The organism is Streptomyces sp. NPDC001532 (assembly GCF_040298625.1).
In the GTDB taxonomy this organism is placed as follows: Bacteria; Actinomycetota; Actinomycetes; order Streptomycetales; family Streptomycetaceae; genus Streptomyces.
The window spans coordinates 1-56151 of sequence record NZ_JBEPAL010000048.1 but is presented as its reverse complement, the minus strand read 5'-3'; the positions used below and the strand labels follow the sequence as shown (position 1 = coordinate 56151).

The 56151-nt window shown below is 72.2% G+C and carries 51 protein-coding genes (1 of these 51 only partly in view); 21 read left to right on the top strand and 30 right to left on the bottom strand.

Annotated features, from left to right (window positions below; all coding sequences use genetic code 11):
* The 3 genes in view from deoC to ABT232_RS32265 are tightly spaced (at most 5 nt apart) and all read left to right on the top strand, a layout consistent with a single transcriptional unit that may run on beyond the window.
* Positions 1–21, top strand: partial view of a deoxyribose-phosphate aldolase gene (gene deoC / locus ABT232_RS32275; RefSeq protein WP_351846639.1) — the final stretch only. It extends 978 nt beyond the left edge of the window; the window shows 21 of its 999 coding nt (coding positions 979–999); the start codon falls outside the window, past its left edge; its stop codon occupies positions 19–21.
* Between the two features lie 5 nt (positions 22–26).
* On the top strand, positions 27–1463 hold the full coding sequence (locus tag ABT232_RS32270) for an aldehyde dehydrogenase family protein (protein WP_351846609.1): 1437 nt from the start codon (positions 27–29) through the stop codon (positions 1461–1463).
* The gene (locus ABT232_RS32265) at positions 1456–2343 is read left to right on the top strand and encodes an aldehyde dehydrogenase family protein (RefSeq protein ID WP_351846607.1); all 888 of its coding nucleotides are present in this window, start codon (positions 1456–1458) and stop codon (positions 2341–2343) included. The genes ABT232_RS32270 and ABT232_RS32265 overlap by 8 nt, the downstream gene beginning before the upstream one ends.
* Positions 2344–2420: 77 nt before the next feature.
* Here the strand turns inward: ABT232_RS32265 and ABT232_RS32260 are convergent, their stop codons facing one another.
* A complete protein-coding gene (locus ABT232_RS32260; protein ID WP_351846605.1) occupies positions 2421–2828 on the bottom strand; it encodes a hypothetical protein in 408 nt (135 codons plus the stop codon).
* A 59-nt stretch (positions 2829–2887) separates the two neighbouring features.
* Between ABT232_RS32260 and ABT232_RS32255 the strand changes: the two genes are divergently transcribed.
* Positions 2888–3592, top strand: coding sequence for a uridine kinase family protein (locus ABT232_RS32255; RefSeq protein WP_351846603.1), 705 nt, complete (start codon positions 2888–2890; stop codon positions 3590–3592).
* Positions 3593–3774: 182 nt separating this feature from the next.
* On the opposite strand, the gene ABT232_RS32250 is transcribed toward ABT232_RS32255, so the two are convergent.
* Positions 3775–4515, bottom strand: a complete 741-nt coding sequence (locus ABT232_RS32250; protein ID WP_351846600.1) for a SigE family RNA polymerase sigma factor — start codon at positions 4513–4515, stop codon at positions 3775–3777.
* Between the two features lie 220 nt (positions 4516–4735).
* Here ABT232_RS32250 and afsQ1 point away from each other — a divergent pair, with 220 nt between their 5' ends.
* The 5 genes from afsQ1 (at position 4736) to ABT232_RS32225 (ending at position 8530) form a co-directional block, all read left to right on the top strand.
* Entirely contained in the window at positions 4736–5413 is a 678-nt protein-coding gene (gene afsQ1 / locus ABT232_RS32245; RefSeq protein ID WP_053760127.1) for a two-component system response regulator AfsQ1, read from the top strand.
* On the top strand, positions 5410–6987 hold the full coding sequence (locus ABT232_RS32240) for an ATP-binding protein (protein WP_351846597.1): 1578 nt from the start codon (positions 5410–5412) through the stop codon (positions 6985–6987). Before afsQ1 ends, ABT232_RS32240 begins: the two co-directional genes overlap by 4 nt.
* Positions 6987–7589, top strand: a complete 603-nt coding sequence (locus tag ABT232_RS32235; protein ID WP_351846594.1) for a hypothetical protein — start codon at positions 6987–6989, stop codon at positions 7587–7589. Before ABT232_RS32240 ends, ABT232_RS32235 begins: the two co-directional genes overlap by 1 nt.
* Positions 7590–7682: 93 nt before the next feature.
* A complete protein-coding gene (locus tag ABT232_RS32230) occupies positions 7683–8264 on the top strand; it encodes a VanZ family protein (protein WP_351846591.1) in 582 nt (193 codons plus the stop codon).
* Positions 8265–8326: 62 nt separating this feature from the next.
* The gene (locus ABT232_RS32225; protein WP_351846588.1) at positions 8327–8530 is read left to right on the top strand and encodes a PspC domain-containing protein; all 204 of its coding nucleotides are present in this window, start codon (positions 8327–8329) and stop codon (positions 8528–8530) included.
* A 75-nt stretch (positions 8531–8605) separates the two neighbouring features.
* Here ABT232_RS32225 and ABT232_RS32220 read toward each other — a convergent pair whose 3' ends face one another.
* The gene (locus ABT232_RS32220) at positions 8606–8950 is read right to left on the bottom strand and encodes an ATP-binding protein (protein ID WP_351846586.1); all 345 of its coding nucleotides are present in this window, start codon (positions 8948–8950) and stop codon (positions 8606–8608) included.
* 154 nt (positions 8951–9104) lie between these two features.
* Positions 9105–10268: an adenosine deaminase gene (locus ABT232_RS32215; RefSeq protein ID WP_351846584.1), complete on the bottom strand. Its 1164-nt coding sequence runs from the start codon at positions 10266–10268 to the stop codon at positions 9105–9107.
* Positions 10269–10382: 114 nt separating this feature from the next.
* On the opposite strand from ABT232_RS32215, the gene ABT232_RS32210 reads away from it, so the two are divergent.
* Positions 10383–11147, top strand: coding sequence for an alpha/beta hydrolase (locus ABT232_RS32210; protein ID WP_351846582.1), 765 nt, complete (start codon positions 10383–10385; stop codon positions 11145–11147).
* A gap of 18 nt (positions 11148–11165) precedes the next feature.
* On the opposite strand, the gene ABT232_RS32205 is transcribed toward ABT232_RS32210, so the two are convergent.
* Entirely contained in the window at positions 11166–12119 is a 954-nt protein-coding gene (locus ABT232_RS32205) for a LysR family transcriptional regulator (RefSeq protein WP_351846579.1), read from the bottom strand.
* A 63-nt stretch (positions 12120–12182) separates the two neighbouring features.
* Here ABT232_RS32205 and ABT232_RS32200 point away from each other — a divergent pair, with 63 nt between their 5' ends.
* Together ABT232_RS32200 and ABT232_RS32195 are read left to right on the top strand one after the other, a co-directional pair.
* Complete coding sequence (locus ABT232_RS32200; RefSeq protein ID WP_351846577.1) at positions 12183–13463, top strand: MFS transporter; 1281 nt, start codon at positions 12183–12185, stop codon at positions 13461–13463.
* A gap of 124 nt (positions 13464–13587) precedes the next feature.
* Positions 13588–14601: a sigma-70 family RNA polymerase sigma factor gene (locus ABT232_RS32195; RefSeq protein ID WP_351846574.1), complete on the top strand. Its 1014-nt coding sequence runs from the start codon at positions 13588–13590 to the stop codon at positions 14599–14601.
* On the opposite strand, the gene ABT232_RS32190 is transcribed toward ABT232_RS32195, so the two are convergent.
* On the bottom strand, positions 14485–14871 hold the full coding sequence (locus ABT232_RS32190) for an STAS domain-containing protein (RefSeq protein ID WP_351846572.1): 387 nt from the start codon (positions 14869–14871) through the stop codon (positions 14485–14487). The two genes, ABT232_RS32195 and ABT232_RS32190, sit on opposite strands and share 117 nt — an antisense overlap.
* A 131-nt stretch (positions 14872–15002) precedes the next feature.
* Here ABT232_RS32190 and ABT232_RS32185 point away from each other — a divergent pair, with 131 nt between their 5' ends.
* Positions 15003–15923: an AEC family transporter gene (locus ABT232_RS32185; RefSeq protein ID WP_351846570.1), complete on the top strand. Its 921-nt coding sequence runs from the start codon at positions 15003–15005 to the stop codon at positions 15921–15923.
* Positions 15924–15931: 8 nt separating this feature from the next.
* Here the strand turns inward: ABT232_RS32185 and ABT232_RS32180 are convergent, their stop codons facing one another.
* The 13 genes from ABT232_RS32180 to ABT232_RS32120 form a co-directional block, all read right to left on the bottom strand.
* Positions 15932–16519 carry a Uma2 family endonuclease gene (locus ABT232_RS32180; protein ID WP_351846568.1) on the bottom strand — a complete coding sequence of 196 codons (588 nt, stop codon included), beginning with the start codon at positions 16517–16519 and terminating at the stop codon, positions 15932–15934.
* 94 nt (positions 16520–16613) lie between these two features.
* Positions 16614–17891: a thymidine phosphorylase gene (locus ABT232_RS32175; RefSeq protein WP_351846566.1), complete on the bottom strand. Its 1278-nt coding sequence runs from the start codon at positions 17889–17891 to the stop codon at positions 16614–16616.
* Positions 17892–17982: 91 nt separating this feature from the next.
* Positions 17983–18372, bottom strand: coding sequence for a cytidine deaminase (locus ABT232_RS32170; protein ID WP_351846564.1), 390 nt, complete (start codon positions 18370–18372; stop codon positions 17983–17985).
* Positions 18369–19634, bottom strand: a complete 1266-nt coding sequence (locus ABT232_RS32165; protein ID WP_351846561.1) for an ABC transporter permease — start codon at positions 19632–19634, stop codon at positions 18369–18371. Before ABT232_RS32165 ends, ABT232_RS32170 begins: the two co-directional genes overlap by 4 nt.
* Entirely contained in the window at positions 19631–20749 is a 1119-nt protein-coding gene (locus tag ABT232_RS32160) for an ABC transporter permease (RefSeq protein WP_351846559.1), read from the bottom strand. Before ABT232_RS32160 ends, ABT232_RS32165 begins: the two co-directional genes overlap by 4 nt.
* A complete protein-coding gene (locus ABT232_RS32155; RefSeq protein ID WP_351846636.1) occupies positions 20749–22353 on the bottom strand; it encodes an ABC transporter ATP-binding protein in 1605 nt (534 codons plus the stop codon). The genes ABT232_RS32160 and ABT232_RS32155 overlap by 1 nt, the downstream gene beginning before the upstream one ends.
* Positions 22354–22513: 160 nt before the next feature.
* Positions 22514–23563 (bottom strand): BMP family lipoprotein, encoded by a 1050-nt coding sequence (locus ABT232_RS32150; RefSeq protein ID WP_351846557.1) that lies wholly within the window; start codon positions 23561–23563, stop codon positions 22514–22516.
* Positions 23564–23896: 333 nt separating this feature from the next.
* Positions 23897–24946, bottom strand: coding sequence for a BMP family lipoprotein (locus ABT232_RS32145; protein ID WP_351846554.1), 1050 nt, complete (start codon positions 24944–24946; stop codon positions 23897–23899).
* An 863-nt stretch (positions 24947–25809) separates the two neighbouring features.
* Positions 25810–27042 (bottom strand): M20 family metallopeptidase, encoded by a 1233-nt coding sequence (locus ABT232_RS32140; RefSeq protein WP_351846634.1) that lies wholly within the window; start codon positions 27040–27042, stop codon positions 25810–25812.
* A gap of 316 nt (positions 27043–27358) precedes the next feature.
* Positions 27359–28435, bottom strand: a complete 1077-nt coding sequence (locus tag ABT232_RS32135; RefSeq protein WP_351846551.1) for a hypothetical protein — start codon at positions 28433–28435, stop codon at positions 27359–27361.
* Positions 28436–28484: 49 nt separating this feature from the next.
* The gene (locus ABT232_RS32130) at positions 28485–29423 is read right to left on the bottom strand and encodes an N-acetylneuraminate synthase family protein (RefSeq protein WP_351846549.1); all 939 of its coding nucleotides are present in this window, start codon (positions 29421–29423) and stop codon (positions 28485–28487) included.
* 13 nt (positions 29424–29436) lie between these two features.
* A complete protein-coding gene (locus tag ABT232_RS32125; RefSeq protein ID WP_351846546.1) occupies positions 29437–30714 on the bottom strand; it encodes a cytidylyltransferase domain-containing protein in 1278 nt (425 codons plus the stop codon).
* A gap of 32 nt (positions 30715–30746) precedes the next feature.
* Positions 30747–32111, bottom strand: a complete 1365-nt coding sequence (locus ABT232_RS32120) for a DUF6716 putative glycosyltransferase (RefSeq protein WP_351846544.1) — start codon at positions 32109–32111, stop codon at positions 30747–30749.
* A 198-nt stretch (positions 32112–32309) separates the two neighbouring features.
* Here ABT232_RS32120 and ABT232_RS32115 point away from each other — a divergent pair, with 198 nt between their 5' ends.
* From ABT232_RS32115 to ABT232_RS32105, 3 genes are all read left to right on the top strand, one after another.
* Entirely contained in the window at positions 32310–33296 is a 987-nt protein-coding gene (locus ABT232_RS32115) for a glycosyltransferase family 2 protein (RefSeq protein WP_351846541.1), read from the top strand.
* On the top strand, positions 33296–34621 hold the full coding sequence (locus tag ABT232_RS32110) for a polysialyltransferase family glycosyltransferase (RefSeq protein ID WP_351846539.1): 1326 nt from the start codon (positions 33296–33298) through the stop codon (positions 34619–34621). The genes ABT232_RS32115 and ABT232_RS32110 overlap by 1 nt, the downstream gene beginning before the upstream one ends.
* A 154-nt stretch (positions 34622–34775) precedes the next feature.
* Positions 34776–35744: a class I SAM-dependent methyltransferase gene (locus tag ABT232_RS32105; protein WP_351846538.1), complete on the top strand. Its 969-nt coding sequence runs from the start codon at positions 34776–34778 to the stop codon at positions 35742–35744.
* Positions 35745–35779: 35 nt separating this feature from the next.
* Here ABT232_RS32105 and ABT232_RS32100 read toward each other — a convergent pair whose 3' ends face one another.
* Positions 35780–38125 carry a glycosyltransferase gene (locus ABT232_RS32100; protein WP_351846536.1) on the bottom strand — a complete coding sequence of 782 codons (2346 nt, stop codon included), beginning with the start codon at positions 38123–38125 and terminating at the stop codon, positions 35780–35782.
* A complete protein-coding gene (locus ABT232_RS32095) occupies positions 38122–39627 on the bottom strand; it encodes a hypothetical protein (RefSeq protein WP_351846533.1) in 1506 nt (501 codons plus the stop codon). The genes ABT232_RS32100 and ABT232_RS32095 overlap by 4 nt, the downstream gene beginning before the upstream one ends.
* A gap of 166 nt (positions 39628–39793) precedes the next feature.
* On the opposite strand from ABT232_RS32095, the gene ABT232_RS32090 reads away from it, so the two are divergent.
* A complete protein-coding gene (locus ABT232_RS32090; RefSeq protein WP_450872035.1) occupies positions 39794–40906 on the top strand; it encodes an acyltransferase family protein in 1113 nt (370 codons plus the stop codon).
* A gap of 103 nt (positions 40907–41009) precedes the next feature.
* Here the strand turns inward: ABT232_RS32090 and ABT232_RS32085 are convergent, their stop codons facing one another.
* Positions 41010–41663, bottom strand: coding sequence for a TetR/AcrR family transcriptional regulator C-terminal domain-containing protein (locus tag ABT232_RS32085; RefSeq protein ID WP_351846531.1), 654 nt, complete (start codon positions 41661–41663; stop codon positions 41010–41012).
* Positions 41664–41753: 90 nt separating this feature from the next.
* Between ABT232_RS32085 and ABT232_RS32080 the strand changes: the two genes are divergently transcribed.
* On the top strand, positions 41754–43199 hold the full coding sequence (locus ABT232_RS32080; RefSeq protein ID WP_351846529.1) for an FAD-dependent oxidoreductase: 1446 nt from the start codon (positions 41754–41756) through the stop codon (positions 43197–43199).
* Here ABT232_RS32080 and leuE read toward each other — a convergent pair.
* Positions 43196–43870 carry a leucine efflux protein LeuE gene (gene leuE, locus ABT232_RS32075; RefSeq protein ID WP_351846526.1) on the bottom strand — a complete coding sequence of 225 codons (675 nt, stop codon included), beginning with the start codon at positions 43868–43870 and terminating at the stop codon, positions 43196–43198. The two genes, ABT232_RS32080 and leuE, sit on opposite strands and share 4 nt — an antisense overlap.
* A 51-nt stretch (positions 43871–43921) precedes the next feature.
* A complete protein-coding gene (locus ABT232_RS32070) occupies positions 43922–45502 on the bottom strand; it encodes an acyl-CoA mutase large subunit family protein (RefSeq protein ID WP_351846524.1) in 1581 nt (526 codons plus the stop codon).
* Between the two features lie 230 nt (positions 45503–45732).
* On the opposite strand from ABT232_RS32070, the gene ABT232_RS32065 reads away from it, so the two are divergent.
* Positions 45733–46566, top strand: coding sequence for a L,D-transpeptidase family protein (locus ABT232_RS32065; RefSeq protein ID WP_351846521.1), 834 nt, complete (start codon positions 45733–45735; stop codon positions 46564–46566).
* A 207-nt stretch (positions 46567–46773) separates the two neighbouring features.
* Here ABT232_RS32065 and ABT232_RS32060 read toward each other — a convergent pair whose 3' ends face one another.
* The 5 genes from ABT232_RS32060 to ABT232_RS32035 form a co-directional block, all read right to left on the bottom strand.
* Positions 46774–47931 (bottom strand): hypothetical protein, encoded by a 1158-nt coding sequence (locus ABT232_RS32060; RefSeq protein ID WP_351846518.1) that lies wholly within the window; start codon positions 47929–47931, stop codon positions 46774–46776.
* The gene (locus ABT232_RS32055) at positions 47931–48602 is read right to left on the bottom strand and encodes an RNA polymerase sigma factor (RefSeq protein ID WP_351846516.1); all 672 of its coding nucleotides are present in this window, start codon (positions 48600–48602) and stop codon (positions 47931–47933) included. The genes ABT232_RS32060 and ABT232_RS32055 overlap by 1 nt, the downstream gene beginning before the upstream one ends.
* Positions 48603–49087: 485 nt before the next feature.
* Complete coding sequence (locus tag ABT232_RS32045) at positions 49088–49849, bottom strand: hypothetical protein (protein ID WP_351846514.1); 762 nt, start codon at positions 49847–49849, stop codon at positions 49088–49090.
* A 124-nt stretch (positions 49850–49973) separates the two neighbouring features.
* Positions 49974–50591: an RNA polymerase sigma factor gene (locus tag ABT232_RS32040; RefSeq protein WP_351846511.1), complete on the bottom strand. Its 618-nt coding sequence runs from the start codon at positions 50589–50591 to the stop codon at positions 49974–49976.
* A 141-nt stretch (positions 50592–50732) separates the two neighbouring features.
* A complete protein-coding gene (locus ABT232_RS32035; protein WP_351846509.1) occupies positions 50733–51164 on the bottom strand; it encodes a hypothetical protein in 432 nt (143 codons plus the stop codon).
* Between the two features lie 373 nt (positions 51165–51537).
* Here ABT232_RS32035 and ABT232_RS32030 point away from each other — a divergent pair, with 373 nt between their 5' ends.
* Together ABT232_RS32030 and ABT232_RS32025 are read left to right on the top strand one after the other, a co-directional pair.
* On the top strand, positions 51538–54093 hold the full coding sequence (locus ABT232_RS32030) for an FG-GAP-like repeat-containing protein (RefSeq protein ID WP_351846629.1): 2556 nt from the start codon (positions 51538–51540) through the stop codon (positions 54091–54093).
* Between the two features lie 186 nt (positions 54094–54279).
* The gene (locus ABT232_RS32025) at positions 54280–55467 is read left to right on the top strand and encodes a peptidoglycan recognition protein family protein (protein WP_351846627.1); all 1188 of its coding nucleotides are present in this window, start codon (positions 54280–54282) and stop codon (positions 55465–55467) included.
* 22 nt (positions 55468–55489) lie between these two features.
* On the opposite strand, the gene ABT232_RS32020 is transcribed toward ABT232_RS32025, so the two are convergent.
* Positions 55490–55888, bottom strand: coding sequence for a hypothetical protein (locus tag ABT232_RS32020; RefSeq protein WP_351846507.1), 399 nt, complete (start codon positions 55886–55888; stop codon positions 55490–55492).
* Between the last annotated feature and the right edge of the window lie 263 nt (positions 55889–56151).

Below are 56151 nucleotides of genomic sequence, written 5' to 3'. Positions count from 1 at the left end.
GACTACGTGACGGTGGACTGATCACCATGGCATCGGCATTCGCATACGCCCCCGCACCCGAGTCCCGCTCGGTCGTCGACATCGCGCCCTCGTACGGCCTGTTCATCGACGGCGAGTTCACCGAGGCGGCCGACGGCAAGGTCTTCAAGACGGTCAGCCCCTCGACCGAGGAGGTCCTCTCCGAGATCGCCCAGGCCGGCGAGGCGGACGTGGACCGCGCGGTGCAGGCCGCCCGCAAGGCGTTCGAGAAGTGGTCGGCGCTGCCCGGCTCGGAGCGCGCCAAGTACCTGTTCCGGATCGCCCGGATCATCCAGGAGCGCAGCCGTGAGCTGGCCGTCCTGGAGACCCTGGACAACGGCAAGCCCATCAGGGAGACCCGCGACGCCGACCTGCCCCTGGTCGCCGCGCACTTCTTCTACTACGCGGGCTGGGCCGACAAGCTGGACCACGCCGGCTTCGGCGCGAACCCGCGCCCGCTGGGCGTGGCCGGCCAGGTCATCCCCTGGAACTTCCCGCTGCTGATGCTGGCGTGGAAGATCGCCCCGGCGCTGGCGACCGGCAACACGGTCGTGCTGAAGCCCGCCGAGACGACCCCGCTCTCGGCCCTCTTCTTCGCGGACATCTGCCGCCAGGCGGGCCTGCCCAAGGGCGTCGTCAACATCCTCCCCGGCTACGGCGACACGGGCGCCGCGCTCGTCGCGCACCCGGGTGTGGACAAGGTCGCCTTCACCGGCTCCACCGCGGTCGGCAAGGAGATCGCCCGCACGGTCGCCGGCTCCCGCAAGAAGCTCACCCTGGAGCTGGGCGGCAAGGGCGCCAACATCGTCTTCGACGACGCCCCGATCGACCAGGCCGTCGAGGGCATCGTCAACGGCATCTTCTTCAACCAGGGCCAGGTCTGCTGCGCGGGCAGCCGTCTGCTGGTCCAGGAGTCGATCCAGGACGAGCTGCTGGACTCCCTCAAGCGCCGCCTGTCCACGCTCCGCCTGGGCGACCCGCTGGACAAGAACACCGACATCGGCGCGATCAACTCCGCCGAGCAGCTCTCCCGGATCACCTCGCTCGTCGAGCGGGGCGAGGCGGAGGGCGCCGAGCGCTGGTCGCCGGCGTGCGAGCTGCCGGAGAGCGGCTACTGGTTCGCCCCGACGCTGTTCACCGGCGTCACCCAGGCGCACACCGTCGCCCGCGACGAGATCTTCGGCCCGGTCCTGTCGGTGCTGACCTTCCGCACCCCGGACGAGGCCGTCGCCAAGGCCAACAACACCCCGTACGGCCTCTCGGCGGGCATCTGGACCGAGAAGGGCTCCCGCATCCTGGCGGTGGCGAACAAGCTTCGCGCGGGCGTCGTCTGGTCCAACACGTTCAACAAGTTCGACCCGACCTCGCCGTTCGGCGGTTACAAGGAGTCGGGCTTCGGCCGCGAGGGCGGCCGCCACGGCCTGGAGGCGTACCTCGATGTCTGATCGGCTTTCCGTACTGAAGACCTACAAGCTGTACGTCGGCGGGAAGTTCCCGCGTTCCGAGAGCGGCCGGGTGTACGAGGTGACGGACTCGAAGGGCAAGTGGCTGGCCAACGCGCCGCAGTCGTCCCGCAAGGACGCCCGTGACGCGGTCGTCGCCGCCCGCAAGGCGTTCGGCGGCTGGTCCGGCGCGACGGCGTACAACCGGGGCCAGGTCCTCTACCGCGTCGCGGAGATGCTGGAGGGCCGCAGGAGCCAGTTCGTCCACGAGGTCGCCGCCGCCGAGGGCCTGTCGAAGTCCCAGGCGGCCGAGCAGGTCGAGGCGGCCGTCGACCGCTGGGTCTGGTACGCGGGCTGGACCGACAAGATCGCCCAGGTGGTGGGCGGCGGCAATCCGGTCGCGGGCCCGTACTTCAACCTGTCCTCCCCCGAGCCCACCGGCGTGGTGGCGGTGCTGGCCCCGCAGGAGTCGTCGTTCCTCGGCCTGGTCTCGGTGATCGCCCCGGTGATCGCGACGGGCAACACGGCGGTCGTGATCGCCTCCGAGAGGTCCCCGCTGCCCGCGCTGTCCCTGGGCGAGGTGCTGGCCACCTCCGACGTCCCCGGCGGCGTGGTCAACGTCCTGTCGGGCCGTACGGCGGAGATCGCGGCGCCGCTCGCCGCGCACCAGGACGTCAACGCGATCGACCTGGCGGGCGCCGACGAGGCGCTGGCGAAGGAGCTGGAGATCGCGGCGGCCGACAACCTCAAGCGCGTGCTGCGTCCACAGCCTGTGGACGACTGGTCGGCGACTCCGGGCATCGACCGGATGACGGCGTTCCTGGAGACCAAGACGGTCTGGCACCCGACGGGTTCCCTCGGCGCCTCCGGCTCGTCCTACTGAGCCACCGGGCCCGCGCAGCCCTAAGGGCCGCGCCTCCCCTCCGTCCGGGGGAGCCGCGGCCCTCTGTTCGCGCGCGCTCAGCCCTGGGCGCCGCCCAGCAGCCCCGTCACCTGCCCCACCACCGGCATCCCGCCGACGGACTGCGCCTGCGCCACCGGCCCGGTGAGCGCCTGGGAGGTCAGCGGCTGGAAGTCGGCGAGCTGGGTGCCGACGCCGTTGTCGAGCGGGTCGACGCCGGTGCCCGCGAGCGGGTTGGGCTTGAGTCCGGCGACCGGCCCGGTGACGTACGGGAGCACGCCGCTCAGCGCCTGCACCCCGCCCTGCGGGTCGATCTTGCCCAGCGAGGTGGCGCGCCACGGCACCTCCACGGGCGCGTCGGCCGCAAAGGCCGTCCCCGCGCCCGCCCCCAGGGCGGCGCCCGCGGTCGCGAGGGCGACCAGGGCGCGGCGGCCGGTCGGGGTCTTGGGCAAGTCGTGTCGGGCCATCGCTGCTGCCACCTTCTGCTCCGTGCGGTAACCAGGTCGACACGAAGGGTAGTTGAGGTGTGACGCGCGCATCAAAGCCGACCCGCGGGGTCGTACGGGGGCGGCCCGATGCCTCACACTGGTGTCCCGTGAGTCCCCATCCACCCATACCCGCCCGGGTCGTGCTGCTCTGCGGCCCCTCCGGCTCCGGCAAGTCCCTCCTCGCGGCCCGCTCCGGCCTTCCGGTGCTGCGGCTCGACGACTTCTACAAGGAGGGCACCGATCCCACGCTGCCACGGGTGGCGGGAAGCTCCGACATCGACTGGGACCACCCCGACTCGTGGGACGCGGACACCGCGGTCGCCGCGATCGAGGAACTGTGCCGCACCGGCCGTACCGGCATACCGGTCTACGACATCTCGCTGAGCGCCCGCACCGGTGTGGACGCGATCGACATCGGCCGCACCCCGCTGTTCATCGCGGAGGGCATCTTCGCCGCCGAGATCGTCAGCCGCTGCCGGGAACTGGGCCTGCTGGCCGACGCGCTGTGCCTGAACCGGGGCGCGGTGACGACGTTCCGCCGGCGCTTCCTGCGGGACCTCAGGGAGGGCCGCAAATCGGTGCCGTTCCTGCTGCGCCGCGGCTGGCGGCTGATGCGCGACGAGCGGTCCATCGTGGCCCGCCAGACCGCGCTCGGCGCCCACGCCTGCGACCGGGACGAGGCGCTGGACCGCCTCGCGGCCGCGGCGGCCGAGGGCCGCGCCACGGCGGGTACGGCGGCGTAGCACCGCACCCGGCGGACACGCGGAGACGGACACAGCAGAACGGGACTGGACGGACCCCCCGGCCCTCCAGTCCCGCTCTCCTTGGTGCTCCCCCGTGAGGCGCTCCCCCGTGGGTCCCCCCAGGACCCCCGTAGCTCCTCGCGTTCCCCCGTGTCCCCCGTTGTTGCTTCCCCCCGTTACCTTCAGGCGACAAGCTCCCCGAAGGCGTTCTCCTCGTCACGGTCGAAGCTCAGGGCCTCGTCCTCGCGCAGCCGGCGCAGCGAGCGCCAGATGCTGGACTTCACCGTGCCGACACTGATATCGAGGATGTCCGCGATCTCCGGGTCCGTGCGGCCCTCGTAGTAGCGCAGGACCAGCATGGTGCGCTGGAGTTCGGGCAGCCGGGCCAGCGCCTGCCACAGGACCGCGCGCAGCTCGGTGCCGCGCATCGCGTCCGTGTCGCCGGGTGTCTCCGGCAGTTCCTCGGTCGGGTACTCGTTGAGCTTGCGGCGCCGCCAGGCGCTGATGTGCAGGTTGGTCATGGTGCGGCGCAGATAGCCGCCGACCGCCGCCTTGTCACTGATCCGGTCCCACGCCCGGTAGGTCGAGAACAGCGCGCTCTGGAGCAGGTCCTCGGCCTCGAAGCGGTCACCGGTGAGGTGGTAGGCGGTGGCGTACAGGGAGGCGCGGCGCTCCTGGACGTAGGCCGTGAACTCGGCCTCCGACAGCGAGCGGCGCTCCCCCGTGTCCTCCCTGTACGCGGATCCCCCGTGCGTTTCCCCCGTGAAACCGTCAACCACCGTCATGTAGGCGGTGTGCTGACGCCCGGTGCCGCGAGCGCACCCCCGCCCGCTCACGGCACCGGACTTCTCCGAACCCCGGGCGTGCACATCGTGCAGACGCGTGATCACTGCGCTGGTGCTGGTGCCGTGCAGCGTGTTCATCTCGCGCCCCCCGTCGTGGACTTCCCGGTGTTCTGTCTTGCTTCCGTGCTTGTGTCGAAAAGCTTGCCCGGGTGACTTCATCGCCGTGTCCGCCGACTGTCACAGACCTGTCACAGGGGTCGGCCGCAGGAAGAACCCAGCGCGGTCACAGGACGAGCGGTACGGCTACGCGGGCGCCCGAGTGTCGTATCCGGAACCGCCATGGGCCAGAATGAGGCGCGTGCCTTCCCTGTTGCTGATCGAGGACGACGACGCCATCCGTACGGCCCTGGAGCTCTCACTGACGCGCCAGGGACACCGCGTGGCGACCGCTGCCAGTGGTGAGGACGGTCTGAAGCTGCTGCGTGAGCAGCGCCCGGATCTGATCGTGCTGGATGTGATGCTGCCCGGCATCGACGGGTTCGAGGTGTGCCGGCGCATCCGGCGCACGGACCAGTTGCCGATCATTCTGCTGACCGCGCGCAGCGACGACATCGACGTGGTGGTCGGGCTGGAGTCCGGCGCCGACGACTATGTGGTCAAACCCGTGCAGGGGCGGGTGCTCGACGCCCGCATCCGGGCGGTGCTGCGGCGCGGAGAGCGTGAGTCGAACGACGCGGCCACCTTCGGCAGCCTCGTCATCGACCGCGCCGCGATGACGGTGACGAAGAACGGGGAGGATCTGCAGCTCACGCCGACCGAGCTGCGGCTGCTCCTGGAGCTGAGCCGGCGGCCCGGTCAGGCGCTGTCCCGGCAGCAGCTGCTGCGGCTGGTGTGGGAGCACGACTACCTCGGCGACTCGCGCCTGGTGGACGCCTGTGTCCAGCGGCTGCGCGCGAAGGTCGAGGACGTGCCGTCGTCGCCGACGCTGATCCGCACGGTCCGTGGTGTGGGCTACCGGCTGGATCCGCCTCAGTGACACGACGGCAAGGGGGGCTGCGCGGCTGGGCCGTGGCACGCAAGGGAGTTCTGGCCGGGTGGCGCTTCACCAGTCTGCGGTTGCGGCTGGTCGTGGTGTTCGGCCTGGTCGCGCTGACGGCCGCGGTGTCGGCGTCGGCGATCGCGTACTGGCTCAACCGCGAGGCGGTGCTCACCCGTACCCAGGACGCGGTGCTGCGGGACTTCGAGCAGGAGATGCAGAACCGGGCGGGCGCGCTGCCCGAGCGGCCGGGGCAGGACGAACTCCAGCATGCGGCGGGCCAGATGGCGGCCGGAGGCCAGCAGTTCAGCGTGCTGCTCGTCGCCGAGAACGGTGACGGCGCGACGGTGTACGGCAGTTCGGGCGGCCTGAACGGCTTCTCGATCGAGGACGTGCCGGCCTCGCTGCGCACGGCGGTGAACAAGAAGCAGCCGCTCACCTCGAACAACAAGTCGCCGTACCACCTGTACTGGCAGCGGACCGTCGACGACGGCACCCCGTACCTGGTGGCCGGCACCCGGGTGATCGGCGGCGGGCCGACCGGCTACATGCTCAAGTCGCTGGAGCCGGAGGCCAAGGATCTCAACTCGCTGGCCTGGTCGCTGGGGATCGCCACCGGGCTGGCGCTGATCGGCTCGGCGCTGCTCGCGCAGGCCGCCGCCACGACCGTGCTGAAGCCGGTGCACCGGCTCGGGGTCGCCGCCCGGCGGCTCGGCGAGGGCAAGCTGGACACCCGGCTCAGGGTGTCGGGCACCGACGAACTGGCCGATCTGTCACGGACGTTCAACAACGCGGCGGCGGCGCTGGAGAAGCGGGTCGCGGACATGGCCGCGCGGGACGACGCGTCCCGGCGGTTCGTCGCGGACATGAGCCATGAGCTGCGCACGCCGCTGACCGCGATCACGGCCGTGACGGAGGTGCTGGAGGAGGAGCTGGAGTTCGAGGGCGGCGGCATCGACCCGATGATCGAGCCCGCCGTGCGGCTGGTGGTGAGCGAGACGCGCCGGCTGAACGACCTGGTCGAGAACCTGATGGAGGTCACCCGCTTCGACGCGGGGACCGCCCGGCTGGTCCTGGACGACGTCGATCTCGCCGACCAGATCACCGCCTGCATCGACGCCCGCGCCTGGCTGGACGCGGTGGAGCTGGACGCCGAGCGCGGCATCCACGCCCGCCTGGACCCGCGCCGGCTCGACGTGATCCTCGCCAACCTCATCGGCAACGCGCTCAAGCACGGCGGGTCGCCGGTGCGGGTCTCGGTGCGCGCGGAGGACGACTCGGTGGTGATCGCGGTCCGCGACCACGGGCCGGGCATCCCGCAGGACGTGCTGCCGCACGTGTTCGACCGGTTCTACAAGGCCAGCGCCTCCCGGCCGCGCTCCGAGGGCAGCGGCCTGGGCCTGTCCATCGCACTGGAGAACGCGCACATCCACGGCGGCGAGATCACCGCCGCCAACTCCCCGGAGGGCGGCGCGGTGTTCACGCTGCGGCTGCCGCGGGACAGCTCCGAGGTGGCCCGGCAGGAGGCCGAGGAGCAGGCGGGCGGCAGCGCCGGAAAGGGACAGGACGTCTGATGAACGTACGCCGTCTGCCGGCGGTCGCGCTGCTCGGCGCGGTGCTCGCCGGCTGCGGGATCCGGGCCACCGAGGTCCCGACCGACTTCGGTGCCGCGCCCTCGCGCGCGCACTGCTCGCTGGCCGCCCCGGACGTGGCCACGCAGACCTCGCGCGGGATGCCGGTGCAGGTGTTCCTGCTGTGCGGCTCGTCGCTGGTGACGGTCGACCGGACGGTGCGGGTCGCCGAGGGCGCGACGGACGCCGAGCGGCGGATGCTGGTGGCGCAGGGACTGCTGGACGAGCTGGCGCGGACGCCGTCGCCGGCCGAGAAGGAGGCCGGGTACACCACGGACGTGCGCGGCGGCGTCGAGGTCGCCGGGCCGCGCGACGGGGACCCCGAGGACACCCTGCGGCTGACCACCCCGCCCTCCGGACTGGCCTCCTACGCCCTGGCCCAGATCGTCTGCACGTTCTCCGACTCGGCGGCGGCCGAGGGCGACGGGTCGGTGATCCTGGGCGGCCCCGGCGAGGAGGCGCCGCGCCGCTACGAGTGCACGGACGAGGTGCGCGCCCGGCCGGGCTCGGCGGAGCCGCCGTCCTCGCGGGTGTCGGGCGGCTGAGACGGGGCTGCCGGGCGGGTGTGGTGCACGCCTCACCCGTACGTGCGGCGGCAACCCGGAACCGATCCTGCCGGAGGCCGCGTCTAGGGGGGCGTGCAGCGTCAAGGCTCCAGGGGCGGCAGCGCCGCGATCCACATCCGGGTGACAGGAGGTGTCCTCCTCGTCGCGCACCTCGCGTGCGTCGCCTGGCTGACGCTGCGTCCGCTGGACGTTCCCTGGGTGATGCCCGCCAATCTGCGTCCGCTGGACGGCATCCGGGCCGATCTGGCGCTGGGCTGGCCGGAGGCGGCCCGGCGGATCGGCGAGGGCCTGGCGCTGCTCGCGCCGCTCGGGGTGCTGCTGCCGATGGCGGGCGGCCGGCTGACCGGTTCGCCGCTGGTCTCCCTGATGCGTACGGCGGCCGCCGGGGCGTTGATCTCGCTGGCCATCGAGCTGCTGCAGACCGGCGTGCCGGGGCAGGTCGTGGATGTCGACTCCCTGCTGCTGAACACGGCCGGGGTGGCGCTCGCGCATCTCGCGGTGGTCCCGGCCGGCCGGGCCCGGCTGCGCCGCAGGGTGGAGCACCGGTATCCGTCCGCGCTCCCCCGGGAGGAGTCGCCTCAGGGTCGGACCCCGACGATTCCCAGGGTCGGGATCGCCCCGTGGAGCGATGCTTTGCCCCCTTCGTCTCCGTAACGTGGAGGGCAGCTGAGGCAGCCGGCCGGGCCGCCTCACCCCGACGCTCACGAGGAGTCGCCATGTCCCGCCTTGCCCGCCCCACCAGCGGTCGGATGATCGGCGGAGTGTGCGCAGCGCTGGCTCGGCGCTTCGGCACCTCCGCGACGACGATGCGCGTGATCTTCCTGGTCTCCTGCCTCCTGCCCGGACCGCAGTTCCTGCTCTACCTGGCGCTGTGGCTGCTGCTGCCGTCCGAGGACAAGGCGGCGCGCACGGCCTGGTGATCCGGCCGGCGTACGAAAGCCGATGGGGCGCACCCCGGTCTCGGGGTGCGCCCCATCGGCGCGTGCGGGTGCCGGTCAGCCCAGCGGGACGCCGTTCACCGGAAGGCCGTGCGTGGGCAGGCCCTGCACCGGCAGTCCGCCGAGCAGGCCGGTCGGGCCCTCGGCGAGCACCTTCTCGGCGGCCGGCTGTGCGGCGGCCAGGCCCGACTCCAGCGCGGTCTGCCCCTGGGCCACCGCCTCGCCGGAGCCCGGCAGGGCCTGGGTGAGGTTCTCCGCCGGCAGGGTGCGGGTCACGGTGTCCAGGGCCTCACCGGCGGCGTTCGGCACGGCGGGGGCGGCGTTGGCGGCGCCCGCACCGACGGCGGCGAAGGCGGCACCGAGCGCGGCGACACCGAGGGTCTTGGCAGCAGACTGCTTCATGGTGAATTGCGTCCTTGAATGACTCGTCATGGGATGAAGGTGGGGCTGAGAGGCGTCCAAGAACGTAAACACGCCCGGCGGTCGGCCGCAAACATCGAAATGCGGACGGATGGTGAACACCCGTCCGCGGCCGGTATGAACCGAGGGTGCCGAATCAGTCCTTCGGGGTGGCAGAACCGCTGGTGGAGACGGTCTGCTGGAACAGCCATTCGGACTTCAGCTCGGCATATCCGGGCTTGATGACGTCATTGATCATGGCCAGTCGTTCATCGAAAGGAATGAACGCTGATTTCATCGCATTGACGGAGAACCACTGCATGTCGTCGAGCGTGTAACCGAATGCCTCGACCAGGCGCTCGAATTCCCGGCTCATGCTGGTGCCGGACATCAATCTGTTGTCCGTGTTGACCGTGGCCCGGAAATGCAGACGGCGCAGCAGACCGATGGGGTGCTCGGCGTAGGAGCGGGCGGCGCCGGTCTGGAGGTTGGAGCTGGGGCACAGCTCCAGCGGGATGCGCTTGTCCCGGACGTAGGAGGCGAGCCGGCCGAGCCGGACGGTGCCGTCCTCGGCGACCTCGATGTCGTCGACGATCCGCACGCCGTGGCCGAGCCGGTCGGCGCCGCACCACTGGAGGGCCTGCCAGATGGACGGCAGGCCGAAGGCCTCGCCGGCGTGGATGGTGAAGTGGTTGTTCTCCCGCTTCAGGTACTCGAAGGCGTCGAGGTGCCGGGTGGGCGGATGGCCCGCCTCGGCGCCCGCGATGTCGAAGCCGACGACGCCGCGGTCGCGGTGGCGGTTGGCGAGTTCGGCGATCTCCAGGGAGCGGGCGGCGTGCCGCATCGCGGTGAGCAGCGCGCCGACGCGGATGCGCCGGCCGGCCTCCCTGGCCCGCCGTTCGCCCTCCCGGAAGCCCTCGTTGACGGCCTCGACGACCTCTTCGAGGCCGAGCCCGCCGTCGAGGTGCTGTTCGGGGGCGTAGCGGACCTCGGCGTAGACCACTCCGTCCTCGGCCAGGTCCTCGGCGCACTCGGCGGCGACCCGGACCAGGGCCTCGCGGGTCTGGAGCACGCCGACGGTGTGGGAGAAGGTCTCCAGGTACCGCTCCAGCGAGCCGGAGTCGGCGGCCTCGCGGAACCAGAGGCCGAGCTTGTCGGGGTCGGTCTCGGGGAGGTGGGGGTAGCCGGCGGCGCGGGCGAGTTCGACGATCGTGCCGGGGCGCAGACCGCCGTCGAGGTGGTCGTGGAGCAGAACCTTGGGCGCCCGGCGGATCTGGTCCGGGCTCGGGGTCGTCCCCGTCCGTTCAGTCTGGCTCGTCATTTTCGCACTCTAACTTTGACGCGCGTAGATCGCCGGTCGTGCCTCGCGTGTCGATACGCAACGGTGACCGCACGGACGGATGGCGTACACCGGCTCTTCTGACACTGTTCTGTCATGGCACAGCAAGCGACGGCGGTTCGCAGGGCCCGGCTCGGGCGGGCGTTCGGTCCGGAGCCGACGGCGGTGAGCGGCGTGGTGCTGCTGCTCCCCGGCGGCACGGAGACCTCCGCCCGCAGGCCGTCCCCGCTCCTGGCGGCCGCGTCCGTAAGGGCGTTGGGACGACGGCTGACGCGGGCGGGCGGCGCGGACGGCCTCGCCGTCCACGTCGTGCACTACCGCTACCGCGGCTGGAACGGCAGTGAGGCACGGCTCGCGGGCGACGCGACCTGGGCGGCGGACGAGGTCGTCCGGCGGTACGGGGACGTGCCGGTGTGTCTCACCGGGTTCGACATGGGCGGGCGGGCGGCGCTGCACGCGGCCGGGCACGAGGCCGTCAACTCCGTGGTGGCGATCGCCCCCTGGCTGCCGGAGGACGATGTCGCGGCGCCACCCGAACCGGTGAAACAGCTGGCGGGACGGCGGGTGCTGATGGTGCACGGGACCAATGACGAGCGCACCGATCCCGAGCTGTCCTTCCGGCTGGCGGCGCGGGTGAAGAAGGTCAACCGGGAGGTGTGCCGGTTCGAAGTGCACTCCGACCGGCACCGGTTGCAGCAGCACCGGGACGAAGTGCGGGCGCTGGTGGAGGACTTCGTGATGGGGGCGATGTTCGGGCGGCCGTTGTCGCGGCCGGTCGAGGACGCGCTGGCGGCTCCGCCGCCGCTGGGGCTGCGGATGCCGCTCGCCTCCGGGTTCGGCAGCTCGCTGCGGCGGCGGTAGCGTCGGCGGGCCCGTGCCTCAGGCCGGCAGCAGGCTTCCCCGCTTCGAGAGCAGGAACTTCTTGAAGGCGGCCACCGGGGGTGTGTCCGGGTGGCCGTCCAGCCAGGCGACGCCGATCTCGCGGACCGCCCTCGGCGCGGTGACCGTCAGCTCCACCACTCCCGGGCGCGGCACCGCCGGCGGCGGCAGCAGGGCCACGCCCAGGCCGGCGGCGACCAGGCCCCGCAGGGTCTCCGCCTCCTCGCCCTCGAAGGCGACCCGCGGTTTGAAGCCGGCCTCCTGGCAGAGCGCGTCGGTGATGCGGCGCAGGCCGTAGCCGGGTTCCAGGGTCACGAAGGACTCGTCGGCGGCCTCGGCGAGGCGGACCCGGCGGCGGCCGGCCAGCCGGTGGTCGGCGGGCACGACCAGCCGGAGCTTCTGCTCGTCCAGGCGGCGGGCGACCAGGTCGGGCGCGTCGGGCACGGGGGAGGTCAGGCAGAGGTCGAGGTCGCCGGCGCGCAGCCGCTCGATCATGGCCTCGCCGTAGTTCTGGACCAGGCTGAAGCGCACCCGCGGATGGTCGGCGCGGAAGGCGCGGATGAGGCCGGGGACGGTCTCGGTGCCCAGGGTGTGCAGAAAGCCGAAGGCGACCTTGCCGGTGGCCGGGTCGGCGTCCGCGCGGACCTCCTCGGCGGCCCGCTCGATCTCCGCGAGGGCGCGTTCCACCGAGGTGAGGAAGGTGCGGCCGGCGGGGGTGAGGGCGACGGTGCGGCCGCGGCGGGCGAACAGGTCGACGCCGAGGTCCTGTTCCAGGCGGACCAGGGACCGCGAGAGCGTCGACTGGGGGACGTTCAGCTCCTGCGCGGCGCGGGTGACGTGCTCGGTGCGGGCCACGCCCGCGAAGTAGGCGAGCCGCGGGGCCAGCGTGATCGCCATGTCTTCTGTGTCACTGGACTGTGACAGGTGGGGCTGTGACCTCTGCTGATGCACCATGGGATCGATTATGGCAATTTCATGCATTGGACGGATGAGCGGCGGGGTCCGTAGCTTCGAAGCATGTCTCCCGCCAGTACCGGGGCGTCCACCACCGTGGGCGCCGTACCGACCGTCTCCGCCTCCGACGTCCCCGTCACCGACTCGCGCATGGCCCCGGGCGGGCCCGGCTACCGCCGTATGGCCTTCGCCCTCTTCCTCGCGGGTGTCGCGACCTTCGCGCTGCTCTACTCCACCCAGGCCCTGCTGCCGCTGATCTCCGGCGACTTCGGGGTGACGGCGAGCGAGGCGAGCTGGACGGTGGCCGCCTCGACCGGCGGGCTGGCGCTGTTCGTGATCCCGATGAGCGCGCTCTCCGAGCGGTTCGGACGGCGTACGGTCATGACCGCGTCCCTGGCGGTGGCGGTGACCGTCGCGCTCCTGGTGCCCTTCGCGCCGTCGCTGGCCGCGCTGGTCGTGCTGCGGGCGGTGCAGGGCGCGGCGCTGGCCGGGGTGCCGGCGTCGGCGACGGCGTATCTGGCGGAGGAGGTCCGGCCCAAGGCGCTGATCACCGCGATCGGCCTGTTCGTCGCGGGCAACAGCGTCGGCGGCATGAGCGGCCGGGTCATCACCGGCTGGGTCGCCCAGGAGTGGGGCTGGCGGGTCGCGCTCGGTGTGCTGGGCCTGGTCGCGGTGGGCTGCGCGGTCGCCTTCCGGCTGCTGCTGCCGGCGCCCCGGCACTTCGTGCCCGGGTCCTCGCGGCCGCGGGTGCTGGCCGCCACGGTCCGCGCCCACCTCGCCGACCCGCTGCTGCGCCGGCTGTACGCGATCGGCGCGCTGTTCATGACCGTCTTCGGCGGGGTGTACACGGTGATCGGCTACCGGCTGACGGACGCGCCGTTCTCCCTGCCGCAGGGCGTCGTCGGCTCGATCTTCCTGGTCTACCTGGTCGGTACGGTGTCGGCGTCCACGGCGGGGCGGCTGGTCGGCCGGCTGGGCCGCCGGGGCGCGCTGTACCTGGGCGGCGGCACCACCGCGGCGGGCCTGCTGCTGTCGCTGGCGGACTCGCTGCCGCTGGTGCTGCTGGGTCTGGTGCTGATCACGGCGGGCTTCTTCGCCGGGCACGCGGTGGCCTCCTCGGCGGTCAGCAAGACGGCGACGCACGGGCGGGCGCAGGCCTCGGCGCTGTACCAGTCGGCGTACTACATCGGCTCCAGCGCGGGCAGCACGGCCGGTGCCGTGGCCTTCCACGCGGGCGGCTGGGCCGGGACGGTCGGCGTCGGGCTGCTGGCGGTGGCCGGGGTCGTCGGGATCACCGTGCTCGGATCGCGTGCGGCGGCGCGCGCGGTGCCCCGGACCGCCTGACCGCTCCCCCTTCCCCACCTGCGGGTTCCGCCACTCCGGGGGCCGTTGTCAGTGGGCTGCGGTAGCTTCCGAAGTGATGGGGCGCACAGGCGCGGCACACAACGGCCACAGGGGTGGGTGGACGATGGGCGACGGCACGGCGACGACCGATCTGGACGTCGAACTGGAGAAGTACCGGGTCGAACTGACCGGCTACTGCTACCGCATGCTCGGCTCCTCCTTCGAGGCGGAGGACGCGGTGCAGGACACCATGGTCCGGGCCTGGCGCAATCACGAGAAGTTCGAGGGCCGCTCCAGCCTGCGCTCATGGCTCTACCGGATCGCGACCAACGTCTGCCTGGACATGCTGACGGCCGGCAACAAGCGCGCCCGGCCGATGGACCTGACCGAGGCGACCCCGCTCACCCGAGCCGCCCTCTCCCCCCGCCCGGACCACACCTGGCTGGAGCCCATGCCCGACGCCCGGGTGCTGCCCGCCACCGCCGACCCCGCGGAGGCCGCGGTCGCCAAGGAGTCGGTGCGGCTGGCGTTCATGGCGGCGCTCCAGCGGCTGCCGGCCAAGCAGCGGGCGGTGCTGATCCTGCGGGAGGTGCTGGCCTGGCGGGCGAGCGAGGTCGCCGAGCTGCTCGACACCTCGGTCGCCTCCGTCAACAGCGCCCTCCAGCGGGCCCGCGCCACTCTCGCCGAGCGTGCCGACACGGGCGCCGACGCCTCGGTCTCGGACCCCTTGGACGAGGACCAGCAGAAGCTCCTGGAGCGCTATGTGGCGGCGTTCGAGGGGTACGACATGACGGCGCTGACGGCCCTGCTGCACGAGGACGCCGTCATGACGATGCCGCCGTTCGACCTGTGGCTGCGCGGCGCCGCCGACATCACCGGTTTCATGACGACGCTCGGATCCGCGTGCGCGGACTCGCGGCTGCGGCCGGTCGAGGTCAACGGCCTGCCCGGCTTCGCGCACTACAAGCCGGACCCGGAGAGCGGCGGCTTCACACCGTGGGCGGTGCAGGTCCTGGAGATCTCAGACGGCCGGATCACCGGGTTCCACTGCTTCCTGGACACCAAGCGGTGGTTCCCGCTGTTCGGGCTGCCCCTCCACCTCGAAGCGGAGACCGACCAGGTCGAGGAGGGCGTGTAGCGCCGGGTCCGGGTCCCGCAGCCGGATCCGGCCCCCGGCGCGCCGGGCCGTGAGCTGAAGCCGCGCCAGCAGATCGACGACGGCGAGGCCCGGTGGCCCGAGCCCGCCGACGTCGCACACCACCACCGCCGCCCCACCGCCCTCCAGCAGCGCCCGCACCCGCTCGCACAGACCCCTCACCTCGTCCCGGGTGACGGGTCCGGCCAGCATGAGTTCAGCGGGTGTCATGGCGTCCACGTGCGGTAGACCGGGCGGCCGGGCGGAACTCATCGCGGGGCGGGCGTCATGGGCATCACATTGACCGGGCTGTGATCTTGCCTCGAAGGTGATTGCATGCCACACCTAACATCGCCGCCCGCCCTGCCCGCGCCGACCGTGGCGCGCCTCGTTAAGGAGGCGCCGTGCAGGGGGTGCTGAGCGGCTTCGCGGTGATCGCGGTGGTGATCGGCGTGGGATACGCGATCGGGCGGCGCGGATACCTCGGCGACCAGGGCCGCGAGGTCCTGACCAAGCTCGCCTTCCACGTGGCCTCCCCGGCCCTGCTGTTCACCACGCTCGCGCAGGCCGACCTGTCGGTGGTCTTCTCCACCCGTCTCCTGGTCACCGCGCTGAGCACGGCGGCGGTGGCCGGGGCGTTCGTCGCGGTCGGGGTCGTACGCCGGTGGGGAGTGGGCCGTACGACGATCGGCGCGCTGTGCGCCGGGTACGTCAACTCCGGCAACCTGGGCATCCCGATCGCGGTGTACGTCCTCGGGGACGCCTCGCTGGTGGCGCCGGTGCTGCTGTTCCAGCTGGTCGCGGTGACGCCGGTCGCGCTGACGGTGCTGGACCTGGCGTCCGGCGGCGCGAAGCGGCCCCTGTGGCAGCGGCTGCTGACGCCGCTGCGCAACCCGATCGCGCTCGGTTCGCTGGCCGGGGTGGCGGTGTCGGCGGCGGGGATCTCCGTGCCGGGGCCGGTCCTGGACCCGCTGACCCTGATCGGCAACATGTCCGTCCCGGCGGTGCTGCTCGCCTTCGGCATCTCGCTGCGGGGCAGCACACTGCCGCTGCGGGACGGGGAGCGGGCGCCGGTGCTGCTGGCGGTGGGGCTCAAGACCGTCGCCCAGCCGCTGATCGCCTGGGCGCTGGCGGCGGGGATCTTCGGCCTGCGGGGTGCGGCACTGCTCGACGTGGTGGTGACCTCGGCGCTGCCCGCCGCGCAGAACCTGTACACGTACGCGAGCACCTACCGGGTGGGCGAGGTGCTGGCACGGGAGGCGATCCTGCTGTCGACGGTGGTGTCGGTGCCGGGGCTGGTGGTGGTGGCGGCGGTGCTGGGGTGAGGCCGGGATCAGCCGAGGGGGAAGATCCCGGTGTCGAGGACCAGCTTGAACGGCTCGGGCAGGGTCAGCTCCTCGCCGTACTCGACGGAATCGAGTACGCGGTAGGTGCCGTTCCGCGGTTCCCCGTAGAGCGTCGCCGTGGGACGTCCTGAGTGCCAGGCGTCCAGCAGGAGGTAGAGCGGTACGCCCGCGACGGCGTAGCCGTGGGCCTTCTTGATGCGGTCGTGGTTCGCGTTGCTCCTGGACGTGACCTCGACGACGAGTTCGGCTTCGCCGGCGTGCACGCGCGTTCCGCGGCGCAGGGCCGCCCTCGGCACCACGCACAGGTCCGGCATGAAGAGGCCGCCCGTCTCCGGGCAGGCGAGGCCGAGTGTCTGGTAGACACCCCAGTCGTCCTGAATCGCTGTGTACAGGCGACGATGGACCAGCTCCGCGGCGTCGTTGTGGCTCTCGGACGGAGGAGGCGACACGGTGACGACCCCTTCGATGATCTCCACCTTGCTGCCCTCCGGAGCGTCCGTCTCCTCCCGGACACGGATGAGCTCGTCCCAGTCCGTGTTCCCAGGGGAACCGGACCCGGCGGCGAGTGCGCTCATGGCGGTCTCCCATCGGTCGTCACCGATCCCAGCATGCCGAACGGGACCGGTGGTGGTCCACCGATCCCGTTCACCCGAATGAGGAAACCGCAGGTCAGGCGATACGTTCCAGCACCACCGGGGACGGCGTGAAGGCCGTGCCGGGGGCCGCGATGTCGTAGGAGCCCGACACCGCCTCCAGCGCGTAGTCGAAGCGCTCCGGGGTGTCCGTGTGGAGGGTCAGCAGGGGCTGGCCCTCGGTGACGGTGTCGCCCGGCTTGGCGTGCAGCTCGACGCCCGCCGCCGCCTGCACCGGGTCCTCCTTGCGGGCCCGGCCCGCGCCCAGGCGCCAGGCGGCGATGCCGATGTCGTAGGCGTCGAGACGGGTGAGGACGCCGGAGGCGGACGCCTTCACCACGTGCTGCTCGCGGGAGGTGGGCAGGGCCGCGTCCGGGTCGCCGCCCTGGGCGGCGATCATGCGGCGCCAGACGTCCATCGCGGAGCCGTCGGCCAGCGCCTTCGCCGGGTCGGCGTCCTTCACGCCCGCCGCGTCGAGCATCTCGCGGGCCAGCGCGATCGTCAGCTCGACGACGTCCGCCGGGCCGCCGCCCGCCAGGACCTCGACCGACTCGCGGACCTCCAGCGCGTTGCCCGCGGTCAGGCCGAGCGGGGTCGACATGTCGGTGAGGAGCGCGACCGTCTTCACACCGCTGTCGGTGCCCAGGCCCACCATGGTGGAGGCCAGCTCGCGCGCGTCCTCGATGGTCTTCATGAAGGCGCCGGTGCCGACCTTGACGTCCAGGACCAGGGAGCCGGTGCCCTCCGCGATCTTCTTCGACATGATCGAGGAGGCGATCAGCGGGATCGCCTCGACCGTGCCGGTCACGTCCCGCAGCGCGTACAGCTTCTTGTCGGCGGGGGCCAGGCCGTCGCCCGCCGCGCAGATCACCGCGCCCGTGGTGTCCAGGACGTGCAGCATCTCCTCGTTGGAGAGCAGGGCGCGCCAGCCCGGGACGGACTCCAGCTTGTCGAGCGTGCCGCCGGTGTGGCCGAGACCGCGGCCGGACAGCTGCGGCACCGCCGCGCCGCAGGCCGCGACCAGCGGGGCCAGCGGGAGGGTGATCTTGTCGCCGACGCCGCCGGTGGAGTGCTTGTCGGCGGTCGGGCGGGAGAGCGAGGAGAAGTCCATGCGCTCGCCGGAGGCGATCATCGCGGCGGTCCAGCGGGCGATCTCCCGGCGGTTCATGCCATTGAGCAGGATCGCCATCGCGAGCGCGGACATCTGCTCGTCGGCGACCTCCCCGCGGGTGTACGCGTCGATGACCCAGTCGATCTGCTGATCGCTGAGTTCACCACGGTCCCGCTTGGTACGGATGACGGAGATGACGTCCATGGCCTGGCTTTCCTTCCGATGGTCCGGGAAGTGTCCGGGAAGTGCGCGGCCCCTCTGACCGGGTCTCGGTGCAGAGGGGCCGCGGCAGGAGTTACTTGGTGAGATGGTCCGGGCCGAAGGCCTGGGGCAGCATCTGCGCGAGGCGGAGGATGCCCGCCGGTGTCTCCAGGAGGAGCTCCGGGCCGCCGAACTCGTAGAGCAGCTGCCGGCAGCGGCCGCACGGGACGAGGATGTCGCCGTTGCCGTCGACGCAGGTGAAGTGCGTCAGCCGGCCGCCGCCGGTGCGCTGGAGCTCGGAGACCAGACCGCACTCGGCGCACAGGCCGAGGCCGTAGGAGGCGTTCTCCACGTTGCAGCCGGAGACCGTGCGGCCGTCGTCGACCAGGGCGGCGACGCCGACCGGGTAGCCCGAGTAGGGGGCGTACGCGTGGGACATCGCCTCCCGCGCCACCGACCGCAGGGCCTCCCAGTCGACGGTCACTTGCCCTGTCCCTTCCGGTACGGCAGACCGTCCGCCTTGGGCATCCGCAGCCGCTGCGCCGACAGGGCGAGGACGACCAGCGTGATGACGTACGGCGTGGCGGAGACGACCTGGTTCGGGACCTCGTTGGTGCCCGCGTACCAGAGGAAGACCAGCAGGCCGACGACCACGGTGATGCCGGCGGCGGTGTACTTCTTGCGGATCGCCAGCCAGATGGCACCGATCAGCAGGAGCAGCGCGGCGAGCAGCAGCAGCGCGTGGACGTTCTCGGAGCCGCCGCGCAGGTTGAGGCTGTCGGTGTAGCCGAAGAGCCCGGCGCCGAGGGCGAGGCCGCCCGGCATCCAGTTGCCGAAGATCATCGCCGCGAGGCCGATGTAACCGCGGCCGCTGACCTGGCCCTCCAGGTAGAAGGGGTTGGCCACGATGGACAGGAAGGCGCCGCCGAGGCCGGCCAGACCACCGGAGATGATCACGGCGATGTACTTGTACTTGTAGACGTTGACGCCGAGGGACTCGGCGGCGACCGGGTTCTCGCCGCAGGAGCGCAGCCGCAGGCCGAAGGCGGTGCGCCACAGGATCCACCAGGTGGCGGGGATCAGCGCGACGGCGATCAGGGTCAGCCAGGAGACGTTGGTGACCAGGCCGCCGAGCAGGCCGGCGATGTCGGAGATCAGGAACCAGCCCTGGTCGTTGAGGTCCCGCAGGGCGTCGGAGAGTCCCGGCACGGTGAAGTGGCCGAGGGAGTCGACCGCCGGGGACTGCTTGGCGGAGCCGCCCTGGTGGCCCTCGAAGGCGAGGGGGGCCAGGTAGCGGGTGGCGCCGAGGGCGAGGATGTTGATCGCCACACCGGAGACGATGTGGTTGACGTTGAAGGTGACGGTGACGAAGGCGTGCAGCAGACCGCCGATCGCGCCGCCGAGGATGCCGACGAGGACACCGGTCCACGGCCCCCACTGGAAGCCGGCCCAGGCACCGAACCAGGTGCCGAGGATCATCATGCCTTCGAGGCCGATGTTGACGACGCCGGCCCGCTCGGCCCACAGACCGCCGAGGCCGGCGAGGCCGATCGGCACGGCGAGCTGGAGCGCGGTGGACATCTGGCTGACGTTGGTGATGCCGTCGGCGCCGGTGATGATGCGGACCAGCGAGGTCAGCGCCAGGGCTCCGGCGATGACCAGCAGCAGCACGGGCCACGACATCCGGCGGCCGGTCGGGGCCGCGGGCTGCAGCGAGGGCTGGTTGACGTCGGTCGCGGTGGTCATCGGCCAGCCACCTCCTTCGTGTTGTTGGCGCCGAGCACGTGACCGGCGGCGAGTTCCGCGCCGACCCGGCGCTGCTGGCGGCGCAGGCCCCACTCACGGACGGCCTCGTAGGAGACGACGACCGAGAGGACGATCAGGCCCTGCATGATGACCGCGATCTCCTTGTCGTAGCCGTGGAAGTCCAGCTCGGGCGAGGCCTTGTCGAGCCAGGCCCACAGCAGGGCGGCGAACGCGATGCCGACGGGGCTGTTGCGGCCGAGCAGGGCGATGCCGATGCCGAGGAAGCCGATGCCGGTGGGGAAGTTCAGGCTGTAGGTGTGGGTGTCGCCCATCAGGATGGGCAGGCCCGCGAGACCGGCGAGGCCGCCGGAGATCAGCATGGCGGTGAGCACCATCCGCTTGGGGTCGACACCGCTGGCCGCGGCGGCGGTCTCGGAGGAGCCGGAGGCGCGCAGGTCGAAGCCGAAGCGGGTGCGGTTGAGGACGACCCAGTAGCCGATGCCGAGCAGGACGGCGAGGACGACCAGGCCGTAGATCTCGCCGGCCGCGCCGAGGTCGATGCCGGGGATCCAGCCGGACTCGTGCATCTCGCCGGTGGTGTTGTTGTTGCCGACCTTGACGCCGAAGACGTCCGGCAGCCACAGGTAGGCGATGACGGAGGTGGCGATCGCGTTGAGCATGATCGTCGCCACCACCTCGCTGACGCCGCGGGTGACCTTCAGGACACCGGCGATGCCGGACCAGAAGGCGCCGGTGAGGACCGCGGTGAGCAGCAGCAGCGGGACCTGGAGGACGGCCGGCAGGTCGGCGTGGGCGCCGACGATGGCGGCCATCATGGCGGCGAGCTGGTACTGGCCGTCGACACCGATGTTGAACAGGTTCATCCGGAAGCCGATGGCCACCGCGAGGGCCGCGATGTAGTACAGCGTGGCCTGGTTGATGATCCGGACCTGGATGTCGGAGAAGGTGGCCTGCTCGAACATCACGGCGAACGGCTCGACCGGGTTCTTGCCGGAGGCGAGCAGCACGATGGCGCTGAGCGCGAAGGCCACGGCGAGCGCGATGACCGGTCCGGCCACCGCGAGGAGCACGCGCTCCTTGTCGAACTTCTTCATCAGCGGGCCTCGTCTTCCGTACCCGGGCCGTCGGTCGGGGTCTCTTCGTGGGCGAGGTGGCCGGTGGCGGCGCCCGTCATGGCGGAGCCCAGCTCCTCGGGGGTGATCGTCGCCGGGTCGGCGTCCGCGACCAGCTTGCCGTTGTAGATCACCCGCAGGGTGTCGGACAGGCCGATCAGCTCGTCCAGGTCGGCGGAGATCAGCAGCACGGCCAGGCCCTCGCGGCGGGCCTCGCGGATGTGGTCCCAGATCGCGGCCTGCGCGCCGACGTCCACACCGCGGGTGGGGTGGGCGGCGATCAGGAAGCGCGGCTTGTGGCTCATCTCGCGGCCGACGATCAGCTTCTGCTGGTTGCCGCCGGAGAGGGAGGCCGCGGTGACGTCGATGCCCGGGGTGCGGACGTCGTACTCCGTCACGATGCGGCGGGTGTCCTCCTGGGCCGCCTTCGGGTCCAGCCAGACGCCCTTGGCGTTGGGCTTCTCGGTGACGTGGCCGAGGATGCGGTTCTCCCAGAGCGGGGACTCCAGGAGCAGACCGTGGCGGTGGCGGTCCTCGGGGATGTAGCCGATGCCCTGCTCACGGCGCCTGCGGGTGGCCCAGGCGGTGATCTCCTCGGTCTCCAGCGTGATGGTGCCGGAGTCGGCGTGCCGCAGGCCGATCAGCGCGTCGACCAGCTCGGTCTGGCCGTTGCCCTCGACGCCGGCGATGCCCAGGACCTCGCCCGCGTGGATGGTGAAGCTGATGTCGTCCAGGACGGCCTTGCCGCCGGGGGCGACCAGGCGCAGCTTGTCGACGGTGAGCACCGGGCGGTCGGTGACCGTGGACTCGGCGGTCTCCGGCGTGGGCAGTTCGCTGCCGACCATCATCTCGGCGAGCTGGCGCGGGGTGGTCTCGGACGGGACGGCCGTGCCCACGGTGGTGCCGCGGCGGATGACGGTGATGTCGTCGGCGACCGAGAGGACCTCGCCCAGCTTGTGGGAGATGAAGATGACCGACAGGCCCTCGGACTTCAGCTCGCGCAGATTCTCGAAGAGCGCGTCGACCTCCTGCGGCACGAGCACCGCGGTCGGCTCGTCGAGGATCAGGGTGCGGGCGCCGCGGTAGAGGACCTTGAGGATCTCCACGCGCTGGCGGGCGGCGACGCCGAGCTCCTCGACCAGCAGGTCGGGGCGCACGTCGAGGCCGTAGCGCTCGGAGATCTCCTTGATCTTGCGGCGGGCCTTGCCGCCGATGCCGTACAGCTTCTCGCTGCCCAGCACCACGTTCTCCAGCACGGTCAGGTTGTCGGCCAGCATGAAGTGCTGGTGGACCATGCCGATGCCGCGGACGATGGCGTCGGCCGGGGACGAGAAGGAGACCTGCTCGCCGTCGATCGCGATGGTGCCCTCGTCCGGCTTCTGCATGCCGTAGAGGATCTTCATCAGCGTCGACTTGCCGGCGCCGTTCTCGCCCACGAGGGCGTGGACGGTGCCCTTGCGGACGGTGAGGTGGATGTCGTGGTTGGCCACGACACCGGGGAATCGCTTGGTGATCCCGGCGAGTTCGACGGCGGTCGCCTGACCGTTGACCGCCGCTCCGGCCGGAGGGCTGCTGGACGCGTTGATGGCGCACTCTCCTGGGGACGGGGGCCGTCTACGCGCGTAGCGCCCCTACGGCATTCGAAGGGGCCGACGCACCGCGACAACGGGGTACGAGGAGCAGCCTCCCCGTACCCCGTCGAGCGGACGTAACCCCGTGGTTACACGCTGCTCAGGGTGTAGCTCTTCAGCTGCTCTTGACCTTGATCTCGCCGCTGATGATCTTCTCCTTGGCGGTTTCGACGGCCTTCTGGACCTCGGCGTCGTCCGCGAACTTCGGGTTGGAGTTCGACAGGCTCACCTCACCGGACTTCAGATCGCCACGAACGATACCGGTCTGGGGCTTGCCGTCCTCGACCGACTGCGCCAGGTTGTAGACCGCCTTGGCGACGTCCTTCATCGCCGAGGTGAGGATCGAGTCCTTGTACGCGGCGAGGGCTTCCTGGTTGTACTGGTCGGAGTCGACACCGATCGCCCACACCTTGTTGGCGGCGGCGGCCTCGATCACGCCCTGGCCGGACAGACCGGCGGCCGCGTAGACGACGTCCGCCTTCTTCTCGATCTGGCCCTCGGCGGCCGTCTTGCCCTTGTCGGGGCTGGAGAAGCCACCCTCCTCGGCCGTCTGGGTGAGGTACTGGGAGAGGACCTTGACCTTCGGGTCGGTGTCCTTGACGCCCTGCTCGAAGCCCGCCTGGAACTTGTGGATCAGCGGGATGTCCACGCCGCCCACGAAGCCGACGGTGTCGGTCTTGGTGGACTTGGCGGCGGCGACACCGGCCAGGTACGACGCCTGCTCCTCGGAGAAGACCAGGTCGGCGACGTTCTTCGCCTCGACGGTGGAGTCGTCCACGATGCCGAAGGTGGTGTCCGGGTACTTCTCCGCGGCGCCCTTGACGGCGGCGGCGTACGCGTAGCCGACACCCACGACCGGGTTGTAGCCCTGCTTGGCCAGGGACTCCAGGCGCTGCTGCTTGTCGGCGTCGGTCTCGCCCTCGGTGGGCTCGATGTCGGCCGTCTCGTAGCCGAACTCCTTCTTCGCCTGCTCCAGACCGGCGTACGCGGCGTCGTTGAAGGACTGGTCGCCCTTGCCGCCGACGTCGTACGCGATGGCGAGGCCCTTGTCGCTGTCCGAGGACGACGAGCCGCTCTCGGTCGAGGTGCCGCCGCAGGCGGACAGAGCGAGGGCGAGGGAGGCGGTCGCTGCGCCCGCGACCGCGAGGCGGGAAACCCGGCGCATGTGTGGTGCTCCTGTCGTACTGGCTGCCCCGGAGTTCCCGGGTTCGCCCAGCGCCGCACGGTTCAGCATCGGCGCTGGCTTCGCCGCAGATTAACGCGCGTAGACCTGCCTGAAAACCCCTTCTGTCCACCTTGTTATCCGGCCGTGGCCAACGCCACGAATCGGACGGCGGCGGGCTCGCCGACCGCGAACGGGGGGTGGCGGTGGGTGACCTCCGGGCTGACCTGGGGCGGGACGGCGAAGCGGGCGGGCACCGTGGGGTGCCCGCCCGCTTCAAGTGGGTTCGTTCCGGTTCGCCGGATCAGGCGGCGGAGCGGCTCGCGACGTCGGCCGTCACTCGGTGTCGACCTTGATGTCGCCGTTGATGATGGCCTCCTTGGCCTTGTCCACGGCCTCCGACAGGCCCTCGACCTTGGCGAACTCGGGGTTGGTCTCGGCCAGGCCGACGCCGTTCACCTTCAGGTCGAAGGTCTGGGTGCCGGTCAGCGGCTTGTCGTCCTCGACGGACTTGGCCAGCGCGTAGACCGCGCCGCCGACGTCCTTGAGGGCGGAGGTCAGGATGTACTCCTTGTACGCCCCGAGCGCTTCCTGCTGGTACTGGTCGGAGTCCACGCCGATCGCCCAGACCTTCGCCTTGGCGGCGGCCTCGATGACACCCTGGCCGGAGAGACCCGCGGCCTGGTAGATCACGTCCGCGTTCTTCTCGATCTGGCCCTCGGCGGCGGCCTTGCCCTTGTCCGGGCTGGAGAAGCCGCCCTCTTCCGCGGTCTGGGTCAGGTACTGCGAGATGACCTCGACATCGGCGTTGGTGTCCTTGACGCCCTGCTTGTAGCCGGCCTCGAACTTGTGGATGAGCGGGATGTCCACGCCGCCGACGAAGCCGACGGTGTCCGTCTTGGTGGCCTTGGCGGCGGCGACACCGGCGAGGTAGGAGGCCTCCTGCTCGGCGAAGACCAGGGAGGCGACGTTGTCGCCCTCCACGACGGAGTCGACGATGCCGAAGGTGGTGTCGGGGTAGTCCTTGGCGACGGCCTCCATCGCGGGGCCGTACGCGAAGCCGACACCGATCACCGGGTTGTAGCCCTGCTTGGCCAGGGAGGCCAGGCGCTGCTCCTTGTCGGCGTCGGTCTCGCCCTCGGTGGGCTCGATGTCGGCGGTCTTGTAGCCGAACTCGTCCTTGGCCTTCGTCAGACCGGCGTAGGCGGCGTCGTTGAAGGACTGGTCGCCCTTGCCGCCGATGTCGTACGCGATGGCGAGGCCGAGGTCTTCCTTGGTCCCGTCGCCGCTGCCGCCTTCACTGCTGGTGCCGCCGCAGGCCGTGGCAGCGAGTGCGAGCGACGCGACCCCCACCGCGACGCGGGTCAGTTTGGATATCCGACGCATCTGAAGTTCCCCATTCTCCACAGCCCCGCAGTGGGTGCTCAGTTCGGCGCACATTAACGCGCGTAGACACTCCAGGGAACGGGGTTCCGCATGGCCGTTATCCATTCGTGCCGGTGGCCGGTTACGTCCTTGTGAACCACCGCACCGAAAGGTGTGCTTGGGACATCTCCAGGCTGCCTCGCGACCACGCGGGACACAAGCGGGATGGGCCGATGGGGTGTCTGCGCGGACTTGCGTCGGCGGTCGGCGCGGGGGCTCCGTGCGGGGGCCACCCGCATCCGGCGACGCCGGCGCGGCCGGCGCGCGGGCTGCCAGGCGACCGTCGGTGGTGGGTGTACGGCCGGGCGGCAGCGCGCTCGGGGCAGTGCGGTGGGCACCCGCACGGCCGAGGGCGCCGGGGCACGGCCGTCGACGGCGGACGCCTCGCCGGGCCACCCGTGCCCGGCGACGAGAAGAGCCGAGGGCGGTAGCAAGGGTTCCGGGGCTCGCGCCCGTGAGCGGGGTCGGCCGCGCGGCCGGGCGCAGACTGTCCCGGAGTCGGCAGGCTCAGCCACCCTCACCGGGGCCGCGCGGGCCGGTGCGTGCCGCCCGCAGCCGCCGGAGGTGGACGTACAGCCGGACCGCCGACGGCGGGCGCGGCGCCCGGGCCACCCGCACCCAGCGGCAACAACCGCGCGGGCGGCTCGGCGGGCACCCGCTGAGCCGAAGGCCGTACCGACGTCTCCGCGGGTCGGGCCCGTGAGCCGGGTGGCCACGCGCGCGGCCAGGGGCAGTCGTCCCGCAGCCGCCGACAGCGGACGTGCGGCCCCGCCGCCGACCGTCCGCCCCCACCCGCCGTAGGCCTGCTCCGGCCGGTGGGAGGGTCAGCGTTGGCCGTCGAGCAGGGCTGCCGCGGTGAAGAGTTCCACGCCGACGGTGATGGCGTGCTCGTCGACGTCGAAGTCGCCCTGGTGGAGGTCGCGGACGGCGCGCTCGCCGGGGGTGCGGACGCCGAGGCGGGCCATGGCGCCTGGGACGTGCTCCAGGTACCAGGAGAAGTCCTCGCCGCCGAGGCTCTGCTCGGTGCCCTCGATGGAGTCCAGGCCGCGGCGGATGGTCATGGCGTCCCGGAGAAGTTCGGTGACGGCGGGGTCGTTGACCACGGGCGGGACGCCGCGGACGTAGTTGATCTCGGACTTGGCCCGGTGCAGGCCGGCGACCTCGTCGATCGCGGCGTGGACGATGTCCGGCGCCTGCCGCCAGGCCTCGATGTCGAGGCAGCGGACGGTGCCGGCCAGCTCGGCGTGCTGGGGGATGACGTTGGGCGCGTGGCCCGACTCGATGCGGCCCCAGGTGACGGAGAGGCCGCTGCGGGCGTCGACGCGCCGGGCGACGATCGCCGGGACGTCGGTGACCACCCGTGCCGCCGCGGTGACCAGGTCGGTGGTCAGGTGCGGCCGGGCGGTGTGGCCGCCGGGGCCGTCGAGGGCGATCTCCAGCCGGTCGCAGGCCGAGGTGATGGGCCCGTGCCGCAGCCCGATGCGCCCGGCGTCGACGCGCGGGTCGCAGTGCACGGCGAGGATCCGCGCGACCCCTTCGAGGGCTCCGGACTCGATGGCCTCCGCGGCGCCGCCGGGCAGGACCTCCTCGGCGGGCTGGAAGAGCAGCCGGACCGGCTGCGGCAGCAGGCCCTGCTTGTGCAGCTCGGCGAGGACCAGCCCGGCGCCGAGGACGACGGTGGTGTGGACGTCGTGGCCGCAGGCGTGGCAGCGGTCGGGCACCGTGGAGCGGTAGGCGCACTCGGTCTTGGCGTCCGGGATGGGCAGCGCGTCGATGTCGGCGCGCAGGGCCAGCATCTCGGGGCCACCGCTCCACTCACCGCCGTCGGCGCCGATGTCACAGACGAGGCCGGTGCCGACCGGGAGGACCCGGGGCTTGAGCCCGGCCCTCTCCAGGCGCGCCTTGATCGCCGCGGTGGTGCGGAACTCCTGAAAGCCCAGTTCGGGGTGCATGTGCAGATCGCGGCGGAACGCGATCAGCTCGGCACGCAGGGGCTCCGGAAGGGTGCCGGGCAGCACGGCTTCCTCGGAGAGATCGGCCTCGGACTCCAGTGACATCAGTTGCTTCACCCTCTGAAGGGTAGGACGCCCGGACGGCCAACTGACCCGAGATCAACAAAAGTTCAGCCCGTTAGGGGATGAAAACCTGGCCGCCGAACGCATAGGTACCGGGTGCGGTGGGTAAACTCGCGCGGCTCGGGCGCCCGCGACGACCGTCCGGGCCGGTGCAGAACCCACCCACCTCTCCACGGATACCACGCCCTGCCCCACCCACGCTCAACTGTTCACCCACCGGACCATGACCACGGCAGGTGTGACCGGCATCTCTCCAGGTCCGGCCCTGCGGTCCGCCGCGCCCCGGACCGCCCGTGTCCTAGACCGCCCGCACCATCGACAGCCGGTGCACGTCCCGTGCCGTTCCCGTCACGCCGTCCAGGAAGCCCTGGGCGCGCGGGGAGGCGGTGCGGGTGAGCCAGGCGGGGTCGATGTCGCAGACGGCGACACGGACGTCGGTGCCGACGAGGGCGAGCGGGAGGGTGTGCACGACCGTCGAAGGAAAACTGAGGATCGTACGGCCGATCGGGCCGCGCCGGGCTATCAGCTCCAGCGGAAGGTCCGGGCGGACCACCTCCAGGCCGGTCTCCACGGCCAGCCGGTGCAGCTTGTCCGCGCTCTCGCGGCGGTGGGCGAAGTACCGCAGGGCGCCGTGGGTGCGCGCCAGCGCGTGCACGGCGGCCAGATAGCGGTCGCCGTCGACGACGCCGGTCTCGACCAGCGAGGTGCCGACCATGTCGGCGCCCTTGGTGATGCGGGGCGGGCCGAAGCGGGCCCGGGTCCAGGAGAAGTCGTTGGACCGGACGGTCACCCCGCCCGGGGTCTCCTCGATGGGCATGGAGGAGAAGACCTCGACGCGCCGGTGCTCGGCCGGGGTGAGGCGCCGCCGGGCGGAGGCGGAGACCGGGGCGAAGGCCAGGTCGCGCGGGCCGGGGCGGGTGCCCTTGCGGTGCCAGCGGACCAGCCGCTCGCCGCGGGCCAGCTGGGTGACGAACTCCATGGTGGCGGTGCCGTCGTCCACGACCACCAGGTCGCGGGCGCGGGTGATGGTCAGCAGCAGCTGGACGTAGCGCGAGAAGGGGTCCCCCATGACGATCCGCTCGGCGCGGCGCAGCGGTCCGGTCAGCCCGCCGACGGTCTGGAAGGGTGCCAGCGCGCCGCCGCGCGCCTCCTCCCAGCGGACCTGGTGGCCCTCCTGGCGGGCCAGCTCGGCCATCCGGCGCAGCTGGCCGCGGGTCATCGGGTCGACGGGCGACAGGACCACCAGGGTGAGCCCCGCGCCGGGCGCGTGGGCGTGCGCCCACTCCAGCACGTTCAGCAGCTGTACCGGACTCTCGACGAAGGCGAGGGTGGCGGAGCCGGCGCTGTGGCCGGCCTTTCCGGCGCGGGGGCTCATCGGCGTACGACCGTCCCGTCGGATGGGGGGTGGTGAGGGTCGGGCGGGGTCAGACGGTCAGCGGCTCGCCCGCGGCCGCGGCGATCTCCGCCTCGGCGACCACACCGGTGACGCGGCGCAGCTTCTTCATCGGGCCCAGCTCGGAGTCGTAGACCTTCTTGACGCCGTCGCCGAGGGAGGCCTCGATGGTGCGGATGTCGCGGACGAGGCGCTGAAGGCCCTGCGGCTCGACGGAGGCGGCCTGGTCGGAGCCCCACATCGCGCGGTCGAGGGTGATGTGGCGCTCGACGAAGACGGCGCCGAGGGCGACGGCGGCGAGGGTGGTCTGCAGGCCGGTCTCGTGGCCGGAGTAGCCGATCGGGACGTTCGGGTACTCCTTCTCCAGCGTGTTGATCACGCGGAGGTTCAGCTCCTCGGCCTTGGCCGGGTAGGTGGAGGTGGCGTGGCAGAGCAGGATGTTGTCGCTGCCGAGGACCTCGACGGCGTGCCGGATCTGCTTCGGGGTGGACATGCCGGTGGAGAGGATGACCGTGCGGCCGGTGGCGCGCAGGGCGCGCAGCAGCTCGTCGTCGGTGAGGGAGGCGGAGGCCACCTTGTGGGCGGGGACGTCGAACTTCTCCAGGAAGGCGACGGCCTCGGTGTCCCACGGGGAGGCGAACCAGTCGATGTTCTTCGCCTTGCAGTGGTCGTCGATGGCGCGGTACTCGTCCTCGCCGAACTCCACGCGGTGGCGGTAGTCGATGTAGGTCATCCGGCCCCAGGGGGTGTCGCGCTCGATGTCCCACTGGTCGCGCGGGGTGCAGATCTCCGGGGTGCGCTTCTGGAACTTGACCGCGTCGCAGCCCGCCTCGGCGGCCACGTCGATCAGCTTCAGGGCGTTCTCCAGCTCGCCGTTGTGGTTGATGCCGATCTCGCCGGTGATGTAGACGGGGCGGCCGGGGCCGGCCTCGCGCGAGCCGAACGAACGCAGGCGGGAGTTGGTGCTCATGGCAGGACGTTCCTTACTGGGTGAGGGGAGCGAGCGAGTCGAGAGAGGGTCCGAGGAGCCAGCCGGCGATCTCTCGGATCGCGCCGTCGCCACCGTGGACGGTGGTGACCGCGCGTGCGGCGCCGCGGACGACGTCGTGGGCGCCGGCGACCGCGACGGGCCAGCCGACGAGGGCGAAGCAGCCCAGGTCGTTGACGTCGTTGCCGACGTAGAGCACGCGCTCCGGCGCGATGCCCTGTTCCTCGCACCACTGCTTGAGCGCGAGGTCCTTGCGGTCGATGCCGTGCAGCACCGGGAGCTTCAGCTTCCGGGCCCGGGCGGCGACGACCGGGTTCTGTTCCGTGGACAGGATCAGCAGTCTCAGGCCCGACCGGCGCAGGGCCGCGATGCCGAGGCCGTCGCCGCGGTGCACGGAGACGAGTTCCCGCCCGTCGGAGTCGATCAGCACCCGGTCGTCGGTCTGGGTGCCGTCGAAGTCGAGGACGACCGCGTCGATGTCGCCGGCGGTCGGGAGCGCGCCGGGCCTGTCCGCGTCGAAGAGCGGCGCGAGGGCGCGGGCGCGGGCGAGGTCGTGCGGGTCGTCGATCTCCAGCACGCGCGCGGGGTCGGTGCGCACCAGTTCGGTACGGCCGAAGAAGCGGTGCTGGTGCTTGCGGAAGCCGGCCGCCTCCATGGCGTAGGCGGCGCCGGTCTCCAGCAGGTCCTGGGGGCGGTCCTGGCGGCGGGGGCGGAAGGACTTGTCGTGGTTGACGCCGAAGCCGCCCCCGCCGAACCCGCCCTCGCCGGAACCGCCTTCACCGAAGTCGGCCGCGTCGGCGGCGTCGCGCCAGACGAAGCCGTGGAAGGGCGCCACGGTCACCGCGGTGTCGGCGCCGTTCTCCACGACCGCCGCCGCGACCCCGTCGACGTCCTCGCGGACCAGGAACGGGCTGGTGCACTGGACGAGCAGCACCACGTCGACCGGGGAGCCGTGCAGCGCCTCGTGGGCGTCCACGGCGTGCAGCACGGCCGCCTCGGAGGTGGCGGTGTCGCCGGCGATGGCGGCGGGGCGCAGCACGACCTCGGCGCCGGCCGCGCGCGCGGCGGCGGCGATGGCCTGGTCGTCGGTGGAGACCACGACGTCGGTCACCAGCCGGGCCGCCCGGCATTCGCGGACCGCGCGGGCGACCAGCGGGACGCCGCCGACCGGGGCGAGGTTCTTCGCGGGTACGCCCTTGGAGCCGCCGCGGGCGGGGATCACCGCGAGCACCCGGCGCACGGTGGCGCCGTCGCCCGCTTGCGGATGGGACATGGGCTCTACTCCTTGGGGTGAGGTCGCGCGGCTCACAGCTCGCCCATCCGCCGGATCACGGGGGCCACGCGCTGCACGCCGTGCCGGTAGGCGCCGCGGGCCGCCCGGCGGACGATCTGCCGGACCGGTCCGGGATCCCGGTCGGAGGCGGGGGCGCCGGGCAGCGGGGTGCCGTCGGGGCCGAGGTGGTGGCGGGCGAGGATGCCGGGCAGATAGCCGGGGGCGGTCGCCGGGGTGTAGTACGGCGTGAGCGGCGGCAGCGTGTCCGAGGCCAGCAGCGCGGCGATGCGTGCGCGGGCCGCGTCGAAGGCGGTGGCGTACCCGCCGTCGGCCGCCACGCCCTGGCGGGCCACCCAGCCGGGGTCCGGCGTGGGCCGGTGGCCGGCGTCGAGCTGGTCCCAGGAGGCGAGGCAGCCGGAGCCGGTGAAGTGGTGGTTGCCGAGCGCCTCGCGCACGCCGAGGTCGGTGAGGACGACGGTGGGGATACGGCGGTGCAGGGACTCGAGCGCGGCCGTGGAGCTGACCGTGACCAGCAGGTCGGTGCGGTCCAGGACCTCGCCCATGTTGCCGTACACCAGGCGGAAGTTGGGCGGTGGGTCGAGCTTCTGCGCCAGCTTCTGGTAGGGCAGTTCCTCGATGTGGGTGGTGTGTTCGCCGGGCTTGGAGCGCAGCTTCAGCAGCACCTCGCGGTCGGGGTGCAGCCGGGCGTGCCGGACCAGGCGCTCCAGCAGGTAGGTGCGGTCCTTGCGGCTGTCGGGGACGGACGGCTGGGCGGCGAAGACGACCGTGTAGGGCCTGCGCCCTTGCTTCGCAGAGGGGTCGTGCGCGCCGGTGTAGGGCGCGCCGCCGAGGAACGGCAGGGCCACCTCGGTGACGGCGGAGGAGTCGGCGCCGACACCGTCGTAGACGGCCTGGAAGCGTTCGGCGTCCTGGCGGGAGTTGGCGAGCACGAGGTCCGCGCCGTGCCGCAGCAGCAGGCCGTCGGCGAGCTTCTCGTAGACGACGCCGACGTAGCCGGTGACGACGACGGGCCGCCGCGGGCGGTCCTCCCACACCCGCTTCAGTCCGTGCAGCATGGCCTGCACACCGCCGCCGACCAGGGCGAGGACGATGACGTCGTAGGGCTCCTTCGCCATGGCGCGCAGGAACTCGACGGCGGTGACCTCGCGCAGGGAGTCGGCGCGCACGCCCACCTCGGCCAGCTGGCGGGGGGTGGGGGTGGCCCGGCCGCGCAGCAGGAATCCGTCCAGGACCGGGGCGGCTTGCGCGGCGCCGGCGGCGGCTTCCGTGGACGGGGCCGGGACGATGCGGTCCGCGGTCAGGGCACCCCATTTCCATCGGGTGTCCGAGTCCGCGAGTACGGCGATCCGTCGGGGCTTCGGTGTACTTGGTGGCACGCCGAAGACGCTAGGAATGAATTCCGAGTTGCGGCCCAACCGCGACTCAACAAAAAGTTAACAGCGCCCCACCGAGAGCCGAACTGGCCTGTCGGAGGCCAGGAAATACGCGGCATGCACCGTTCCGACACATGGAGTTCACCCCTTGTACCGGCCGCGGAAAGTTGTGCGGCCGGGCCGCCTCCTAGGCTTTCTCGAGTGCCAAAGCTTTCCGTGATCGTGCCGTTCTACAACGTGCAGCAATACGCGCCGGACAACCTCAGAAGCCTTCGCGCGAATGCCCGGTCGGACTTCGAGTTCATCCTGGTGGACGACAAATCCAAGGATGAGACACCGGTCATTCTCGAACGCGCGGCCAAGGAGCTCTCCGAGGTCGCCGAGGTGCGCTGCGTCCACCGGGAGGAGAACGGCGGACTCGCCACCGCCCGCAACACCGGCCTCGATGTGGCGACCGGCGAGTACCTCGCCTTCCTGGACGGGGACGACTGGCTCGCCCCCGGCTATCTGAGCGAACTGGTGGCGGCCGCCGAGGGCCTGGGCTGCGACTTCGTCCGCACCGACCACGTCCAGGCGACCGCGCGGGCCCGTACCGTGCACCGGGCGCCGGTCGGGCGGCGCGACGAGGTGCTGGACCCGCGCGAGGCGATCCTGCCCGCCGACCGGACGACCTCGGTGGACTACGCCTACGCCTGGGCCGGCGTCTTCCACCGCAGGCTGCTCGACAAGGGCCTGCTGCACTTCACCGACGGGCTGCGCACGGCCGAGGACCGGCCGTGGATCTGGAAGCTGCACCGGGAGGCGGAGTCCTTCGCGGTGGTGAGCCTGCTCGGGGTGTTCTACCGGCGCGGGGTCGCCAGTTCGCTCACCCAGATCGGTGACGTCCGCCAGCTCGACTTCATCCGCGCCTTCGACCAGGTGATCGAGGAGACCGCCGCGGACCCCGATGCCGACCGGCTGCTGCCGAAGGCGGTGCGCACCTACTGCGCGATCATCGCCCACCATCTGTCGGAGATCGACAAGTTCGAGCCGGCCGTGGCCAGGCAGCTGCGCGTGCTGAGCGCGGCGGCGATCAAGCGGCTGCCGCAGGACGCGCTCGGTGACGTGCTCGACACCATGGACCTGCGCCGGGCCTCGACGCTGCGGCGGCTGCGGCGCCGGGTCACCACAGCGAAGGCGGCCGCCTGATGTCCCGTACCACCCAGATCTTCTGTGTCTCCACGCTGTACGGCGCCGCCACGCTGGCCGCCGCGATCGAGTCGGACTGCTTCGAGGCGGCGGACCGCCGGGTCCTGCTGGTGTTCAACAACGCCGCGACGCCGGAGACCACCCCGGCGGTGGACGAGATGCCGGGCTTCGGCGGGCTGCGCGAGCACTTCGACGACGTGGTGTCCTTCAACGAGGCGATCCGGCCCTTCCACCCGGGTGCCTGGCAGCCCCGCCCCGACGACCTGCCGCTGTTCGAGCGTCACTTGCGGCTGCTGTGGGGGCTGGGCGAGGACCGGGTGGAGCTGGTCCTGGAGTCGATCCAGGTCAGCCCGGCGCTGACGGTGGCGCAGATCTTCACCGGCGCGCCGATCCACGTCTACGCCGACGGCCTGATGAGTTACGGTCCCACCCGCAACAAGCTCGACCCGCTGGTCGGCACCCGGGTGCGGCGGCTGCTCCATCTGGACCTGGTGCCGGGTCTGACGCCGCTGCTGCTGACCGAGTTCGGGGTGCCGCCGCAGGTGGTGCCGGCGCAGGCGTTCCTGAAGGTGCTGAGCCGGCTGACCGGTTCGCTGCCGGAGCTGCCCGCGCTGCCGGCGGACGCGGCGCTGCTGCTCGGCCAGTACCTGTCCGCACTGAAGATCCTCTCCGCCAAGGAGGAGGAGGACCTGCATGTGCGGATGATGCGGGGCGCGGTGGCGCGCGGGCACCGGAGCATCGTCTTCAAGCCGCATCCGACCGCCCCGGCGAGCTACAGCCGCGCGCTGGAGAGCGAGGCGGAGAAGCTGGGCGTGGAGCTGACCGTGCTGGACACTCCGGTGCTGGCGGAGGTGCTGTTCGAGCGGGCGGCGCCGGCCCTGGTGGTGGGCTGCTTCTCGACCGCGCTGTTCACGGCCGCCGCGTTCTACGGTCTGCCGGTGGCCCGGATCGGCACCGAGCCGCTGCTGGACCGGCTGACGCCGTACCAGAACAGCAACCGGATCCCGGTGACGCTGGCGGACGCGCTGCTGCCGCCGCTGGAGGGCGCGGCGGAACCGCTCGCCGGGGAAATGCTGGCCGGGCTGGTCACCGCGGTCGGCTTCACCATGCAGCCGCAGCTCCAGGCGAGCCTGCGGCCGACGGCGGAGCGGTTCCTGGCGGCGCACTACGGGCCGGGCGTCCAGCGCTACTTCAAGCGCAAGCGGCTCACGTCGCTGGGCCTGCCGGGCGGCATCCCGGAGCGGCTGGCCTTCCTGCCGAACAACGCGACGGCACGCCGGGTGGTACGCCGGGCACGGGCGCTGCGGAAGGCGGTCGGGCGCTAGGCCACGATGGGGTGAACACGGGAGCAAGACCAGGAAAACAACGGCGAACCGCCAGGTTACTCCGTTGATTCCATGATGGGGTGGCGTCGATGACCCTAGGATCCTAGATCCCAAGGATCACGGACGCCGTCCCACCCGACCTCGTGAGGCACCCATGACCAAGCTCGGCCGGCTCTATCCGATGCTCGACAGCGTCAAGCTGCCGGACAACCTGCCCTACACCCAGGTCAGCACCTGGGAGCTGCAGTTCCTCTACCTGGTCGGCCGCCACGTCCTCACCGGCGAGGACCGGATCGTGGAACTCGGCTCCGGCGGCGGCGGATCGACGTACGCGCTCGCGCTCGGGCTGCACGAGTCGCCGGTGTTCGACGAGCGGACCGGACGGCTGCACGCGTACGACTTCTTCCGCGTCGGCAAGGGCACCTTCGCCACCGAGAAGTTCTTCGACGGCGGCGCGGCACCGGCGGGCGACAACTCGTTCCTGGACGACTTCAAGGGCCGGCTGGGGCCGTTCCTGCCGTTCCTGGAGATCCACGCCGGCGATCTGTGGCAGACCTCCGACCCGGACGACCACTCCCCCGTCGAGTTCCTGCACATCGACATAGCCAAGACGGCCCGCGTCTTCCGCTGCGTCTGCGAGCGGTTCCTCACCCGGCTGCGGCCGGGCTCCGTCGTCCTGCACCAGGACTTCGCCGGGCCGCGGCTGCCATGGCTGCACTGGAGCACCGGCGCCCTGCTGCCCTACATCGAGATCGCCGGACCGCCCGTCCGCTCCACCCTCGCCTTCGAGGTGACCCGGCCGATCCCGCAGGAGGTGCTGACGGCGATCGGCGAGGACTCCTTCCCGTACGAGCGGAAGCTGGAGCTGATCTCGGCCGTGCAGGAGCGGATCGACCGCGACCACACCGGCGGCATCCCGTTCCGGTCGGTGCTGGAGCTGTCCAAGGCGTACGTCGCGCACTACGACGGACGCCACCGGCAGGCCTGGTCGATCGCGCGGCGGCTCACCGGCGACGAGTACCTCGCCCGTACCCGCGCCGACCATTTCAAGCAGTTGAAGACGGCGTACGACAAGGAGGCCTCGCCGCTGGTCAAGCTGGTCCGCAAGGCCGTCGGACGCTGAGCCGGGCCCCCACGGGTGTGGGGGCCCTGCCGTCGTCAGCCGCCCAGGAGCGTGCGCAGCTCGGCCGCGTTCTCCTGGGTGATCCGCCACAGCTCGCGCTGCCGGCCGTGCACGTCGGCGACGGTCGCGGCGTGGTCCGCGAGCAGATCGCGGGAGCGCTCGACGAGGACCGCGGCGAGGTCGCGGTCGTGCACGGACACGCCCCACTCGGGCCGCTCGATGTCCCGCAGGAAGTACGCCATCTTCGGGTGCGAGATCAGACTGATGATCGGCGTGCCGCAGCCGAACGGGATCATGCCCGCGTGGCCGCGCATGCCGATGACCAGCTTGGTGCGCGCGTACAGGTCGCGGATCTCGTCGTTCTCGAAGTCGTACATCGGGATGACCGGCATCGAGATGCCGTGCTCGCGGCGCAGGTCGAAGGCGATCCGCTCGTCGTCGAGGGAGTGCGCCACGCACTGGACCTCGGCCAGATCGCCGAGTTCCCGCACGGCCTTGGCCATCTGCGCCAGGAAGTAGCCGTAGTCGTGGCCGAAGCGCAGGGCGGCGCGGTCGTAGGCGGCGTTGATCAGGATGGTGTCGTCGCGCTTCGCCGGGTCCTGCCAGCCGTCGACCAGCTGGCGGGTGACCGTGGTGGGACACGGCTGGAAGCGCACCTTGTCGTGCAGGTGGGCCGGGAGCATGGCGCGCACCTTCTCGATGGAGCCGTGGTTGCGCAGGCCGAAGAAGGCCGACTTCTCCACCAGCAGGCGCAGCGACTCCCGGAACCGGTGGGCGCGGTAGGACTGGCCGTCGAAGGCGTTGAAGCCGACGGCGTAGACGGCGATGGGCACCTCGATGCGCTTCATCAGCTCGTCCGGCACGTTCCACTGCCAGGCGCTGTTGCCGTTGGGCATGGTGTCCGGGATGAACAGGCCGCCGCCGCCGATGACCAGGCCGCGCCGGGCGTTGACCCGCTCCAGGGCCGCCTCGTCGAAGAGGCGGTGGGCGTGCACGGAGTGCCAGCGGCGGCCGGTGGTGTCCGCGTCGAAGGCGAGCCGCACCGACTCCGGGAGCAGCTTGTCGCCCGCGTTGCCCTGCCGGTCCATGTAGAAGGCGACGTGTGCCAGCTGCTCGGCGGGGCTGCCGTTCTGCTGGCTGGGCATGCCGAGGGTGCGCTGGTGCCAGATCCGGCTGGCCCGGTGGGTGGGGTCGACGGTGAGGCCGGACAGGGCGTACTTCTGCGCGGTCGCGTCGTCGCCGTGCACCCAGGAGATCTGGGCGAGGCGGGCGAAGGCGGTGGCGGCGCGGTTGGGCGCGGAGGTGGCGAGCAGCAGCTGGGCGCGGGCCTCCTCGTAGCGGGAGACGCTCATCAGGGCGTGGCCGTAGACCTCGTGCGGCCAGGCCTCGTCGACGGGGACGTGGACGCGCTCCATGATGTCGACGGCGGCCTGGTAGTCGCCGGCGCCGATGTGCGCGAGGGCGACCTTGCGGGCGGTGTCGACGTCGCCGGTGCGCTCCACGTGCGGGGTGCCGAAGTGCACCAGCAGGTCGCGGTGCGGGGAGCCGCCGCGGGCGAGGAAGGCGGTCCGCAGCGCGGTGTCGCTCAGGTCGTACTCGCGCCAGCGCTCCTGTGCCTGGTCGTAGCCGGACTCGCCGCCCTGCCAGGGCTTGTGGCGGCCGGTGAAGTGCAGGATCGCGGTGTCGTCGGGGACCGGCAGGTCGCCGGAGAGGCGGCGCTTGACGAAGTTGTACTTCGCGTCGAGGCGGACGAAGTCGCCTTCGAGGAGCGCGTTGAGGATGCCCTGGTCGTGCTTGTCCAGCTCGTAGGAGCCGGAGCGGCCGATCGCGTCGATACGGGCGCAGAACTCGTCGGTCAGGTACTCCTTCTGGATGACGAGCAGACCGCTGTTGAGCTTGTGCTGGCCGTAGAAGAACTGCGGTACGGCGGCCAGGCCCTCGCGCAGGGCGAGCAGTTCGGCGATCGAGCCGAGGACCACCATGTCGGTGTCCAGGGTGATCACGGTGTCGTAGTCGCGGATCCTGAAGACGTCGAGGATGAAGTAGGCCTTGCGGACCAGGTAGTTGTCCTGGTCGCCCTTGACGTAGGAGTCGTAGCGGTCGGCGTCGACGCGGCGGAAGGTGACCCGTGGGTGCAGGGCCCGGATCTTCGCCACGGAGGCGGGACGCAGATCGTCGTGGAGGACGATGAAGTCCTCGCACACGCCGGGGTTGGTCAGGGCGAGGGAGCGCAGCAGGACGAGGAAGCCCGGCAGGTAGTTCTCGTCGACGAAGCTGGCGAAGGCGATCCGGCGCTTGCCGGTGAGGGCGCGGGCGTCGGTGGCCGGGGCCGCGGTGAGCGGCGTGGCGGCCGGTACGGCGGCGGATATGGGGGTCGTCATCGCAGGGAGATCCTCATGCCGGAGACGCTCTGGGCCCGTTCCATGACCCACGCCTTCTCGCTGGTGTATTCGTGCACGGATGTGATCGGCATCTTCATCGCCTCGGCGAGGCGGTAGGCGCCGCTCTCGTAGAAGTCGAACCCGATCAGGTCGAGGGTCGGGCTGACGTCGAGGAAGTCGAGCAGGAAGAGCATGTTGAAGCCGGAGGTGGGGATGGCCGGCCAGCGGTCGGTGCCCCACTTGCCGATGTTGCGCACCGGCCAGCGCAGCGACTCGTCGCCGAGGTGCTTCTGGGCGCCGGGCACCAGCCGGTTGCGCAGGGAGTACTTCCAGTCGCCGGAGATGCCGCCGAAGACGAGGCGGGTGTCGACCTGCTGGTCCCAGTTGAAGCCGTGCTTGTGGATGGTGGCGTGGATGTCGGTCCGCCTGCCGGTGTGCGCCGGGTCGATCTTGTACGAGTTGAAGCGCACCACCAGGTCGTAGCCGTCGATCTCGGCGCCGAGACCGCTCTCGCCGACCCGGCCCGAGTTGGCGATCAGGCAGATCGACCTGCCGGCGATCAGATTGCGGAACTCGCCCAGGCCGATCCACCGCACCCCGCCGAAGAGCGGGTCGGGCAGCGGCCCGCGCATGCGGTTGCGGCGCTGCTCGGCGAAGAGCGCGACGACCTCGGTGAGTTCGGGGGTGGGGCGGTGGCCGAAGCCGGTGGCCAGGTCCAGGTAGTGGCTCAGCGCCTCCTGGAACTCCTGCTCGGGGGCCTCGGCGCGGTCCAGGGCGACGAGTGCGCCGACCAGCAGGGCCTGGGCGCGCTCCCAGTCGCCGTCGGCGTGCGCGGCCAGGCCGTCGGCCCAGACGTCGGTGGCGGGGCCGTCGGCGTGCCGGGCGGCGTCCGGGACGGTGCGCCGGAGCAGGGCGAGCAGTTCGGTGCGGCGCTGCTCGGCGGTGCGCAGTCCGGCGACCTTGGCGCGGACGCCGAAGCCGTCCTCCTGGGTGAGGGCCAGGTAGCGCTCGAAGGCCTCGACGGCGGCGGCCGGGCGGCCCATGGCCTCCAGCAGCCGGCCGCGCAGCCGCCAGCCCGCGCGGGAGTTCTTGCGCTGCGTCAGCACGGTGTCGCTGATGAGCAGGGCCAGGTTCAGCTCGTCGTCGTAGCCGCAGTCCAGGGCCTTGTTGGCGACCGCGAGCAAGGCGTCGAGCAGGTCGTTGCCCAGTCCGCCGCCGGTGACCGCCTTGGCGCCGCGCCGGATCAGGCCGCCGGTGCCGCCGGGGGCGGGCTGGGGCTGCTCCTGCGCCCACAGGGCGAGCAGCCTGCGGAGCTGTTCGGCCAGCGCGACCCGGCGGTTGTCGAGGCTGCCGACCAGTTTGCCGCTGTGCACGGCGCAGGCGCGCAGGCAGTCCTCCAGCTCGGCCGGCGTGACCTGGGCGGTGGGCGGCCCGCCGTCCGTGGGCGCGGATGCCAGGTCCCCGGACCGGGGACGTGACCATCTGCTGCGAACCCTCGTCATGGTGCTCCTGCTGGAAAAGGAAAGGCAAGGATCTGCCAAGGAAAGTGGGGAAGGTTGGGGAACGCTAAGAAACCAATGCGAAGCGCAGGTGAACCGATCGGGTCGCGTGGGCAAATCGTGTTTCCGTCGAACAGAATTGCCAAGAAGTGCCTCTTAGGGTGGCGCTGTGGTCGAAACGATCCTCACCCCAGCGCAGTCCGCCCGTCCGGCGGCCGAGTCCCGGCGCGGCAGCGGCGGCGGCCGGCTGCGGGCCCTGGACGGACTGCGGCTGGCGGCCGCGTTGATGGTGGCGCTCTATCACTACGGCGGCCGGGGCGGCGAGGTCACCGCGGCCTGGGGTTCTTCCGCGAAACAGCAATTTCCCACGCTGCACTCGTGGTTCGCCTATGGCTGTCTCGGGGTCCAGATCTTCTTCGTGATCAGTGGATTCGTCATCTGCATGAGCGGCTGGGGCCGGCCGCTGCGCTCCTTCTTCGCCTCCCGGGTGGCGCGGCTGATGCCCTCGTACTGGGTGGCCGTGGTGCTGGTGACGGCGGTGTTCGCGCTGCCGGGCGTGGCGTTCGCGGCGGTCGCGCCGAGCGACGCGCTGCTGAACCTGACGTTGCTTCAGCAGCCGCTGGGCGCCGACCGGGTGCTCGGGGTGTGCTGGACGCTGTGGGTGGAGATCCGGTTCTACGCGCTGTTCGCGCTGTGCGTGGTGCTGCCGGGGGCGAGCCGGCGCCGGGTGGTGCTGTTCTGCGCGGTGTGGACACTGGCGGCGGCGATCGCCGACGCCGCCGGTGAGCCGCTGCTCGACCTGGTGCTGATGCCGAGTCACGCGCCGTTCTTCATCGGCGGCATCGGCCTCTACCTGCTGCACCGGGACCGGCGGGACGCCGTGGCGTGGGGGATCGTGGCGGTGAGCTGGCTGACCGGGCAGCACTACGCGGTGGCGGGCCTGTGGCACAGCCCCGGCCCCGGCCACTTCTCCTACCGCTCGGCCTCGGTGATCATCGCGATCGTCACCCTCGGCTTCCTCGCCGTGCTGGCGGTCGCGCTGGGCTGGCTGCGCCGGGCCGACTGGCGGTGGCTGACCACCGCGGGCGCGCTGACGTACCCGTTCTACCTGGTCCACGAGCATCTGGGCTGGGTGGCCATCGAGGTCTTCCACCAGCGGCTGGCGCTGCCGTCCTGGCTGACGCTCGGGGCCACGCTGCTGACGATGCTGGTGCTGGCGCGGCTGTTCAACCGGTGGGTGGAGGAGCGGGCGACGCCGTGGCTGCGGCGGTCGCTGGGCTGACGGCTGGGGACGGCCGGGCCGGCCGGGCCGGCCGGGGCAGGAGTCGGACCGGGAGTCGGAGCATGGGCCGGCGCGGGAGCGGCAGCGGAGGCAGGAGCAGAGGTCAGAGCAGGGTCGCGGCCACGCCCGCGATCACCGCGCGCAGGCCCGCCTCGAAGCCGCGGTCGCGGTTCTGGAAGACCTCGTGGCCGCTCCGGGCGGCGAGCGGGTGGTCGGCGAGCCGGTCGGCACGGGCGTCGAGGTCGTAGCCGCCGGTGCCGGTGGCCGGGTCGGGGCCCATCGACTGCTCCTCGATCACGAAGCCGATGGTGTAGCTGTACGCCGTGAACCAGGCGCGGGCGGCGGCGTCCGGGGCGAAGCCCGCCTCGGTGAGCACCCGCAGACTGGCCTCCATCGGCTCGGCGTACGACAGGTCGGTGAAGCGGGTGCCGGCGTAGACCTTGGCGCCGTCGCGGTGGCGCAGCAGGTGGGCGCGCAGGCCGCTCATCCGCCGGAAGAAGGTCTCGCGCCAGTCCTCGTCGGGCTTCTCGGGTTCCGCCGTGAGCTCGGCGCTCATCCGGCGCATCATCTCCGTCGCCATCTCGTCGAGCAGCGCCTGCTTGTCCTTGAAGTGCCAGTACAGCGCGGGCGCCTTGACGTCCAGCTCCTTGGCGATGGCGCGCAGGGTCAGGCCTTCCAGGCCGACCTCGTCGAGGAGCCTCAGGGCGGCGTCCGCGACGCGGCGGCGGTCGAGGGGGGCTCGTCGTTCCGTGCTCACGGGGTCAACCTATCGCGGACCGCTTGACAACTTAACAGCGTTAAGGGGACGCTCATGGGCAACGGCACTTAACAGCGTTAAGGAGTGGTCATGACAGCGCCGCACACGGACGTACTGATCGTCGGAGCCGGTCCCGCCGGCCTCGCCCTGGGCGTCGACCTCGCCCGGCGCGGGGTCGACGCGCTCGTGGTGGAGCGGGGCGGCGGCCTGTTCCCGGGGTCGCGCGGCAAGGGCCTCCAGCCCCGCACCCTGGAGGTCTTCCACGACCTCGGCGTGCTCGACGCGATCCTCGCGGTCGGCGGGACGTACCCGGTCGGCATGGTCTGGCAGGACGGCGAGCGGATCGGCGAGCACCACATGGCCGACCCGGCCGAGGCCACGGAGGACTCGCCCTACGGCGAAGGTCTGATGGTCCCGCAGTGGCGGACCCAGGAGATCCTGCGCGCCCGGCTGGCCGAGCTGGGCGGGACGGTACTGCACGGCCGGGAGGTCGTCGGCCTCACCCAGGACGCGGCCGGGGTGACCGCGCACCTCGCCGGGCACGGCGACCTGCGCGCCCGCTACCTCGTCGCCGCCGACGGCGGGCGCTCGACCGTGCGGCGGGCCCTCGGCATCGGCATGGCCGGCGAGGCCGTCGAGCCGGCCGCGATGCTGGTGGCGGACGTGCGGATCAGCGGCCTGGACCGCGACAACTGGCACATCTTCCCGCCGCGCGGGGCGGACACCGACCTCCTCGCGATCTGCCCGCTCGCCGGCACCGAGGACTTCCAGGTCATGGCCCGCTTCCCGGAGGGGACCACCGTCGACCTCTCCCTCGACGGCATCCGCGAGACGGTCGCCGCCCGTTCCCACCTCGCGCCGCGCGACGTGACCGAGGTGCGGTGGGCCTCCGACTTCCGGCCGCGTACGGCCCTGGCGGACCGGTTCCGGGACGGGCGGGTGTTCCTCGCCGGGGACGCCGCGCACCTGCACTCGCCGGCGGGCGGGCAGGGCCTGAACACCAGCGTCCAGGACGCCTACAACCTGGGCTGGAAGCTGGGCGCGGTGCTGCGGGACGGGGCGGATCCGGGCCTGCTGGACAGCTACGAGGCGGAGCGGCGCCCGATCGCCGCCGAGATGCTGGACCTGTCGACGCGGGTGCACCGCGGCCAGGAGCGGCGCGGTGCGGCGACCCGTCAGCTGGGCCTCGGCTACCGGGAGTCGGCGCTCAGCCGGGAGACCCGCGAGGCCCCGGCCGGGGTGCGCGCCGGGGACCGGGCACCCGACGCGGTCATGGCCGGCGTACGCCTCTTCGACGCCTTCCGCGGACCGCACTGGACGCTGCTCGCGGTGGGCGTCGAGGCGGAGCTGCCGCCGCTCGCGGCCCCGGTCGTACGGCTCCCGGAGAGCCCGGCGCACGGCGCCTACGCGCCCGGCGTGTTCCTGATCCGGCCCGACGGCTACGTCGGCTGGGCGGGCGACACGGCGGCGGGCCTGGCGCGGTACGCGACGAGCCTGGGCGTGCCCGTGCGGGCGGACCGGGAGGTGGCTGTCTAGGCGCCGGCCAGGGACAGCTTCACGGCGAAGCCGAGGAACAGCGCGCCCGCGGCCGAGGTGGCGCCCGCGGCCAGCCGGCGCCTGCGGCGGAACGCGTCGGCGAGCCGGGTGCCGCTGAAGATCAGCAGCGAGAGGTAGAGGAAGCTGGCCGTCTGGAGCAGGGCGCCGAGGACCACGAAGGAGAGCGCCGGGTAGGCGTAGTCGGGGTCGACGAACTGCACGAAGAAGGAGATCAGGAAGAGGATCGCCTTCGGGTTGAGCAGCGAGACCACCAGGGCCCGGCGGAACGGCCGTTCCGCTGCGGACGGGACGGCGGACGCGGCGTCGGCGGACACCTCGGCCGGCTGCTCCCGCGAGACCTCGCCGCGCGCCGTCCACATGCTCCGGGCCGAGCGGAGCATGCCGTACGCCATCCACGCCAGGTACACGGCACCGGCGTACTTCACCACCAGGAACAGCAGCGGCGTCGTGGTGAGCACCGAAGCCGCGCCGAGCGCCGCCAGCGTCATCAGGACGGTGTCGCCGGTGAAGACCCCGGCCGCCGCCGCGTAACCGGTGCGTACGCCCTTGCGGGCGGCGACGGAGAGGACGTAGAGCGAGTTGGGCCCGGGCAGCAGGACGATCAGGACGAGGCCTGCCAGATAGGTGGGGAGGTCGATGACGCCGAACATGGAGAGGAGTGTCGCATGCGAGTACGACACCCCTCCCGGGTGTCTCGTACGTCAGAACGCGTCCGACGGGACGTACGTCCCCCAGACGTCCCGCAGCGCGTTGCACACCTCGCCGACCGTCGCCCGCGCCCGCAGCGCGTCCTTCATCGGGTACAGGACGTTGTCCTCGCCCTCGGCGGCCTTCTTCAGGGCGGCCAGTGCGGTGTCCACCGCCGTCTGGTCGCGCTCGGCGCGCAGCCTGGCCAGCCGCTCCGCCTGCTGGGCCTCGATGGCGGGGTCGACGCGCAGCGGCTCGTACGGCTCCTCCTCGTCCAGCTGGAAGCGGTTGACGCCGACGACGACCCGCTCGCCGGAGTCGGTCTCCTGGGCGATCCGGTAGGCGCTGCGCTCGATCTCGCCCTTCTGGAAGCCGTGCTCGATGGCGGAGACGGCGCCGCCCAGCTCCTCGACCTTCCGCATCAGCTCGACCGCCGCCGCCTCGACGTCGTCGGTCATCTTCTCGATGACGTACGAACCGGCGAACGGGTCGACCGTCGCCGTCACGTCGGTCTCGTAGGCGAGGACCTGCTGGGTGCGCAGGGCGAGGCGGGCCGACTTGTCGGTCGGCAGCGCGATGGCCTCGTCGAAGGAGTTGGTGTGCAGGGACTGGGTGCCGCCGAGCACCGCCGCGAGGCCCTGGACGGCGACCCGGACCAGGTTGACCTCGGGCTGCTGGGCGGTGAGCTGGACGCCGGCCGTCTGGGTGTGGAAGCGCAGCATCAGCGACTTGGGGTTCTTGGCGCCGAACTCCTCCTTCATCACCCGGGCCCAGATCCGGCGGGCGGCGCGGAACTTGGCGACCTCCTCCAGGATCGTCGTACGGGCGACGAAGAAGAAGGACAGCCGGGGCGCGAAGTCGTCGACGTCCATGCCGGCCGCGACGGCCGTGCGGACGTACTCGATGCCGTCGGCGAGGGTGAAGGCGATCTCCTGCGCGGGAGAGGCGCCCGCCTCCGCCATGTGGTAGCCGGAGATCGAGATGGTGTTCCACTTCGGGATCTCGGCCTTGCAGTACTTGAAGATGTCGGCGATCAGACGCAGGGACGGCTTGGGCGGGAAGATGTACGTCCCGCGCGCGATGTACTCCTTCAGCACGTCGTTCTGGATCGTGCCGGTCAGCTTGTCGGCGCTGACGCCCTGCTCCTCGGCGACGAGTTGGTAGAGCAGGAGCAGCAGGGCGGCCGGGGCGTTGATCGTCATCGACGTGGAGACCTTGTCCAGCGGGATGCCGCCGAACAGCACCCGCATGTCGTCGACCGAGTCGATGGCGACGCCGACCTTGCCGACCTCGCCGTGCGCGATGGGCGCGTCGGAGTCGTGGCCCATCTGGGTGGGCAGGTCGAAGGCGACCGAGAGGCCCATGGTGCCGTTGGCGATCAGCTGCTTGTAGCGGGCGTTGGACTCCACCGCCGTGCCGAAGCCGGCGTACTGGCGCATGGTCCAGGGGCGGCCGGTGTACATCGACGGGTAGACGCCGCGCGTGAAGGGATAGCCGCCCGGCTCGCCCAGCCTCTCGGCGGGGTCCCAGTCCTCCAGGGCATCTGGTCCGTACACCGGTTCGATGGGCAGTCCGGACTCCGACTCGCGCGCCATGGTGTTGCCTCCTGCCGAGCGTTCACTTCGCTCGTGATCGCCAGTTACTCGCCAGTACGTATCGACCCTCGCGACGGACTGTAGCGGCGGCCGTGCGCCCGGTGGAGGGCCCCACGCTGGGACCTTCCTCACAACGATGCCGCGCCGTTCGCAACCCGTCACGCGCGGGGAACATCTCAAGGGACACCGGTGCCGATCGGCGGCGCGAACGCGGGACGACGGGGGCTGTCATGCGGACGACGGGTTGGGGACGGGCGGCCGGCGCGCTGGTGGCGCTGGCGGCGGCCGGCGGCTGCACCGCCCAGGCCGTGGACGCGGACGGAACGACGCGCGGCCCCGTCCGCATCGACATCACCAGCACCGCGCCCGCGACGCCCACGACCACCGCCACCCCGGACGACAAGCCGAGCGCGGCCGCCCCCGAGCCCGCCGCACCGGTCCTGTGGTCGCGCGGCGACACCGGCCGCGACATCCGCGAACTCCAGGCCCGGCTGCGCCAGGTCGCCTGGCTGTACGACGGCCCGACGGGCACCTACGACGACCTGACCGAACGGGCCGTCGAGGGCTTCCAGGGCAAGCGCGGGCTGCCGAGGACCGGCGAGACCGACACCGTCACCTGGCAGCGGCTGCTGCGGATGACCCGGGAGCCGGGACAGTGGGAGCTGTATCTGATGGGCGGGCAGCCCGCCGACGCGCCCGACCCGCGCTGTCTGACCGGCCGGGTGCTCTGCGTCAGCAAGTCGAGCCGGACCCTGCGCTGGATGATCGACGGACGGACGGTGACGACCCTGCCGGTCCGCTTCGGCTCGGAGTACACCCCGACCCGCGAGGGCGAGTTCGACGTCTACTGGAAGTCCCGCGACCACCACTCCACGCTGTACGACTCCCCGATGCCGTACGCCCTGTTCTTCAGCGGCGGGCAGGCGGTGCACTACTCGGCCGACTTCGCCGCGCACGGCTACGCGGGCGCCTCGCACGGCTGCGTCAACGTACGGGACGAGACGGCGATCGCCGAGCTGTTCGGGCAGGTGCGGACCGGCGACAAGGTCGTCGTCCACTGGTGAGGGGCGAGGCGCGAGGAGGGATGCGGGGCGCGGGCGGGACCGGGGGAACGTGTCCCGCCCGCGCCGTGTGCACGAGCCGTGGGTACGGGGGGAACCCCGGCTCGGTGCGACGGCCGATGACCAGTCGGCTCACTCTGTACTGCGCCACAGCGGCCGAAAACGTCACACCCTCGCGGAAAAAAATTGAGCCCGCGACAAAGTCGCAGGTCAGCGGGTTGTGTAGGGAGGGGTGAGGGAAGGGCTCGGGGACACCGGAGACCCGGCCGCCCGGTCCTGGCGCTCCGCGCCGTCCACCCGCTGCGCCCGCCCCGGCCCGCCGTCCGCGGCTCCCGGCCGGTCGTCCCCGGCTCCGGACCCGGGCCGCCGGTCCTCGGAGCGGCCGTGGCCGCCGTCACCGGGACGCGCTATGCCGTGACCGTCGTCGTCGTTGTCGCCCCGGCCGTTGCCCTTGCCGTCACCGCCGGAGCCGCTGTCGCCGTCCCCGCCGTGGCCCCTGCCGTCGTCGCCGCCGTTGTCCTCGTCGCCCTGGTTCTGCCCCTGTCCCTGGCCCGCCTCCACGCCGGAACCGCCGGTGCCGCCGCGCAGCACGGTCTCGCAGTACCGGCCGACCCGCGAGGAGCCGCCCGCCACGCCCTCCAGGGCGCGCCGGCGGTCGGCGTCCAGGCCGCGGCCGTCGCGCACGGCACGGCAGGACGAGGCGATCTCGGTCCACGAGCGGCCGGCGCCGCCCGCGGAGGGCGCGGCCTCGCGGTCCTCGCCGTCCCGGCCGGTTCCCGGCGTGCGCTCGAACGTCTCCCGTGAGGGCTGTCCGGCGTCGGGCGGCGCACTGGCGACCGCGCCGCCCCGGGTGCCCTCCGGCGAGGGCGTGACCTGCGGCCGATGCGGGGTCGCGGCGGCCGACACGGACGCGGCGGGTTCCGGCTCGGCCTTGTCGAACGGCGTCGGCAGCGCTCCGGTTCCGGCCGCGAAGGCGACGCCGCCGACCATGCCGGCGGCCAGCGCGGCGGCCAGCGCCAGCCGCAGCGGGCGGTGCCGGCCGGCCCTGCGGCCAGGCGTCGTACGGTCGTCCGCGCGCCCGCCGATCCGGAAGACACCGGCGTCGGCCGGGCGTTCGCGGGCGGGGTCGGCGAGGGCCGCGCGCTGCTCGTCCCGCTCCGCGCGCACCTTGCGGAAGGCGGCCAGCGCGGCCCCCTCGCCGGGGACTTCCTCGCTGGTCAGAGGTGGTGTGGCGGAGAGTGCGCCGAGCGCTTCGGCAAGCCTGTCGGCCTGCTCACGGGCGGCGGGGTCGACGGCGTCGGGTGACTCACCGCGCAGCAAACGCTCCGCCATCTCGCGGTCCAGCCACCTGTACTGCTCGTCGGCCATCACATGTCCTTCTGCGTCCGCGCGCGCGTATGCGTCACACTCGCGGACGTCACCGCGCGGCCGCGCGGTTCTCGCTGGGGAGGCAGGGCGTCGAGCACCCCGGCCGATTCCGGATCGGTGCCGGGGTCACCGAGGAGTTCGGCCAGCCGCTTCAGTCCGCGGTGCGCGGCGGTGCGCACCGCACCGGCCCGCTTGCCCAGCGTCTCGGCGGCGGTCTTGGCGTCCAGGCCGACCACCACACGCAGGACGACGGCCTCCGCCTGGTCCTGGGGCAGCCGGGCGATCAGCGACAGGGTGCGGTCGGTGGTCAGCGCCTCGAGGGCCTCGCCCGCGGTGTCGGACTCGGCCGCCTTGCCGGTCAGTTCCGTCTCGTCGCCGCCGATGGCGGGGCGGCGGCCGCGCATGCGTATGTGGTCGAGGGCGCGGTTGCGGGCTATCCGGGCGGCCCAGCCGCGGAAGCGGTCGGCGTCACCGGTGAAGCGCTCCAGGTCGCGGGCTATCTGGAGCCAGGCCTCGGACGCCACGTCCTCGGCGTCGGGCTCGCCGACCAGCGTCCGTACGTATCCGAGCAGGCGCGGATGCACCGTGCGGTACACAGTCCGGAACGCGGTCTCGTCCCCGTCCTGTGCCGCAAGCACCGCTGCCGTCAACTCGGCGTCGTCCCCCAGCACCGCACTCCCTCTGCGCCTCACCGGCGCCGCTGTCGCGCGGGCGTCTGCCACGTTCGCTTCGTCTTCCGTCTGTCCGCGGTCCGGCGCGAATGGCACGTTACGACCTGAAACCGCTCCCCGTCCATGTCCTCAGGAGGTCGGTAGAAGATGCAACTGACTCGTGACGCGACGGTGGTGCGCGGGCGCGGTGACGGGGGTGTGACACAAAACGCACCCATGGCGCTGTAGGAAGTACGGGTCGCCGCGCGGCCCGTACCGCGCGACGGCCGGGGCCTCTCCTGTGGGGGGTGGCGGCCCCGGCCGTCTCCGGCTTGTATCGCTCCGCAACGAGGCCTCTCGGCTCAGCGTGATCGCGGCCACAGCCGCTACGGGACGGGCACCTGCGCACCCGCCGGCATCTTCCCGGACTCCCTCCGGCGCCCGGTGCCCTTCGAGATCGAGGTCGACCTCGGCAGGCTCACTCCACCGCGGAGCGGCTGAGTCGCTCAGTTCCCGTTCTTCTTGTCCGTGCCCTTGTCGGGCCGGTTCTCCTCCGCCTGGGCGCCGGCGTCCGTCGGGCGGCCCGTGGCGGCCGGCTCGGGCCTGTCCGGAGCGGCGGTGTGCTGGGGGCCGGGCGATCTCCGCGAGGCGTCCTGGTGCTCGGCGCAGTACGCGGCGACCTCGTCCGCGCCGCCCGCCGCCGCGACCAGGCGCTGCCAGGCCGTCGAGTCCAGGGCCTTGCCGCGGCCCTCGACCCGCTCGTAGGCCCGGCAGTGGGCCTCGGTGTCGGCGGCGGAGAGCGGACGGTCCGGGCGCGCGGTGGCGGTGCCGGGCGTCGTACCGGAGGGGCCGGCGGTGAGCCGGTCCGTGGTGGCGGCGGACGGGGTGCCGCCGCGGCGCTCGCCCGCGGGGTCCTCGGGGGCGGAGCCGGCCGAGCCGATCGCCGCGAACGCGACGCCGCCCAGGGCGAGGCTCGCCGCGATCAGGGAGAGCGTCGCCTTCATCGAGCGGGCGAGGCCGCGCTGTCCGCGGGGCCGCCAGTCGTCCCGGCGGCGGGTGCGGGCCTGATGGGCGCCTGCGTCCCGGGCGGCCCGGAACGCGGCCACGGCCCGGCCCTCGGCCTCGGCGTCGACACCGTCCACGCGGATCGTGGCGGCGAGCAGCGCCTGCAGACCGGCCTCGTCGAGCGCGGGCCGGGCGTCCGCGGGAGCGGCGGGGGGCACATGCCGACGGCCGGGAATCCCGTCACCGCTTAGCCGTTCACCCATGTCCGCTTCCCGTCCTGTCCGGCCTTCGCGACCCGCCCGGCCGGGTCTGTCGCCCTCGCCGTCGTCGTCACTGTTCATTTCGGCGTTCGTTTCCGACCCTCGTGCCGGCGTTCCGCGCCGACGTTCATTTCGTCTCCCCCAGCGTCCCGGGGCCGTCATCCGTCACACCCCGTGCGCCCAGCTGCCGGGCCAGCCGCTTCAGCCCCCGGTACGCGGCGGTGCGCACGGCGCCGGGACGCTTGCCGAGGACGCGGGCCGCGGCGGGGCCGTCGAGACCGACGACGACCCGCAGCAGCACGGCCTCGGCCTGGTCCGGCGGCAGCGCGCGCACCAGTTCCAGGGCCTCACCGGTGGAGATGGACTCCAGGGCCTGGTCGTGGGTGGTGTGCGGGCCGGGCAGTTCGAGTACGTCCTGCTCGAGCGCCGACGACCGCGGCCGCACCCGCTGTCTGCGCAGATGGTCGAGGGCCCGGTGCCGGGCGATGGTCGCGCTCCAGCCGCGGAACCCGGCGCCGTCCCCCTTGAACCGCCCGAGGTCGCGGGCGATCTCCAGCCAGGCGTCGGACGCCACGTCCTCGGCGTCGTCGCCGACCAGTCCGCGCAGATAGCCGAGCAGCGCCGGCTGCACCAGCCGGTAGGCGACCGCGAAGGCCGCCTCGTCGCCCTCCTGCGCCCGCGCGACGGCCGCGCCCAGTTCCCCGTCGTGCGCCTGCGCGCGGCGGGGTTCCCCTCCGTGGCCCAAGAACTGTCCTTGCCTTGCCGGTCTGTGGCGGATCCGCACCGGGGAACACGGCCGCCCTTGCCCACGTCCCCCACGGTCATCAGCGCCGGGCCTCACAGAAGTGTCACAGCGAGTCGGCCGCCGCTCCCGCCGGGCCCGGTTTCACGCCACCGCCCTGCGGGCCCGCCCGTGCAGGGTCAGGTAGAAGGTCTGCAAGGACTCCTCGGGGCCGCCGGAGTCGAAGCGGTTGTGGACCTTGCCGAGCGGGTTCCAGACCCGGCCGTCCGGCATCCGGACGCCGACCGGCTGGCCGAAGTAGGCGCACTGGTGGGCGTCGAAGTCCACCCAGGCGGCCCCCGCGCGCCGCACCAGCACCTCGCCGACGTACGCGCCGAGCCCGAACAGCGTCTCCCCCACCCGGTCCCGTTCGGCTCCGCCCTTGCGCAGTCCGTCGATGAGGAAGTCGACCACGCGCAGGCTGGCCACGGAGAAGTCCAGTGGCAGCCGGTTGCGGGCGGTGACGCGTGCCACGAAGGCCGTGGTGTACGCGCGCATCTCTCTGGCGCCCGGTCTTGCGCTGTCCGCCCCGTTCATGAGCCCCGTCCCTTCGCTCAAGTGGGAAAGTCCCCTCCGGCTCTCCCGGATGACCAAGCGGACGGCGCCCCGGAAGCATCACGGGTCACGGCTGTGTCCATTCGCACACAGCAACCTCATGGGACCCGTACAACCTTTTGGCATCTCGGTTGTCGTTCGTGACAGGGGCGCCGGACCGGTGACGTTTGGCGGCCCTCGCACGCTGAACAGGTGTCATCTGCATGACAGGTGATGCGAATGTGTCCATTTTCTAGGGGTGGGGAAGTTGAGTCCTCGCAAGGCCCATGCGTACAAACCGCTCAGTCTGAGAAGACGGGCGTGGTTGACGGTCGGAGCCGTCGTGCTGAGCGGCGCCGGCGTCGTCACGTACGCGATGGCCGATCCGGCCCAGCCGGTCGACGACAAGGCCCAGAGCCGTGAGCCGGCCATCCACACGGTGAAGCTCAAGGACCGCGGCTCCGGCCGCAAGGGCCTGAGCCGCCGGGACACCGAGCAGTTCAGCGCCGTCGTGCTGACCTGGAACGACCCCGAGGCGAAGGCCAAGGGCACGCCCGAGGTGCGCACCCGCGACGTGGAGACCGGCACCTGGTCCGCCTGGCAGAAGGTGATCACCGAGCCGCCGCAGGCCGACGGCGCCGAAGGTGAGCGCGCCGCCCTGCGCGGCGGCACCGAGTCGGTGTGGACCGGCGAGTCCGACGGTGTCGAGGTGCGGATCGTGAACGCCGACGGCACCGAGGCGACCGGCCAGCCGTCCGGCATGGACGTCAAGCTGCTGGACCCGGGCACCGACCCGGAGGGCGCCCCCGAGCCGGCCGCGTTCGCCGCGGAGACCACCACGCCGGCGGCGACGCCGACGGACCCGGTCACACCGACGGACACCGCCACGGCGACCGGTTCGCCGACGGCGGCGCCCACCACCACCGCGCCCACCACTCCGGCGCCCACGACGTCGTCCCCGACGGCCACCGCGTCGCCGACCCCCACGGTCCCGGCGCCCCGCCCGTCCACGGTCGTCAAGCCGCCGGTCATCACACAGGCCGAGTGGGGCGCGTCCACGGACTACGACGGCACGCCGAGCTACGGCACCGAGATCAAGGCCGCCGTCGTCCACCACACCGGTGTCGACTCCGACAACACGCTGTCGTGCGCCGAGTCCGCGGCCCGGCTGCGCTCCATCCAGCAGGCCCACTTCAGCCAGGGCTACTTCGACATCGGCTACAACTTCGTCGTCGACAAGTGCGGCCAGATCTTCGAGGGCCGCAGCGGTGGCATGGACCTGCCGGTGGTCGGCGCCCACGACGTCGGCTTCAACACCAACACCGTCGGCATCTCCTACATCGGCAACTTCGAGTCGGCCAAGCCGAGCCGCGCCGGCATGGACGCGATCGCCCGCGTCGTCGCCTGGAAGTTCGGCATGTACGGCGTCGACCCCACCACCAGCGTGACGCTGACCTCCGGAGCGGCGCTCAACCAGAGCGGCAACAAGGTGCCGCTGGGCGAGCAGATCACCCTGCCGCGGGTCTTCGGCCACAAGGACACCAACGCGACGGCCTGCCCGGGCGTGTCCCTGTACGGCAAGCTCTCCTTCATCCGCGCGCTGGCGAAGACCCCGGGCATCTCGCACGCCCTGGCCACCTCCGACTACAACCGGGACGGCGTCACCGACCTGGTCACCGGCGTGCCCACGGCGAACACCGTGAAGATCGTCCCGGGCGGCGTCAACGGCCCGGACACCGCCGCCAAGGTGACGCTCACCCAGAACAGCCCCGGCGTCCCCGGCTCCTCCGAGACCGGTGACGGCTTCGGCGCCGCCACCGCCTGGGGCGACGTCAACGGCGACGGCTACGCCGACCTCGCGATCGGCTCCCCCGGCGAGGACGACACCAGCGGCAACGCCGACCGCGGCCAGGTCTCCGTGATGTACGGGCCCGCGCTCACCACCGGCTTCTCGTACACCACCTCCGGTGTCACCGCGGCCGGCGCCAAGCTCGGTTCCACGGTCACCGTCGGCGACTTCGACGCCGACGGCAAGGCGGACGTCTTCACGGCCGGCACCGGCAAGGGTGGCCACTACAACGTCCGGCACACCGGCGGCACCACCAGGACCGGCGCCCTGACCACCGCCACCGGTGCGATCGCCTACCTGGACGCCGCGACCGGCGACTTCAACCGCGACGGCTACGCGGACGTGGCCCTCAACTACCGGGACACCGGCGGCATCGGCCGGGTCGTCCGCTTCGCGGGCTCGGCCTCCGGCCTCACCAAGGTGGGGGTCATCTCCGTCAAGGGCGGCCGGTCGATCGCGGCCGGCGACATCAACGGCAACGGCTACGACGACATCGTCATCGGCCAGCCGGTGGCCTCCGAGTCGGGTGCCATCTCCGGCGGCCAGATCACCATGGTCCCGGGCACCGCGTCCGGCTTCACCACCACCGGCATGACCGTCATCCATCAGGACTCCGCCTCCGTCCCCGGCGGCAACGAGTCCGGCGACGCCTTCGGCAGCTGGGTGTCGGTCGGCGACTTCAACGCCGACGGCCATCTGGACGCCCTCGCCGGCGCCCCCGGCGAGGACCTCGCCCGCAGCGGCGTCAACTACGCCAACGCCGGCACCGCCGTGCTGGTCCCCGGCGGCGCCTCCGGCCTGACCGGCACGGGTTCGATCGCCGTCTCGCAGGACACCGCCGGCATCCCCGGCGCCGCCGAGAAGGACGACCGCTTCTCCTCGTCCGTCACCCTGTCCGACCTGTCCGGCTACGGTCGCGCCGACCTCACCTTCGGCGCCGACGGCGAGGACGGCACGGACGGCATCCTGCTCCACCTGCCGAGCAACAGCACGGGCCTCGGCTACAGCCAGGCGGTCATCTACAGCAAGACCACCCTGGGCACGCCCACCGACGCCCGCCTGGGCCAGACGCTGACGCCGTAACACCGCGCGCCGGACGTCACGAGACGGCCGGGGTCCCCCGCACCACGGGGACCCCGGCCGTTCTGCTTTGCCCCCCATTGGGGTGCTTTGCCCTCAGGGTGCTCGCCGAAGCTGCCGACGAGAAGAGTCAGGCCCATGTCAGCAACGGCCCCTGTCAGCAACGGCCCACGGAGAGGTCACCCCTTGATGCGCTTCCTGCTGCGCACCGCCGTCGCCACCGCGCTCGCGCTCGGCACCATCGGTCTGGTCGGCCCCGCCGAACCGGCCCACGCCGCCCGCCAGGGCACCGTCCACACCATCGACGTCCCCGGCGCCGACCCCCTGCACCGGGCCGTCTCCGCGCGCACCACCCGGCCGTTCAGCATGATCGGCGTCACCTGGGACGACCCGCACACCCTCCTCGACGGCCGGGCCGAGGTCCGCACCCGCTCCGCCGCGACGGGCGAGTGGAGCGGCTGGCAGGCCCTCGACACCGACGTCCGCGTCCCCGAGAGCGGCCCCGAGCACGACCGGGACGGGGTGCGCGGCGGCACCCAGCCGCTGTGGACCGGCCTCTCCGACGGGGTGCAGGTGCGGGTGACGGGCAACGGGCTGCCCGAGGGCCTGCGGGTGGAACTGGTCGACCCCGACGGCGACAGCGACAGCGACAGCGACAGCGGCCTCGGTGCCGGCACCGGCACCGGCGCGGGCACCGGCACGGACCCGCTGGTCCTCACCGCCGCCGCGCCGTTCGCCGCTCCCCGGCCCACCGTCACCTCACGCTCCGGCTGGGGCGCCGACGAGTCACTGGTCAAGAACCCGCCGACCTACACCACCGACACCAAGGCGGTGTTCGTCCACCACACGGCCGGCACCAACAACTACACCTGCGCCGAGTCGGCGTCGATCGTGCGCGGCGTCTTCACGTACCACGTGCAGAGCAACGGCTGGAACGACATCGGCTACCACTTCCTCGTCGACAAGTGCGGCACCGTCTTCGAGGGCCGCGCGGGCGGCATCGACAAGCCGGTGCAGGGCGCCCACACCTACGGCTTCAACACCGACACCAGCGGCATCTCGGTGCTCGGCGACTACAACACGGCGACCACCAGCAGCGCGGCCCGCGCCTCGATCGCGAAGGTCGCCGCCTGGAAGCTCGGCCTCTACGGCCACGACCCGGCCGGCACGGTGGTGCTGACCGCCGGCGCGAGCAACGGCAAGTACACCGCCGGCCAGAAGGTCACCCTGCACCGGATCTCCGGCCACCGCGACGGCTACCCCACCGAGTGTCCCGGCCAGAACCTCTACGCCGACCTGCCCGCGATCCGCGCCCTCGCCGCCCCCACCGGCGACGGCCTCGCCGGCCTCGGCCTGGGAGACGTACTGGCGCCGTGAGGGCCGCGGTCCTCGGCGGACCTCAGGGCCGGGGCGCGCGGCTCGTCGCGTCCCGGCACAGCAGCCGCAGCGAGCCCTGGCCGGTGAAGCAGCGGCCGGCCTCGGCCACCGGGTCCCAGAGCCGGCCGTCCGGGGTGCGCACCCAGTGGTCGCCGCCACTGGCCCACCACTCGGCACCGGTCTGCCGGACGATCACCTCGCCGGCGTAGGCGCCGAAGCCGCGCAGCACGGCCTCCACGGCGGCCCGCGGCGGCTGTTCGCGGCGCAGTTCGTCGATGAACCGGTCGACGCGCCACAGGCTCTGCGCCGAGTAGTCCAGGCGCATCCGCGCCCCCTCCCGCATCGCCGCGACCGCGTCGGCCGCCCACCGGGCCGGCTTGGTCGCGGCGGTGGGCCTGGTCTCCTGCTGTGTCGTCGTCACACCGTGAAGAGCGCACGGCGGCGGCGATCCGTCACCCGGAATCCGGCGGCTGCCCGCAACCGCCCCGGAACCGCCCCACCCGTCCGTGGAACGGTCACAGGATCCGCGCGCCGAAGGGGGTTTGGCCCCGCGTTCGCGGGGCCCGGGCCCGTACCGTCGCGCGCCGCGGCGCTAGGGGGTGTCTCGTCGATCAGGCCGGATCAGCGAGCGGCGTCTGGTGCCGTGCATCGCAAGGCGGAGGAGGGCGGCACGGCGGAGCCATG

What these genes read in the sequence shown, in the direction of transcription:
- ABT232_RS32210 (WP_351846582.1), top strand. Translation starts at nt 10,383, where the DNA reads ATGGCACAGCAAGCGACGGCGGTTCGCAGGGCCCGGCTCGGGCGGGCG.
- ABT232_RS32095 (WP_351846533.1), bottom strand. Translation starts at nt 39,627, where the DNA reads ATGACGAGGGTTCGCAGCAGATGGTCACGTCCCCGGTCCGGGGACCTG.
- ABT232_RS32235 (WP_351846594.1), top strand. Translation starts at nt 6,987, where the DNA reads ATGAACGTACGCCGTCTGCCGGCGGTCGCGCTGCTCGGCGCGGTGCTC.
- ABT232_RS32150 (WP_351846557.1), bottom strand. Translation starts at nt 23,563, where the DNA reads ATGCGCCGGGTTTCCCGCCTCGCGGTCGCGGGCGCAGCGACCGCCTCC.
- ABT232_RS32130 (WP_351846549.1), bottom strand. Translation starts at nt 29,423, where the DNA reads ATGAGCACCAACTCCCGCCTGCGTTCGTTCGGCTCGCGCGAGGCCGGC.
- ABT232_RS32105 (WP_351846538.1), top strand. Translation starts at nt 34,776, where the DNA reads ATGACCAAGCTCGGCCGGCTCTATCCGATGCTCGACAGCGTCAAGCTG.
- ABT232_RS32030 (WP_351846629.1), top strand. Translation starts at nt 51,538, where the DNA reads ATGGCCGATCCGGCCCAGCCGGTCGACGACAAGGCCCAGAGCCGTGAG.
- ABT232_RS32250 (WP_351846600.1), bottom strand. Translation starts at nt 4,515, where the DNA reads ATGAACACGCTGCACGGCACCAGCACCAGCGCAGTGATCACGCGTCTG.
- ABT232_RS32080 (WP_351846529.1), top strand. Translation starts at nt 41,754, where the DNA reads ATGACAGCGCCGCACACGGACGTACTGATCGTCGGAGCCGGTCCCGCC.
- ABT232_RS32135 (WP_351846551.1), bottom strand. Translation starts at nt 28,435, where the DNA reads ATGAGCCCCCGCGCCGGAAAGGCCGGCCACAGCGCCGGCTCCGCCACC.
- ABT232_RS32180 (WP_351846568.1), bottom strand. Translation starts at nt 16,519, where the DNA reads ATGAGCGCACTCGCCGCCGGGTCCGGTTCCCCTGGGAACACGGACTGG.
- ABT232_RS32110 (WP_351846539.1), top strand. Translation starts at nt 33,296, where the DNA reads ATGTCCCGTACCACCCAGATCTTCTGTGTCTCCACGCTGTACGGCGCC.
- ABT232_RS32070 (WP_351846524.1), bottom strand. Translation starts at nt 45,502, where the DNA reads ATGGCGCGCGAGTCGGAGTCCGGACTGCCCATCGAACCGGTGTACGGA.
- ABT232_RS32175 (WP_351846566.1), bottom strand. Translation starts at nt 17,891, where the DNA reads ATGGACGTCATCTCCGTCATCCGTACCAAGCGGGACCGTGGTGAACTC.
- ABT232_RS32035 (WP_351846509.1), bottom strand. Translation starts at nt 51,164, where the DNA reads ATGAACGGGGCGGACAGCGCAAGACCGGGCGCCAGAGAGATGCGCGCG.
- ABT232_RS32270 (WP_351846609.1), top strand. Translation starts at nt 27, where the DNA reads ATGGCATCGGCATTCGCATACGCCCCCGCACCCGAGTCCCGCTCGGTC.
- ABT232_RS32200 (WP_351846577.1), top strand. Translation starts at nt 12,183, where the DNA reads ATGTCTCCCGCCAGTACCGGGGCGTCCACCACCGTGGGCGCCGTACCG.
- ABT232_RS32215 (WP_351846584.1), bottom strand. Translation starts at nt 10,268, where the DNA reads ATGACGAGCCAGACTGAACGGACGGGGACGACCCCGAGCCCGGACCAG.
- ABT232_RS32260 (WP_351846605.1), bottom strand. Translation starts at nt 2,828, where the DNA reads ATGGCCCGACACGACTTGCCCAAGACCCCGACCGGCCGCCGCGCCCTG.
- ABT232_RS32190 (WP_351846572.1), bottom strand. Translation starts at nt 14,871, where the DNA reads ATGAGTTCCGCCCGGCCGCCCGGTCTACCGCACGTGGACGCCATGACA.
- ABT232_RS32265 (WP_351846607.1), top strand. Translation starts at nt 1,456, where the DNA reads ATGTCTGATCGGCTTTCCGTACTGAAGACCTACAAGCTGTACGTCGGC.
- ABT232_RS32045 (WP_351846514.1), bottom strand. Translation starts at nt 49,849, where the DNA reads ATGGGTGAACGGCTAAGCGGTGACGGGATTCCCGGCCGTCGGCATGTG.
- ABT232_RS32100 (WP_351846536.1), bottom strand. Translation starts at nt 38,125, where the DNA reads ATGACGACCCCCATATCCGCCGCCGTACCGGCCGCCACGCCGCTCACC.
- ABT232_RS32195 (WP_351846574.1), top strand. Translation starts at nt 13,588, where the DNA reads ATGGGCGACGGCACGGCGACGACCGATCTGGACGTCGAACTGGAGAAG.
- ABT232_RS32145 (WP_351846554.1), bottom strand. Translation starts at nt 24,946, where the DNA reads ATGCGTCGGATATCCAAACTGACCCGCGTCGCGGTGGGGGTCGCGTCG.
- ABT232_RS32160 (WP_351846559.1), bottom strand. Translation starts at nt 20,749, where the DNA reads ATGAAGAAGTTCGACAAGGAGCGCGTGCTCCTCGCGGTGGCCGGACCG.
- ABT232_RS32140 (WP_351846634.1), bottom strand. Translation starts at nt 27,042, where the DNA reads ATGTCACTGGAGTCCGAGGCCGATCTCTCCGAGGAAGCCGTGCTGCCC.
- ABT232_RS32025 (WP_351846627.1), top strand. Translation starts at nt 54,280, where the DNA reads ATGCGCTTCCTGCTGCGCACCGCCGTCGCCACCGCGCTCGCGCTCGGC.
- ABT232_RS32065 (WP_351846521.1), top strand. Translation starts at nt 45,733, where the DNA reads ATGCGGACGACGGGTTGGGGACGGGCGGCCGGCGCGCTGGTGGCGCTG.
- ABT232_RS32165 (WP_351846561.1), bottom strand. Translation starts at nt 19,634, where the DNA reads ATGACCACCGCGACCGACGTCAACCAGCCCTCGCTGCAGCCCGCGGCC.
- ABT232_RS32125 (WP_351846546.1), bottom strand. Translation starts at nt 30,714, where the DNA reads ATGTCCCATCCGCAAGCGGGCGACGGCGCCACCGTGCGCCGGGTGCTC.
- leuE (WP_351846526.1), bottom strand. Translation starts at nt 43,870, where the DNA reads ATGTTCGGCGTCATCGACCTCCCCACCTATCTGGCAGGCCTCGTCCTG.
- ABT232_RS32225 (WP_351846588.1), top strand. Translation starts at nt 8,327, where the DNA reads ATGTCCCGCCTTGCCCGCCCCACCAGCGGTCGGATGATCGGCGGAGTG.
- ABT232_RS32205 (WP_351846579.1), bottom strand. Translation starts at nt 12,119, where the DNA reads ATGGTGCATCAGCAGAGGTCACAGCCCCACCTGTCACAGTCCAGTGAC.
- ABT232_RS32220 (WP_351846586.1), bottom strand. Translation starts at nt 8,950, where the DNA reads ATGAAGCAGTCTGCTGCCAAGACCCTCGGTGTCGCCGCGCTCGGTGCC.
- ABT232_RS32060 (WP_351846518.1), bottom strand. Translation starts at nt 47,931, where the DNA reads ATGGCCGACGAGCAGTACAGGTGGCTGGACCGCGAGATGGCGGAGCGT.